Origin of the sequence: Prosthecobacter algae (genome assembly GCF_039542385.1) — a bacterium.
Classification (GTDB): Bacteria; Verrucomicrobiota; Verrucomicrobiia; order Verrucomicrobiales; family Verrucomicrobiaceae; genus Prosthecobacter; species Prosthecobacter algae.
Window position 1 is genome coordinate 515,520 of record NZ_BAABIA010000005.1, and the last position, 51,252, is coordinate 566,771.

55 protein-coding genes (1 of these 55 cut by a window edge) are annotated in these 51,252 nt (G+C 58.9%); 21 read left to right on the forward strand and 34 right to left on the reverse strand.

Annotated features, from left to right (window positions below):
- The 10 genes from ABEB25_RS14420 to ABEB25_RS14465 all read right to left on the reverse strand — a co-directional run.
- Positions 1-821: the 5' portion of a DUF1501 domain-containing protein gene (locus tag ABEB25_RS14420; RefSeq protein ID WP_345737113.1), read on the reverse strand. The gene continues 529 nt to the left of window position 1, outside the view; only the first 821 of its 1,350 coding nucleotides appear in the window; its start codon is at positions 819-821; the stop codon falls past the left edge of the window.
- A gap of 18 nt (positions 822-839) precedes the next feature.
- Positions 840-2,828 carry a DUF1549 and DUF1553 domain-containing protein gene (locus ABEB25_RS14425; RefSeq protein WP_345737114.1) on the reverse strand — a complete coding sequence of 663 codons (1,989 nt, stop codon included), beginning with the start codon at positions 2,826-2,828 and terminating at the stop codon, positions 840-842.
- Positions 2,825-4,348 carry a polysaccharide lyase gene (locus tag ABEB25_RS14430; RefSeq protein WP_345737115.1) on the reverse strand — a complete coding sequence of 508 codons (1,524 nt, stop codon included), beginning with the start codon at positions 4,346-4,348 and terminating at the stop codon, positions 2,825-2,827. The genes ABEB25_RS14425 and ABEB25_RS14430 overlap by 4 nt, the downstream gene beginning before the upstream one ends.
- A 103-nt stretch (positions 4,349-4,451) precedes the next feature.
- Positions 4,452-6,185, reverse strand: coding sequence for a M56 family metallopeptidase (locus tag ABEB25_RS14435; RefSeq protein ID WP_345737116.1), 1,734 nt, complete (start codon positions 6,183-6,185; stop codon positions 4,452-4,454).
- 6 nt (positions 6,186-6,191) lie between these two features.
- A complete protein-coding gene (locus ABEB25_RS14440) occupies positions 6,192-6,596 on the reverse strand; it encodes a BlaI/MecI/CopY family transcriptional regulator (RefSeq protein ID WP_345737117.1) in 405 nt (134 codons plus the stop codon).
- A gap of 112 nt (positions 6,597-6,708) precedes the next feature.
- A complete protein-coding gene (locus ABEB25_RS14445) occupies positions 6,709-7,392 on the reverse strand; it encodes a response regulator transcription factor (RefSeq protein WP_345737118.1) in 684 nt (227 codons plus the stop codon).
- Positions 7,389-9,047 (reverse strand): sensor histidine kinase, encoded by a 1,659-nt coding sequence (locus tag ABEB25_RS14450; protein ID WP_345737119.1) that lies wholly within the window; start codon positions 9,045-9,047, stop codon positions 7,389-7,391. The genes ABEB25_RS14445 and ABEB25_RS14450 overlap by 4 nt, the downstream gene beginning before the upstream one ends.
- A 154-nt stretch (positions 9,048-9,201) precedes the next feature.
- Positions 9,202-11,031: an alpha-amylase family glycosyl hydrolase gene (locus tag ABEB25_RS14455; protein ID WP_345737120.1), complete on the reverse strand. Its 1,830-nt coding sequence runs from the start codon at positions 11,029-11,031 to the stop codon at positions 9,202-9,204.
- A gap of 58 nt (positions 11,032-11,089) precedes the next feature.
- Positions 11,090-11,344 carry a GlsB/YeaQ/YmgE family stress response membrane protein gene (locus ABEB25_RS14460; protein ID WP_345737121.1) on the reverse strand — a complete coding sequence of 85 codons (255 nt, stop codon included), beginning with the start codon at positions 11,342-11,344 and terminating at the stop codon, positions 11,090-11,092.
- Between the two features lie 101 nt (positions 11,345-11,445).
- Positions 11,446-11,622, reverse strand: coding sequence for a hypothetical protein (locus ABEB25_RS14465; RefSeq protein WP_345737122.1), 177 nt, complete (start codon positions 11,620-11,622; stop codon positions 11,446-11,448).
- 263 nt (positions 11,623-11,885) lie between these two features.
- Here ABEB25_RS14465 and ABEB25_RS14470 point away from each other — a divergent pair, with 263 nt between their 5' ends.
- From ABEB25_RS14470 to pncA, 11 genes are all read left to right on the forward strand, one after another.
- The gene (locus ABEB25_RS14470) at positions 11,886-12,575 is read left to right on the forward strand and encodes an NUDIX hydrolase (RefSeq protein WP_345737123.1); all 690 of its coding nucleotides are present in this window, start codon (positions 11,886-11,888) and stop codon (positions 12,573-12,575) included.
- Positions 12,572-13,153 carry a riboflavin biosynthesis intermediates N-glycosidase gene (ybiA, locus tag ABEB25_RS14475; RefSeq protein ID WP_345737124.1) on the forward strand — a complete coding sequence of 194 codons (582 nt, stop codon included), beginning with the start codon at positions 12,572-12,574 and terminating at the stop codon, positions 13,151-13,153. The genes ABEB25_RS14470 and ybiA overlap by 4 nt, the downstream gene beginning before the upstream one ends.
- Positions 13,154-13,170: 17 nt before the next feature.
- Complete coding sequence (locus ABEB25_RS14480; protein ID WP_345737125.1) at positions 13,171-13,722, forward strand: protein-tyrosine phosphatase family protein; 552 nt, start codon at positions 13,171-13,173, stop codon at positions 13,720-13,722.
- On the forward strand, positions 13,719-14,663 hold the full coding sequence (locus ABEB25_RS14485; RefSeq protein WP_345737126.1) for an ADP-ribosylglycohydrolase family protein: 945 nt from the start codon (positions 13,719-13,721) through the stop codon (positions 14,661-14,663). Before ABEB25_RS14480 ends, ABEB25_RS14485 begins: the two co-directional genes overlap by 4 nt.
- A gap of 102 nt (positions 14,664-14,765) precedes the next feature.
- Positions 14,766-15,647: an ADP-ribosylglycohydrolase family protein gene (locus ABEB25_RS14490; RefSeq protein ID WP_345737127.1), complete on the forward strand. Its 882-nt coding sequence runs from the start codon at positions 14,766-14,768 to the stop codon at positions 15,645-15,647.
- A gap of 165 nt (positions 15,648-15,812) precedes the next feature.
- Positions 15,813-16,262, forward strand: a complete 450-nt coding sequence (gene tnpA, locus ABEB25_RS14495; protein WP_345737128.1) for an IS200/IS605 family transposase — start codon at positions 15,813-15,815, stop codon at positions 16,260-16,262.
- Positions 16,263-16,476: 214 nt separating this feature from the next.
- The gene (locus ABEB25_RS14500; protein ID WP_345737129.1) at positions 16,477-16,854 is read left to right on the forward strand and encodes a hypothetical protein; all 378 of its coding nucleotides are present in this window, start codon (positions 16,477-16,479) and stop codon (positions 16,852-16,854) included.
- 14 nt (positions 16,855-16,868) lie between these two features.
- Positions 16,869-18,323, forward strand: a complete 1,455-nt coding sequence (locus ABEB25_RS14505) for a nicotinate phosphoribosyltransferase (protein ID WP_345737130.1) — start codon at positions 16,869-16,871, stop codon at positions 18,321-18,323.
- A gap of 38 nt (positions 18,324-18,361) precedes the next feature.
- Positions 18,362-18,874: an O-acetyl-ADP-ribose deacetylase gene (locus ABEB25_RS14510; protein WP_425572062.1), complete on the forward strand. Its 513-nt coding sequence runs from the start codon at positions 18,362-18,364 to the stop codon at positions 18,872-18,874.
- A complete protein-coding gene (locus tag ABEB25_RS14515; RefSeq protein WP_345737132.1) occupies positions 18,871-19,239 on the forward strand; it encodes a hypothetical protein in 369 nt (122 codons plus the stop codon). The genes ABEB25_RS14510 and ABEB25_RS14515 overlap by 4 nt, the downstream gene beginning before the upstream one ends.
- On the forward strand, positions 19,217-19,813 hold the full coding sequence (gene pncA / locus ABEB25_RS14520) for a bifunctional nicotinamidase/pyrazinamidase (protein WP_345737133.1): 597 nt from the start codon (positions 19,217-19,219) through the stop codon (positions 19,811-19,813). Before ABEB25_RS14515 ends, pncA begins: the two co-directional genes overlap by 23 nt.
- A 130-nt stretch (positions 19,814-19,943) precedes the next feature.
- Here pncA and ABEB25_RS14525 read toward each other — a convergent pair whose 3' ends face one another.
- The 10 genes from ABEB25_RS14525 to ABEB25_RS14570 form a co-directional block, all read right to left on the reverse strand.
- Positions 19,944-20,273, reverse strand: coding sequence for a 3-keto-disaccharide hydrolase (locus ABEB25_RS14525; RefSeq protein WP_345737134.1), 330 nt, complete (start codon positions 20,271-20,273; stop codon positions 19,944-19,946).
- Positions 20,180-20,482 (reverse strand): 3-keto-disaccharide hydrolase, encoded by a 303-nt coding sequence (locus tag ABEB25_RS14530; protein ID WP_345737135.1) that lies wholly within the window; start codon positions 20,480-20,482, stop codon positions 20,180-20,182. The genes ABEB25_RS14525 and ABEB25_RS14530 overlap by 94 nt, the downstream gene beginning before the upstream one ends.
- 187 nt (positions 20,483-20,669) lie before the next feature.
- Complete coding sequence (locus ABEB25_RS14535; protein ID WP_345737136.1) at positions 20,670-21,065, reverse strand: nuclear transport factor 2 family protein; 396 nt, start codon at positions 21,063-21,065, stop codon at positions 20,670-20,672.
- Complete coding sequence (locus ABEB25_RS14540) at positions 21,062-22,288, reverse strand: MFS transporter (RefSeq protein ID WP_345737137.1); 1,227 nt, start codon at positions 22,286-22,288, stop codon at positions 21,062-21,064. Before ABEB25_RS14540 ends, ABEB25_RS14535 begins: the two co-directional genes overlap by 4 nt.
- Entirely contained in the window at positions 22,288-23,370 is a 1,083-nt protein-coding gene (locus ABEB25_RS14545; RefSeq protein ID WP_345737138.1) for an alkene reductase, read from the reverse strand. Before ABEB25_RS14545 ends, ABEB25_RS14540 begins: the two co-directional genes overlap by 1 nt.
- 16 nt (positions 23,371-23,386) lie before the next feature.
- Positions 23,387-24,409 (reverse strand): NADPH-dependent aldehyde reductase Ahr, encoded by a 1,023-nt coding sequence (ahr, locus tag ABEB25_RS14550; RefSeq protein WP_345737139.1) that lies wholly within the window; start codon positions 24,407-24,409, stop codon positions 23,387-23,389.
- A 27-nt stretch (positions 24,410-24,436) separates the two neighbouring features.
- Positions 24,437-24,874, reverse strand: a complete 438-nt coding sequence (locus ABEB25_RS14555; RefSeq protein ID WP_345737140.1) for a DUF5069 domain-containing protein — start codon at positions 24,872-24,874, stop codon at positions 24,437-24,439.
- Positions 24,875-24,903: 29 nt separating this feature from the next.
- The gene (gene trxA / locus ABEB25_RS14560; RefSeq protein ID WP_345737141.1) at positions 24,904-25,221 is read right to left on the reverse strand and encodes a thioredoxin; all 318 of its coding nucleotides are present in this window, start codon (positions 25,219-25,221) and stop codon (positions 24,904-24,906) included.
- A 65-nt stretch (positions 25,222-25,286) separates the two neighbouring features.
- A complete protein-coding gene (locus tag ABEB25_RS14565; protein WP_345737142.1) occupies positions 25,287-25,883 on the reverse strand; it encodes a TetR/AcrR family transcriptional regulator in 597 nt (198 codons plus the stop codon).
- Between the two features lie 45 nt (positions 25,884-25,928).
- Entirely contained in the window at positions 25,929-26,426 is a 498-nt protein-coding gene (locus ABEB25_RS14570) for a hypothetical protein (RefSeq protein WP_345737143.1), read from the reverse strand.
- Between the two features lie 123 nt (positions 26,427-26,549).
- Between ABEB25_RS14570 and ABEB25_RS14575 the strand changes: the two genes are divergently transcribed.
- The 4 genes from ABEB25_RS14575 to ABEB25_RS14590 all read left to right on the forward strand — a co-directional run bounded on the left by ABEB25_RS14575 (position 26,550) and on the right by ABEB25_RS14590 (position 30,400).
- Positions 26,550-28,322, forward strand: a complete 1,773-nt coding sequence (locus ABEB25_RS14575; protein ID WP_345737144.1) for an endo-1,4-beta-xylanase — start codon at positions 26,550-26,552, stop codon at positions 28,320-28,322.
- A gap of 86 nt (positions 28,323-28,408) precedes the next feature.
- Positions 28,409-28,954 carry a flavoprotein gene (locus ABEB25_RS14580; protein WP_345737145.1) on the forward strand — a complete coding sequence of 182 codons (546 nt, stop codon included), beginning with the start codon at positions 28,409-28,411 and terminating at the stop codon, positions 28,952-28,954.
- On the forward strand, positions 28,951-29,601 hold the full coding sequence (locus ABEB25_RS14585) for a phosphopantothenoylcysteine decarboxylase domain-containing protein (RefSeq protein ID WP_345737146.1): 651 nt from the start codon (positions 28,951-28,953) through the stop codon (positions 29,599-29,601). The genes ABEB25_RS14580 and ABEB25_RS14585 overlap by 4 nt, the downstream gene beginning before the upstream one ends.
- Positions 29,602-29,641: 40 nt before the next feature.
- On the forward strand, positions 29,642-30,400 hold the full coding sequence (locus ABEB25_RS14590) for an inositol monophosphatase family protein (RefSeq protein ID WP_345737147.1): 759 nt from the start codon (positions 29,642-29,644) through the stop codon (positions 30,398-30,400).
- A 3-nt stretch (positions 30,401-30,403) separates the two neighbouring features.
- On the opposite strand, the gene ABEB25_RS14595 is transcribed toward ABEB25_RS14590, so the two are convergent.
- From ABEB25_RS14595 to ABEB25_RS14605, 3 genes are all read right to left on the reverse strand, one after another.
- Entirely contained in the window at positions 30,404-31,087 is a 684-nt protein-coding gene (locus tag ABEB25_RS14595; protein ID WP_345737148.1) for a DUF2238 domain-containing protein, read from the reverse strand.
- Between the two features lie 63 nt (positions 31,088-31,150).
- Entirely contained in the window at positions 31,151-32,761 is a 1,611-nt protein-coding gene (locus tag ABEB25_RS14600; protein WP_345737149.1) for a PEP-CTERM sorting domain-containing protein, read from the reverse strand.
- Between the two features lie 100 nt (positions 32,762-32,861).
- Positions 32,862-34,607, reverse strand: a complete 1,746-nt coding sequence (locus ABEB25_RS14605; protein ID WP_345737150.1) for a sialate O-acetylesterase — start codon at positions 34,605-34,607, stop codon at positions 32,862-32,864.
- Between the two features lie 247 nt (positions 34,608-34,854).
- Here ABEB25_RS14605 and ABEB25_RS14610 point away from each other — a divergent pair, with 247 nt between their 5' ends.
- A complete protein-coding gene (locus ABEB25_RS14610; protein WP_345737151.1) occupies positions 34,855-36,192 on the forward strand; it encodes a DUF1501 domain-containing protein in 1,338 nt (445 codons plus the stop codon).
- Positions 36,193-36,215: 23 nt separating this feature from the next.
- On the opposite strand, the gene ABEB25_RS14615 is transcribed toward ABEB25_RS14610, so the two are convergent.
- Positions 36,216-37,199: a c-type cytochrome gene (locus ABEB25_RS14615; protein ID WP_345737152.1), complete on the reverse strand. Its 984-nt coding sequence runs from the start codon at positions 37,197-37,199 to the stop codon at positions 36,216-36,218.
- Positions 37,200-37,355: 156 nt separating this feature from the next.
- On the opposite strand from ABEB25_RS14615, the gene ABEB25_RS14620 reads away from it, so the two are divergent.
- The gene (locus ABEB25_RS14620; protein ID WP_345737153.1) at positions 37,356-37,946 is read left to right on the forward strand and encodes a hypothetical protein; all 591 of its coding nucleotides are present in this window, start codon (positions 37,356-37,358) and stop codon (positions 37,944-37,946) included.
- A gap of 68 nt (positions 37,947-38,014) precedes the next feature.
- Here ABEB25_RS14620 and ABEB25_RS14625 read toward each other — a convergent pair whose 3' ends face one another.
- From ABEB25_RS14625 to ABEB25_RS14650, 6 genes are all read right to left on the reverse strand, one after another.
- Positions 38,015-38,251, reverse strand: coding sequence for a hypothetical protein (locus tag ABEB25_RS14625; protein WP_345737154.1), 237 nt, complete (start codon positions 38,249-38,251; stop codon positions 38,015-38,017).
- Positions 38,252-38,342: 91 nt separating this feature from the next.
- Positions 38,343-39,221: a phosphotransferase gene (locus ABEB25_RS14630; RefSeq protein WP_345737155.1), complete on the reverse strand. Its 879-nt coding sequence runs from the start codon at positions 39,219-39,221 to the stop codon at positions 38,343-38,345.
- Positions 39,218-39,895, reverse strand: coding sequence for a tRNA (N6-threonylcarbamoyladenosine(37)-N6)-methyltransferase TrmO (tsaA, locus tag ABEB25_RS14635; protein WP_345737156.1), 678 nt, complete (start codon positions 39,893-39,895; stop codon positions 39,218-39,220). Before tsaA ends, ABEB25_RS14630 begins: the two co-directional genes overlap by 4 nt.
- Positions 39,896-39,916: 21 nt before the next feature.
- Positions 39,917-40,351 (reverse strand): hypothetical protein, encoded by a 435-nt coding sequence (locus tag ABEB25_RS14640; RefSeq protein ID WP_345737157.1) that lies wholly within the window; start codon positions 40,349-40,351, stop codon positions 39,917-39,919.
- 65 nt (positions 40,352-40,416) lie between these two features.
- Positions 40,417-41,511 (reverse strand): amidohydrolase family protein, encoded by a 1,095-nt coding sequence (locus tag ABEB25_RS14645; RefSeq protein WP_345737158.1) that lies wholly within the window; start codon positions 41,509-41,511, stop codon positions 40,417-40,419.
- A gap of 65 nt (positions 41,512-41,576) precedes the next feature.
- Positions 41,577-42,482 (reverse strand): LysR family transcriptional regulator, encoded by a 906-nt coding sequence (locus ABEB25_RS14650; RefSeq protein WP_425572059.1) that lies wholly within the window; start codon positions 42,480-42,482, stop codon positions 41,577-41,579.
- A 163-nt stretch (positions 42,483-42,645) separates the two neighbouring features.
- On the opposite strand from ABEB25_RS14650, the gene katG reads away from it, so the two are divergent.
- The gene (gene katG / locus ABEB25_RS14655) at positions 42,646-44,934 is read left to right on the forward strand and encodes a catalase/peroxidase HPI (protein ID WP_425572060.1); all 2,289 of its coding nucleotides are present in this window, start codon (positions 42,646-42,648) and stop codon (positions 44,932-44,934) included.
- Positions 44,935-45,222: 288 nt separating this feature from the next.
- Here the strand turns inward: katG and ABEB25_RS14660 are convergent, their stop codons facing one another.
- The 3 genes from ABEB25_RS14660 to ABEB25_RS14670 form a co-directional block, all read right to left on the reverse strand.
- A complete protein-coding gene (locus ABEB25_RS14660; protein WP_345737159.1) occupies positions 45,223-46,872 on the reverse strand; it encodes an FAD-dependent oxidoreductase in 1,650 nt (549 codons plus the stop codon).
- Positions 46,873-46,968: 96 nt separating this feature from the next.
- The gene (locus ABEB25_RS14665; protein WP_345737160.1) at positions 46,969-47,277 is read right to left on the reverse strand and encodes a hypothetical protein; all 309 of its coding nucleotides are present in this window, start codon (positions 47,275-47,277) and stop codon (positions 46,969-46,971) included.
- Positions 47,274-48,092 carry a DUF899 domain-containing protein gene (locus ABEB25_RS14670; protein ID WP_345737161.1) on the reverse strand — a complete coding sequence of 273 codons (819 nt, stop codon included), beginning with the start codon at positions 48,090-48,092 and terminating at the stop codon, positions 47,274-47,276. The genes ABEB25_RS14665 and ABEB25_RS14670 overlap by 4 nt, the downstream gene beginning before the upstream one ends.
- A gap of 122 nt (positions 48,093-48,214) precedes the next feature.
- On the opposite strand from ABEB25_RS14670, the gene ABEB25_RS14675 reads away from it, so the two are divergent.
- The gene (locus ABEB25_RS14675; RefSeq protein ID WP_345737162.1) at positions 48,215-49,435 is read left to right on the forward strand and encodes a helix-turn-helix domain-containing protein; all 1,221 of its coding nucleotides are present in this window, start codon (positions 48,215-48,217) and stop codon (positions 49,433-49,435) included.
- A 10-nt stretch (positions 49,436-49,445) separates the two neighbouring features.
- Positions 49,446-50,090, forward strand: coding sequence for a Vgb family protein (locus tag ABEB25_RS14680; protein ID WP_345737163.1), 645 nt, complete (start codon positions 49,446-49,448; stop codon positions 50,088-50,090).
- A gap of 205 nt (positions 50,091-50,295) precedes the next feature.
- Here the strand turns inward: ABEB25_RS14680 and ABEB25_RS14685 are convergent, their stop codons facing one another.
- Positions 50,296-50,673: a hypothetical protein gene (locus tag ABEB25_RS14685; protein ID WP_345737164.1), complete on the reverse strand. Its 378-nt coding sequence runs from the start codon at positions 50,671-50,673 to the stop codon at positions 50,296-50,298.
- A gap of 138 nt (positions 50,674-50,811) precedes the next feature.
- On the opposite strand from ABEB25_RS14685, the gene ABEB25_RS14690 reads away from it, so the two are divergent.
- The gene (locus ABEB25_RS14690) at positions 50,812-51,204 is read left to right on the forward strand and encodes a hypothetical protein (RefSeq protein WP_345737165.1); all 393 of its coding nucleotides are present in this window, start codon (positions 50,812-50,814) and stop codon (positions 51,202-51,204) included.
- Positions 51,205-51,252: the final 48 nt, after the last annotated feature.

Consider the following 51,252-nt stretch of genomic DNA (forward strand, 5'->3'; position numbering starts at 1 on the left):
TAGAGTTCACGAATGTGCTCAGGCTCTTGGCCGAGGTCCAGAGTCAACGGCACCGAGCTCTGCATCTTGTAGGCCAGTTCATAAGACTGGATGACGCCTTCAATCTCTGGATTGCCAGGGTCCTGCCCCAGCAGGCGGCGGTTGGCCTTCTGGATGAATTCGATCTGCCGTTTTTGTTCCGCATCGGACAGGCGTCCGTTGCTGAGATGGGCCACACCGCCGCCGCCCGTATTCAGCCGTGTGCCTTGAAACGAAGCTGGCAAAAAGGCCGATCCGTAATTCATGGCCCCGCCATTGTCGGCAATGGGATTGATGGTGACAAAACCGGGCAAATCCTCCGCCTCAGTGCCCAGGCCGTAAACGATCCAGGCGCCCATAGAGGGCCTGACGAAAGATTCGCTACCGATGTGCAATGCCACCGTGGCCATCTGATGGGCATTGGTGGCGGTCTTCATGCCATTGAGCATGCAGAGGCTGTCGGCGTGTTTGGCCAACTCAGGAAAGGCTTCGGAAATCATGAGCCCGCTCTGCCCGCGAGGCTTGAATTCAAAAACAGAGCCCATGTACTTTTGCACCTTCTCCGCCTCGGCCTTGGCCAGTTCAGGCTTCCAGTCAAAGGTGTCCAGATGACTGGGCCCGCCCTGCATGTACATGAAGATCACCCGCTTCGCGCGTGGGGCAAAATGGGGCGGCTTGGGGGCCAGCGGGTTGATCGTCTTCGGCGGAGCGGCCGCTTGCGCCCACTGCTGGTTCAGCGCCTGAAAGGCCAGCCAGCCAAAGCCGACACTGCTGGACTGGAGAATATGGCGACGGGTGGTCATGACAGTCGAAATCAGGGTTTAAAAAACATACCGGAACTCAGCCGTGCCCAGCAGGGCCTGCACCAGTGTGGTCCAGCGGGCTGGGTCGCCGCCGGATTCAGTTCCCTCCAGCAAAGTGAGGGCCTCCGCCTGCTCTTCTGCCGATGGCTTCCGGCCTAACAAATAACTATACAATTCATTCACCGATTCTTCTGGATTTTTCTTTTCTTCCAGGATCCTCCCGGCGATTTCACCAGCCACGTCTTCCATGAACGGACTGTTCATGAAAAAGAGAGACTGCGGCGCGGTCGTGGTGACATCGCGCAGACCTTTGATCTGGGTGGGGCCGGGAAAGTCAAAGGTACTAAAAAGCTCCGGCACGCCGTCACGGACCACCGGCAGGTAAATGGTGCGAAATGGATCCTCCACGTTGAGGAAACCCTGGGTGATGCCCAGCCGTCCTTTGCCCCCTGTGCCGCCCACCTGCGTGCCTTCCGGCCGCACCAGGTCCAGCCTGCCCGCCAGATGCAGTAGGGTGTCCCTTATCGGCTCGATCTCCAGCCGACGTGCGTTCATCCGCCAGCGCAACCGGTTGCCTGCATCGGGATGGTTCGGATCCGCAGCGTCTCCAGTGGAGCAGGCGAGGCGGTAGGTGCGGCTGAGCATGAGGTTGCGAATCAGCCCTTTCACCGACCAGCCGCCCTCGACAAACCGGATGGCCAGATGGTCCAGCAGTTCCGGATGAGTGGGATCGGCACCCGTGCTGCCGAAGTCATCCACAGTGCGGACGATGCCTTCACCAAAAAGATGCTGCCACACGCGGTTGACCATCACGCGTGCGGTCAGCGGATGGGTCGGCGAGGCGATCCACTGGGCCAGCTCCAGCCGCCCGGAAGCTGCTGCGGCGATGGGGGGCAGGGCAGGCAGGCCGGGCACGGTGATCTTGCCACGACCAGGGGCGGCTAGGCGCTCATAGGGATCACCCCCGACAGCAAGTTCACAGTCACGGGCCTCCCCCTCCACCACCCCCATGCAGAAGTGCGGATCCGTGTCATATCGCGGGAGTTGTTTTGGGTTTCCCAGTGCACGGATGTCATCCATGGAGTGAACCCCGGCGGGCAGCATCTGCGGCGGCCCCACGCTCTCATTCAGCGCGGTGGGCAGGTCCACCAGCATCTCAGGGTCCACATAACCTGCCCGTGTCATGTCATGGCGGTTGGCCAGACCGGAGAGGGTGCGGCTGCTGTAAAAGATGCCCGCCAACGCATAGTAGTCCTTTTGGCTCACCGGCTCCGTCTTGTGATCGTGACAGCGAGCACAACTCAACGTTAGGCCAAGGAAGGCACGCGAAGTGACGTCCATCTGGTCGTCCACCTGATCCAGGATGAACTGCTCGTAGCTGCCCTCCTGCAGGCTGAGACTGCCCAGAGCCAGCATGCCGGTGCCGGTGATTTGTTCCCGTCTCTGTGCCACGGTCTTGGCAGGCAGAAGATCTCCGGCGATCTGCTCCGCAATGAAACGATTGTAGGGCTTGTCGGTATTGAAGGAATCAATGACCCAGTCACGGTAGCGGAAAGCGTAGAGAAACGGGGCATTCCACACCCGGCCAATGCTGTCGGCGTAATGCACCACATCCAGCCAATGCCGGGCCCAGCGCTCGCCAAAACGCTCGCTCTGGAGAAAGGCATCCACCACTTTTGCAAAGGCGTCATCGTCCGCAGAAGGATCCCGCACAAAGGCCTCCACTTCGTCCTGCGAAGGGGGGAGACCGCGAAGGTCAAACGATGCGCGGCGGATCCATACCTCACGGCTAGCATCTCCCACGGGCTGTAGATTTTCCTTTTCCAGCCGGGCCAGGATGAAGCGATCCAGATCATCGCGCGACCAGGCCGCATTCTTCACCTCAGGTAGGGCGGGCCGCTGCATCGGCTTGTAAGACCAGGGCACCGGATTTTCATACTCGGCTGCCGGGATGGGGGCCATCGCCAGCATCAGAGCGGGAAGAATCCAGGCCGCCTTGGCATTCATGACTTGGCTCCTTTCATCTTCAGCCAGGCGCTGAGAGCCCGGACATTTTGGACAAAGGTGTCGCTGTAAATCACACCGCCTTTAGGCGAGGTCTTTTTGCCGCTGGCATCGCGCATGATGCCGCGCTCATCCTTGCTCTCTGTCCACGATCCGTCGGGCTTGATCTCGCTCAAAATGGTAGAAATATCCTTGTCGGTGGGGGGTGAAGACCAGCGCTCTTTTTCGGTGCGGGGGAAGACGACCGGCTCGTTGCGCACAATCTTCCTTCCGATGGCCTCGATGGCATCTAGCTCGCTGTCCCAAACCCAGCCATAATTGGAGGAAGCTTTTTTGTCGCTGTAAGTCAGCTCGAAACCTTTGCCGCCTTCACCCCGCTCAAAGTAGAGAGGCTTGTTGGTCTGGAGCTCGTAAAAGCGTGCCAGTTTGTTGCCGGGCAGCAAGGACTTGCGCAGGTAGGTGATGGCCTTGGCGACAGGTGGCAGGTACTTTCTGTCACCCGTGGCGGCGCTGAGCTTCAGCAGCGCCCACATGGCAGCCTGCGACTCACGACCGCTGACGGAACTCGGCTCAAAGGCACGGCTCCACACGGGCTGCATGTCGGCATTGTACTGCTGGGCCCAGGCAGGCTGCGGCTCGGGCATTTGAGCGGTGATGAGAAAGTCGCCACCCCGCTTGGCCGCCGCGAGGTAACGTTCGTCGTGGCGCAGTTGCCATGCCAGCAGGAGGGTGGCCATCAGCGTCGCATGAGTGTTGTCATTCAGCACGTAGCAGCCGGTGAAATCCTTGGGCCATTTGCGTGGCCAGTCAGCGGGGTAATTACCGGCCTTCACAGGATACTTGTCCGCAGGTGGGGGCGATGCAGGCCAGGTATCAAAACTGGCGGACCAGCCCCCCGCCGGATACTGCGCGTTCATGATGGCATTGAGCGCATAATCCGCTGCCTCACGGATCTCCTCATCCTTGCCAGCCAGCGCATGATCCACACGGATGAGCAGGCGCGTGGCCGCCTGGGTCACATCATCATCCACCGTGGAGTAGTTGGTGTCCTTGTGCTCACGCTGCCGCCAGATGTGCCAGCCGGCCTCGCCCTGAGGGAACTTTTTGCGGTCAATCAGCTTCCCTTCCGCATCGCGGCGATACAGATGCTTGGCGCGGCTTGCCGCATCAAAATGGCCGGAGTAATCCCACCCGCCGGAAGTGAGTTGCGTGCGACTCACCGCGTGGGCGGCATCCACCGCCGCCTTCAGGCAGCTTTCATCCTGTGTGGCCTCATAAGCATCCAGAAAGGCCATGCCCACGGCAGGCGTGCCCGGCGGTTGGATCCAGATCGTGTCCGGTCCGGGGATGCCCTCGGCTTCACGCAGGGTGAAGTCGGCGCTGTAGCGGTAAACATAGCCGCCATGAGAGGCAGCCTTGCCATGGTAAAAGGCGACAGCTTTGGATAAAGCCGTGGTGACTTCGCCAGGGCTGACGGCGTGAACAATCGCAGGAATCAGAAAGCTAACAAGGAAGCGGAACATTTGAAGGCGAGCTTAAAGTTTGAGTGACGAAGACGTCCAAGCATCTTGACGGATGTTTTACGATATTTTTACATCCTGCGATAAAACCGGGCAAATGCCCATTCTACTCCGCCGAAATGCGGACGTTTTTGTTTCCGTTGTCCCGAACGGCGTCCATCGCCTCGGCGAGCGCTTTATCAGGCACCCCAGAGTCACCACTGACAATGACCTGCGCCCCTGGATGCTGTGGCAGGTAACTCTGGAGGTGGCCACGAAGGCGGTTCATCGCGACTTCTTCCTCACCGAGGATGACGCTATCGCCATTCTTGGTTACACGGATCGTTAGGGTTTCCCCGGAGGCACTGCCGGGGCTCTTGGCCTCAGCGCTTCCACGGTTGCCGTCTCCCTCACGGGAACCAGATTTCTGGCTGTCCCTTTCGCTCGTTTTTGGCCGAGCACCATCGCGTTCTCCTGTGCGTGGGCGGTCGCCATCACGCTCGCCTGTGCGAGGTTTGTCACCGTCACGTTGGCCGGTTTTAGGGCGATCACCATCGCGCTCACCCATGCGAGGTTTGTCCCCATCACGCTCGTCAGTTTTAGGGCGATCACCATCACGCGGCCCGGTCTTGGTTCCTTCACGGTCAGCCGTGCCAGATTTTTTCATGCCGTCACCCTCACGGGCCCCTTTCTTTGGCCGGTCACCCTCACGTTCGCCCGTCATCTTGCCATCGCCTTCGCGGCTGGCGCGCGGGGCCTGTCCTGTTTCGCCCGTAGGTGTGCTGCGCTCTCCGTCTCGGCTGCGGTCTTTGGCGGGGATGGTCTTCTCTTCGGCCGCCTGCCCGGTGGTGAAGGCATAGCAGGTCAGCACGCCAAAGGCGAGGGTGAAGACGGCGTGCAGCCAGGGACGGTTGCGGTTGGGTTGGGCGATCATGGTGATGCGTTGCAGCAGGGTGGGATGGTTGCGCACGCATGGGGCCAACCCTGCCATGGCCGGTGGTGCAAAAAAGGTCTCCTGGATGCGGAGCAGCGTGTGCCCGTAGGCCAATCGTTCGTTAGGCGAAAGTAGGCGCAGCACAGCGGCATCGCAGCGCAGTTCGCGGTCTGCCTGGAAACGTGAACCGATGACCCACACCAGCGGATTGAACCAATGCACGGCCTGCACCGCCACCGCGGCCCAGTTCCACAGCAGATCGCGATGGCGCACGTGCAAAAGCTCATGCAGCAGCACATGGCGCAGGCTGGCTTCATCGAAACGAGACGGCCAGTCCTCCGGCAAAAGCAGCCGGGGCGAACGCAGACCGGTAATGGCTGGCGTCGAACCCGCAGGTAGCAATCTGATCTCAACCGGCCCCTGGATTTCCGCCAACCTTTGCAGGCGGCGCAGGCAGGACAAGAGCTGCGGATCATTCCCCACCAGAGCAGCCGCCAGCTTTTCCTCAAAACGCCACTGCCGCAGCACCGCCGAACCGAAAACCAGCACTGCACCAGCCAACCAAAGCAGCGCGAGGGAAGGCAGAAGGAAAGCCATCTCAGGAGCATCTGTCTGCTCCGCCCCACCCGCAGGCATCTCCGTCGCGGGCAGGGAGAATGCTGGACCTGAAGCAGGAAGTGTCGTCACGGACACAGGCGTTTCCAGGATGGCCTGAGGTGCCCAGCCACCCAGGCCAAAACCAGCCGGAATGCAGGCTGGAAGCAGCAGTTTCAGACCCACCAGCATCCACAGGCCGATGCGCCAGGCTGGCCCCAGCCGCGCCCCCAGAAGCACCCGCAGGCCCAGCACCGCGAGGATGAGCACGCTGGCCTCCAGGGAGGTGCGCAGCAGCCAGTGCAGGGTGGAATCCAGGGCAGGAGCATTCATGGCAGATTACTTTTTGAGATTTTTCTCCGCCTCACGCAGCACCTGCCGCAGGGCTTCCAGATCATCTTTGGAAACTTCTTCTCGCTCCATCAGGCCCGCCACAAAAGGGGCCAGACGGCCATCAAACACCCGCGCCAGGAAGCTGCGGCTTTCCTCCTGCTGGCAGTCATCCTGGGCAACTGCTGGCACATAACGAAACTCGCGGCCCACCGTTTCCACGGCCAGCGCACCTTTCTCGGCCAAACGCCGCACCAGAGTCTGCACGGTGCGCGGCTTCCAGTGCAGGCGTCCTTCCAGTTCCTTGACCACCTCCGCCACCGTGCTGGCACCGCGCTCCCAAAGAACCTTCATGACCGTCCATTCGGCATCGGAGATTTTGGGTGAAGAGGGAGGCTGTGGACGTGGTGGCATTTTTGTGAATTACAAATGTAATCGCAAGATTACACATGTAATCCGAACGGTGACAAGAAAATATTTCTAACCACAAGTCACACCAACTTTTCCAGCGCCTTGGCGGTGGCTCTCACTCAAATCGGTACCCGGCACCGTGCACCGTGCGAATGATCTGCGGATTGGCAGGATCTCTTTCCACACGCTTCCGCAACTGGGAGATGTGCTGGTCCAGCGCCCGGCTTTCCGGGAAATAATCCACGCCCCAGACTTCATCCGCCATGGTGTTGCGGTCCACCACCTTGCCCCGGCGGGCATACAGCAGCGTCAGCACCTTCATGTCACGCGGGCTGAGCTGGATTTCGGCCCCCTCACGATAAGCACGGAGCTCCGCCGGCACGATCTTCAGGTCATCCATCACAAACTCCTGTTCTGGTGCCTTGGTGCCCGCGCGGGCCGCAGTCCGTCGCAGAATGGCACGGATGCGGGCAATGATCTCCTTCACCCCAAACGGCTTGGTCATGTAATCATCAGCGCCCAGTTCCAGCCCCAGCACCGTGTCAATTTCCTCTGCCTTCGCTGTGAGAAACAGGATGGGGACGCTCTCATCCATCTTGCGGATCTGTTTGCAAACTTCGTAACCGTTTTGGCCGGGCATCATCACATCCAGGCAAACAAAGTCCGGCCGCGTGGCCCGAAAGAAATCCACGGCCTGGAGACCGTCGCTGGCCGTCACCAGATCATAACCTTCCATGCTGAGAACTTCGCGGAGAGCTTCCCGCGTGTGGTCGTCGTCTTCGGCGATGAGTATCTTCATAGAGGTTGAACGGGAAGTGTCAGGATAAATCTAGCGCCTTCTTTGTGCAGGCTGCAAACCTCGAGTGAGCCGCCGTGCAAATCTGCCAGCTCACGTGAAATGGTCAGGCCGATGCCGGTGCCGCTGACACCTTCGTTCAAGTCGGAGCGCAGGCGCTCGAACGGTTCGAAAACCATGCGCCGCTTCCCTGGCGGAATGCCTGGGCCGTGATCTTCCACCACGATTCTGACACTGCTGCCCGCTGTTTCCGTGCGGATGGAGACCCATTTGCCATGGGCTGCGTACTTGTCCACATTGGAAAGCAGGTTCCCCAGGATCTGCTCCAGAGCATCCGCATCCGCCCTCATGGTCGGCGGGCCATTCAAAATCGTGTGCACCTGGAAGCCTTTGTTTTCCAGCAGCGTTCTCCAGTTCCCCACCGCACGGGCCACCACTTCATCCAACACGATCGGCTTGATCTGCACGCTCAGCTTGTCCCGCTGCTGGCGCGCGTAGTTCAGCACATTTTGTATCAGGCGGTTCAGCCGTGCCGTCTCCGTCTCCACCACCCGCAGGTGCCGCTGGGCGATGGCATCGCCGCTGTCTTCGATGCGGTGGGCCGCCATCTCCGTGTAGAGCTGGATGTTTGTCAGGGGTGTTTTCAGTTCATGAGAAATCTGGTTCACAAAGCTGACCCGCTGCTGCGCCAGACGAAGTTCCCGGGCGTTTTCACGAAAAAATGTCCAGGCCAGTGCCAGCACCAGCAGGCAGCCCGACCCCACTCCCAGCAGAATGGGAAAGAGATAGGGCTTTGGAAACTCCATGAAGGCTGGTGAATAGCTGAGCACCCACTGGGTCAATGGGGCCGAACATTCCAGCCGCGCCGATGGGGGCCGGTTGGAACCTGGCAACAGCCGGCCCGCAAGATGCAACTGAATCCCGCTCGTCGTGGCCAGCGCCATGCGGCCTGGGTAGCTTTCCAGCCCAGGGGGCGGCAAACGGGCGTACAGAGCCCTGCGCAGAAGCTGACTGTCCAGACGCGCGCAGACGAGATCCCCTTTTCCCAGCTTTCGCCAGTAAATGAAGTCTCCATCGGTCACATGCCAGCCAGACGAAAAAGGCACCAAAATGGCATGCCTCTCAAGACTTTGCAGGTGGTAGCTTTCCGATCGAGAAAAGGTCCTCCACACCGCCTTTCGGCTACGGTCTGGCGGCACTTGGCCTGCCGTATTCTCCAGGGCATAAAACGGCCCTACGGCATCCCGCTCCCGGCCCAGCGCGGACTTCAGCAGTGCCAGCAGAATGGTGGAGCGGGAGGTGGTATCGGCGCCTTCTCCAGGATGTACATCCTTCTTTTGTGAAATCAGCGACACCACTCCGCCCAACTCAGCCGTCCATGTTTCTACAACCCATTCATGCCCGCCCAGGGCGGTGGCCATCTCTGCAGCCGTGGCTGCTGGGGCATTGCCCATCTGGTCCAGCCTATCGGTGAATCGACGCAGGTCATTGACCAACTGTTGATTGGCCGTCGCCAGACGTTCCGTCAACACGGCGGCCATGGCGGCGTCCGTGCTGCGCGCTGCATCTCGAATGAGATACGTGCCCAGCCAAGTCAGTAGAGCCACTGGCGTGATGACCAGCAGGATGAGCAAGAGATTGGTGCGGCGCTGCTGCATGAAGACTCCGCTACGATAAGCCTCCGGCCGAATCGCAACAGCAGGTTTATGCAGAGAATTTTCGCGTGCCTGAGAATCAAACGGACTTTTACATCCGCCCGTTTCTACAGTTCGAGGCACCTCGGCCAGTCAGCGTCCACCGCTATGGACTGGCCTATGCTGCATCCTTGTCCTGGGAAAGAATGGCCGCCGAATAGGGGCCGACGGCCAAGTGAATGCTGAAAGGCTGGCCTTCCCATTCGCCTTCCATGGTCGTCGCATCCACACAGGGGTGCCCATCCAGATCATGCCCATACACATGGGCATCGCTATGAAAGCGCACTTTCCAAAGTCCTGGAGATGGCACGCCAATGCGCACATCGTCCGCTGCCTGGTGGCTGAGATTCAGAACCACCAGCACATCATCTCCCGGCCCGCCTTCAAGCCAGCGACGATAACCGAGGACTTTACGATCATGTTCCAAATGATGAACCTGGACAAACTGGCCCGTTAGGCCGGCCGTTGTACCGGCGAAGTTTCTGCGCAATTGCGCAAGATCCCGATACAGGGCCAGCACACCCTTGAACTCTTCCGGCCGAGACCAATCCAGCGGCACATCATCGCGGAACCATTCATCCGTCAGGAACTCCTGCCCCTGAAAGATCATCGGGATACCCGGGGCGGTGTAAAGCAGCGCTGCAGCGAGGTTCGAGCGCTGCCGTGCAGGCCGAGCTGCTGCATCATCGGGCGAGATTTCTGAAGGCAGCCGCGCCTTGCCATTGGCCACTTCATCATGAGATTCACTGTAGATCACCCGCTTGAAGACATCGCCATCAAAGCAGCACGTCAGCGCAGACTGAATGACCTCCAATCGCCGATGCTCATCCTCCGTCAGGGTCATCACCTCCCGCACTGGATGCACAAAGGCCGCATTCCACTGCGTGCGAAAGCCTGCACCACCCGCGCCGGTGCCCTTCACCAGCCATTCACTGTCGCGCAGATCTTCAGCGATGGTGATGGCATCCGGGTACTGGGCATGGATTTCATCATTCACCCAATGCATAAGGCCCCAGCCCTCCGAAAGATCATCGTCAGGATGTCCCGGATTGCCCTGGCAACTGCGGATAAAGACGGTCATGTCCCAGCGCAGGCCATCCACGCCGTACTCTTCAAACCACATCAGGGCATTGTCCCGGATGTAAGTGCGCACCTCGCCACGCCCATAATCAGGCCGTGTGTCTCCCCACGGTGTGCTTGAGCGATGATCGTTGTAAAAATAAATGCCGCCTTTGTCATTTTCAGACCAGCCATCAAATTGCCACAGGCCGAGATCCGATGGACCAAAGTGATTGTACACCACGTCCATAATCACCGCGATGCCATGCGCATGCGCCGCTTTGACAAAGGCCAGCAGGCCCTGCGGCCCGCCGTAGGCAGACTCCACCGCAAAGGGACTCGCGGGATTGTAGCCCCAGGAGAGATCCCCGGCAAACTCCGCCACCGGCATTACCTCGATCGCATTGATGCCCAGGCTTTTGAGGTAAGGCATCTTTTCCACTGCGCTGGCAAAGGTGCCATGGGCAGCCCCCTCCGGCACATGAAAAGAACCCACATGCATTTCATAAATGACCAGGTCATTCATCTTCGGTGCCGTGAAGGCAGGACCCGCTTCTTCAGGCCGTGGCTTCCAGACCAACGTATTGCCCACAGAATTTTCCATGACCCGCCCGCGCGGGTCCGGACGCGTGAACTCCTTTTCCCCATTTCGAATATGGTAAAGGTAGCCTTGTCCCTCCTCCGCCCCATCCACCAGGGCAAACCAAGTGTCCCCCTCCTCTCTCTGCATGGGATTCGCTGTCGGATCCCAGTCGTTAAAGAGCCCCACCACTGACACGCTTTCGGCATGGGGAGCCCAAACGCGAAAGGCCACTCCTTTGGGCTGCACTAAGCAGCCCATGCCAGGAATGACGTGGATTTTTTCCAAGGCTTTTTTGCGATCACTCATGGGGTAAAGGAGAGGAAAAGGGGGGGAAGTTCGTGGTGAGTTTGCCGAATCGATGCGCTTACTTCCGGCCTGCGATGACTCGATAGATCATCAAGAGAACCAGGGAACCGAGAATGGCGATGCCGAGGCTGCGCAGATCAAACTGCTGCACCGAGCCAAAGCCGAGCTGAGTGCCGATCCAGCCACCCACAGAGGCACCCACCACGCCAAGGATGATGGTGAGGAAACAACCGCCAGGGTCTTTGCCCGGCATCAAAAATTTAGCAATGCCGCCTGCGAGCAGGCCGAGAACAATCCATGAAATAAAGCCCATAATCGTGATTCAGATAAATTGGTTAGGTCAGGATAAAATCAGGCTGGCATGGCTGGGGGGCGGCCATCGCCAGCCTGATATATCCGGGGGGAAGGAAGAGACTATTCAGTCACTTTTTCGACGGCATCGCGGATGCCTTCGGCAGGGCGGGCATCAAGTGCATCGTCAATTTTGTCGCCCACTTTGGCAGCAGGGCCTTTTTCTTCTTTGCAGCTCACGGCGGTCAGAGTGAAGGCGGAGGCAGCAACGGTCAGGGTGAGGAGGCGGATGAGTTTCATAGGAGTCGTAGAGTTGATGTTAACAAAGAGTGCGGAACGCACCTCCAGCCTTCTGTTGCACCGGCTATGCCATGGCAGTATGAGCACCTTCAATTCATTGATTCACAATGCTTTAGACTCCGATCGATTGCAGTACGCCCACCTTAAGCAGGCTTAATGCATGGATTCAAAATGCCCACCTCCTTGCCGTTTGCATGGGCGTTTTGAGATAGCCTTGTCTTTTTCCTTTACATAGTGTTGTTTTTACACTTTCATGCAGTCGCATGAAACACACCTATGAATACCCGCGCGCGGCATTGACGGTGGACTGCGTCGTATTTGGGTTTGACGACACCGAGCTTAAAGTCCTCCTGATCGAACGCGGCATCGCCCCTTTCAAAGGTCAGTGGGCCCTGCCAGGCGGTTTTGTGCGGGTGGATGAAACCCTTGATGAAGCCGCCCGGCGCGAACTCATGGAAGAGACCGGATTGAAAAAACTCTTTCTCGAGCAGCTCTACACTTTCAGCTCGGTGGACCGCGACCCTCGCGAACGCGTGATCAGTGTGGCCTACTACGCCCTCACCAAACCCGCCGACCACCGCACCCAGGCCACCACCGATGCCGCCGATGCCCGGTGGTTTCCCATCCGTCAGATCCCCGCACTCGCCTTCGACCACGCCGACATCTTCGCCACCGCCCTCCAGCGCCTGCGCGGCAAGCTCCGCTACGAGCCCATCGGCTTTGAACTGCTGCCGCCCAAGTTCACCCTCAGCCAGCTCCAGCAACTCTACGAGGCCGTGATGGACACCGAATTGGACAAGCGCAACTTCCGCAAAAAAGTTCTCAGCTACGGCCTCCTCCTCCCCCTGGATGAAACCCACCGCGAAGGCGCCCACCGCCCCGCCCAGCTCTTCCGCTTCGATCCCGTGCGTTATGAGAAACTCAAGAAAAAGGGATTCCACTTTGAATTATGATCTCTCCTCCCATCACCTCCTTTAAAGCCCGCTCATGCAAAGCCCTGGTCACTGAAATCCAAAGCGGTCTCGCTCCCAAGTGGCTGTTCTTTTGGGGGCATACCCCATCCAAAGATGGCCAAGTTTCCAAATCCTGTTTCAGCCAATGGTGGGATGCTCACGCCTTCACTCATCAAGGGGTCGCCTACGCCACGGCAGAGCATTTCATGATGGCTGAAAAAGCACGGCTTTTTGGCGATGCCCACACCCTCTCCCGCATCTTGACTGCCAAGAGCCCCGCCGAGGCCAAGAAACTCGGTCGGCTTGTTCAAGGCTTTGATGAAAAGCGATGGCTAGCGGCACGCTGGAACATCGTGGTTCAAGGGAATCTGGCCAAGTTCAGCCAAAATGCTGATCTTCGCGCCTTTCTCCAGGAAACTGGTGACCGGGTACTCGTCGAGGCTAGTCCCTATGATCGCATCTGGGGCATCGGCATGTCGGCCACGGCCCCGGAGGTGGAAGACCCCACCCAATGGAACGGCCTCAATCTCCTCGGCTTCGCCCTCATGGAAGTCCGTGAACATCTAAAACAAAACTAACACCCCCTCTACCCTTTATGAACACCCGCCGTCTCCGCCAACTCCCCTTCACCCGCAGCTACTGGGTCGTCCCAGGTAAACTCCTGGCCGGTTTTTTCCCCGGCGATCGCGACCCGAACGTCGCCAATTCGAAACTGACCTCGCTGTTCGACTGCGGGGTTTCACACATCACCAATCTCATGCAGGAAGATGAGCGCGACCACACGCGCCAGCGCCCCTTTGCGGATTACAGCTTCGCTTGGTACACCCTCGGCGAAACCCGCAGCCAGCCCGTGACTTGGGACCAGCGTCCCATCCGTGACCTCGGCATCCCCACCGTGGCTCAGATGATTGAAACGCTGGATTCCCTGGATGCCGTGCTTGCCGAAGGGCGCACCGCCTATGTCCACTGCTGGGGTGGCAAAGGCCGCACGGGTACCGTCATGGGCTGCTGGCTGGCCCGCCACGGTGAGCCCGAACCTCTGCAAATACTGCACCGGCTCACCTCTCATGCCCGTGCGCATTTTCCCGTCATTCCGGAAACCGCCCAGCAACAAACCTTCGTCACGAATTGGAAACGCCATCAATGAATGCCCTGACCCAGTCCCAACGCATTTTCGGCGGCCTTTACGGTTCGCTCGTGGGCGATGCCCTGGGAGTGCCCGTGGAGTTTAAACCGCGCGCCGACCGTGTGGCGGATCCCGTGACAGGCATGCGTGACTACGGCACCCACGGCCAGCCTGCGGGCACGTGGTCGGACGATGGTGCCTTGCTCCTCTGTTCCGTGGAAAGCCTGGTCGAAAAAGGTTTCGATACCGAGGACATGGGAGCCCGTTTTGTGCGCTGGTGCAGCCTCGGCCATTGGGCGGCCCATGGGACGGTCTTTGATATCGGCATCGCCACTCGCAAGGCCTTGCGGCTCATCGAACAAGGTTGCCCCGCCGAGTTGGCGGGTGGCCAGGACGCCTATGACAATGGCAACGGTTCCCTCATGCGCATCCTCCCTGTCGCCCTGGCCTTTCACCCCAAGGATGAACCCCTCTTCCGCAGCCATTTGGAAAGGGCCTCGGCCATCACTCATGGACACGCACGGTCCAAAATGGCCTGTGTTTTCCATGGCCTCTTTGTTCGCGGACTCATGAAAGGTCTGACGAAAGCAGAAGCCCTAGCCGAATCGCGAGAAGCCTTTATCCAGCAATTTGAAAACAACCCAGAAATCACGAACTTTTGGAATGTCCTGCATGCGGATCTCATCACTTGGCATGAGTCGCAAGTGCGTTCCGGTGGATACGTCATGGAAACCCTCACCGCCTCTCTCTGGTGCCTTCTAACTACAAGTTCATTCTCCGAATGCGTCCTCAAAGCCGTGAATCTGGGCGATGACACCGACACTACCGGCTGCGTCGCTGGCGGCCTCGCCGGTGTTTATTACGGGCTTGAGGCCATCCCCGAAGACTGGCGCGCAAAACTGCCCCGGCAGCAAAACCTTCAGGATCTTTTCCAACACTTCGTTTCGCTCTGTTCACCATGAACCCTGACCAAACCTTTTTGTAACCTTTCACACAACCAATGCCAAACCATGACAGATACACAAGACGCACCCACTCACGAAGCTCGGCTACAGAGAGCCCTCTTGTCGCTGGATGGTTTGTCTGTGGGGGATGCCTTCGGTCAACTGCTTTCGACACAAGCACGCAGTGCCAGACGCATTGTTGAACAGAATGGCCTTCCCGGCCCTCACTGGTGGCACACGGACGATAGTCAAATGGCGATGGCCATCGTGGAGGAACTGGCTGCAACAAGACAGATTTCACCCGACTCTCTCGCCCATCGGTTTACCGAGCGCTACTTGGCGGATCCTGGCCGGGGTTATGGCAAAGGGGCCAGATTGCAGTTGGAGGAGATGGCCCGCGGCACAGGCTGGAAGCAGACATCGACAGCAGCTTTCAATGGACGTGGATCTAAAGGAAATGGGAGTGCCATGAGGTCGGCCCCTTTAGGAGCTTACTTCGCCGACGACCTCGAACGTGTTGTCAGTGAAAGCACCCAAAGCTCTATGGTCACGCATTCCCATCCTGAGGGTATTGCTGGCAGTGTCGCTGTTTCACTGGCTGCCGCTCAAACTTGGCAAACTCGTGGGCTCGAATTGCAGACGGCACGTCACAGCATCTGGCAAGCAACACTGGAACAAACCCCACACGGCGAAACATGGGAGGGGCTGCAAAAAGCCTTCGCGGTCCCGCTTGAGATGATCCCAGAAAATGCGGCTCGCCTTTTAGGCTCAGGGTTTCTTGTCACTGCACCTGACACAGTGCCCTTTGCCATCTGGTGTGCCATCCGTCACCTGGATAACTATCGTGAAGCCCTCATCGCCACGCTTGAAGGGGATGGTGACTGCGATACCAACTGCGCCATCGTCGGTGGCATTGTTTCACTGTTTGTTGGGCGTTCTGGCATCCCCGAAGATTGGCTGAAATCCCGTGAACGATTGGACCTGAATCTTCCTGCATCATGACATCCCCTCTCTTCTTCCCCAGCCCCGAAGGGGCATGACAACAAAGCCCAGGGCCAACGAGCCTCAGCGAGTGCAGCCCTGGGAAACTCGACACCAGTTTATCTTTCTACGAGCCCTGAAAGGGCGAGACACTGACACGCACTTCAAACCCTCCACCCGCTTGGCATGTCTCAATCGCTCGCCCAGATTTATATCCACTTGGTATTCTCCACCAAAGACCGGGAACCGTGCATCAGCACCGTCATCCAGCCAAAACTACATGCCTATCTCGCTGGCACCCTGAACGCCGTGGATTGCCCCGCTCTTTGTGTCGGCGGCATGCCGGACCATGTGCATCTTCTCTTTCGACTCGCTCGCACTGTGTCCCTCTCGGATGCGGTGAAGACCGCCAAGGTGGAATCTTCGAAGTGGATGAAGACACAGGGCCACATCGGCCACTTTGCTTGGCAGTCCGGTTACGGTGCTTTTTCCGTCAGTGTGTCCCAGTTAGAATCGGTCACTCACTACATCCAGAATCAAGCCGAACACCACGCTGGACGAACTTTCCAAGATGAGTTCAGACGCATGTTGGAACTCTACAAAATCAACTACAACGAAGCCTATGTCTGGGATTGAAACTCTTCACCTTCGAGCCCCCATCTGCCTCGCCCTTTCAGGGCTTGAGATAGGAAAGTATCTCCTTCTGCAAACCCAGGGCAGCGCTCGCTTAGGCTCGCTGGCCCTGGGCTTTGATGCCCTGCCCTTTCAGGGCTAACTCCAGTTTGGGCAGCTCCATTTCAGACTCAATTTTCGTTTTTGTTAGGCCAATAAAATGACCTCGAAACACCCCATGAAACGCCGATGTGGATTCCGTTTCTCTCCCATAGATGCGGCTGTCTTGCTAGTGGCCACAGTCGTTGCCATCTGGATGCACCAGCACGAGTATGAACTGTGGTGGGTCGTGCCGATGGCCGTTGGCCATTTCTTCCTCTTCTGCAATGTCTTCCTGGTTTGGCGACGTTGGGAACTGATCTGGGCAGGCACTTTCGTGGCGAATGTTCTGCTTCACATGGCCCAAGGCAACCTGAGTTGGTGGCCCCTCATGGGCTGGCAGCTACCTGCGACATTACTTGTGATTCTTTTGCAAATACGCTCGCCGTGGTATCACGGAATCTATGCCAGACAATTGAATCCACGGTTGCAGGAATACCTCGATAGTGACCTCTGACTCTATTTTCCCCCATGAAAACAGATACCCCCCTCCTTACCGACCTCTATCAGCTCACCATGGCGGCAGGCTATTGGAAATGTGGCAAGGCGGAGCAAGAGGCGGTCTTCCATCTCTTCTTTCGCAAGCTGCCCTTTGCTGGCGGCTACGCCATTGCCGCGGGTCTGGGCGATGTGGTGAAATGGCTGCAAGGTTTCCACTTCGCTCCGGCGGAGCTGGAGTATCTGGCCACGATCCCAGGACGAGATGGCAAGCCGTTGTTTGAACCTGGTTTCCTCGACTATCTCAGCACCCTGAAATGGCAGTGCGATGTGGCGGCCATTCCTGAGGGCACGGTGGTGTTTCCTCATGAGCCCCTGCTGCGCATTCAGGGTCCGCTCATTCAGGCTCAACTTGTGGAGACCGCCCTGCTGAACATCATCAATTTCCAAACCCTCATCGCCACCAAAGCCGCGCGTGTCTGTCAGGCCGCGCAAGGGGAGCCCGTATTGGAATTCGGGCTCCGCCGTGCCCAGGGGCCGGATGGTGCTGTGATGGCCAGCCGGGCCGCTTTCATTGGCGGCTGCGCTTCGACCTCGAATGTGCTTGCGGGCATGACCCATGGCATTCCCGTGCGCGGCACGCATGCCCACTCGTGGGTCATGTCGTTCGATACTGAGCTAGAAGCCTTCGCCACCTATGCCGAGGCTATGCCTAACAACTGTGTGTTTCTGGTGGATACCTATGATACCGTGGAAGGCGTGCGCCATGCCGTAGAGATAGGCCAAAGGCTACGGGCTCAAGGTCACGAGCTCGCGGGCATCCGCCTGGACTCGGGGGACCTCGCCTGGCTAAGCATCGAGGCCCGCCGCATTCTGGATGAGGGTGGTTTTCCTCAAGCCAACATCGTGGCCAGCAACGACCTCGATGAACATCTCATCGAAAGCCTGAAGCATCAGGGAGCCGCGATCAATGTCTGGGGTGTGGGCACCAAGCTCGTCACCGGTGGCGAACAGGCAGCCCTAGGCGGCGTTTATAAACTGGGTGCCATCCGTCATGAGAATGGCGAATGGGAACCGAAGATCAAACTCAGCGAGCAGGCGGTGAAAGTGAGCAATCCAGGCATCCAGCAGGTGCGTCGTTTTACCCTGAATGGTGAGTTTCGTGGCGATGCCATTTACGATCAAGAAACCGGCTGCCCCACGCCCACCGAGATCATGCATCCCGCCGATCCTCAACGCAGCAAGATCATGCCTGAAACCGCCACTCATGAGGATCTCTTAAAGCCTGTCTTTCAACGCGGCCAGTTCGTGGCTGAACAACCCACTCTTCAAGAAATCCAGGCCCGCACTCATCAACAACTTCAGCACCTTCACGCCACTGTGAAACGCCTGCAGCATCCTCACGAATACCCCGCCGGGGTAGAGCGCAGCCTTGCTGAAAAGAAGCTCGCGATGATGGCCAAAGCAAAAAGTACTTCAGGGCTTTAGCCCGTAAAACCCTGTTCGCTATCCAACCTCCAGTCGCTATTAAGATGACCCTCGAAGCACTCCAAGCCAACATTACCACCCTGGATGTGGATGCCATCGTCAATGCCGCGAATTCTTCGTTGCTGGGCGGTGGGGGTGTGGACGGAGCCATTCATCGGGCCGCTGGGCCGGATCTGGTCCACGAATGCAGGTTGTTAGGCGGCTGCAAAACTGGTCAGGCAAAGATCACCAAAGGTTATCAGCTCAAAGCACGACACATCATCCACACCGTAGGCCCAGTATGGCGCGGCGGCACTTACGGTGAGCCTGAACTGCTGCGCGCCTGCTATGACGAGAGCTTGCGCCTGGCCTGCAAACACGGTCTCCATAGCCTTGCCTTTCCCTGCATCTCCACTGGCATCTATGGCTATCCGGCAGACCTCGCCGCAAGCATTGCCGTCGCCGCTGCACGTGATTTTGCGGTCCGTGACACCTCGCTAAATCACATCATCTTCTGCTGCTTTTCAATTCAGGACAAGCAGCTCTATGAGAACATCCTCAAGGCCCCATGAAAAACGTCTTCCCCATCGTAAACCGTCGCGTGCAGACACGGTCGCTCGAGTCGCACATTGTGGATCACTGCAACCTTCGCTGTGCGGCCTGCTGCTCCCTGTCGCCTCATCTGCCAAAGTGGGAAGTGGAGCCTGTACAACTGGCGGAAGAATTGCGTCTGGCCCGCCGAGTCATCGCGCCAACGTGGCTAAAATTGGTGGGGGGTGAGCCGCTGCTTCATTCGCGATTCCTGGAATGCCTGGAAGTGGCCAAGGCGGCAGACATTGCCACGATTGTTTCAGTCACGACGAATGGCTTTCTGCTGCCTCGGCAGCCCGACGATATGCCTTTCCCCCATCCTTATGAAAGCTCATCTCCTCATTGATATTCAGAACGACTTCATGCCCAGCGGCTCACTCGCAGTCCCGGGAGGTGATGAGGTTATCCCTATCGTCAATGAGCTGATGCCGAAGTATGACCTCGTCGTGGCCACACAGGATTGGCATCCGGAGAATCACGGGAGCTTTGCCGCCAACCATCCCGGCAAAAGTATCTTTGAGCAAATTTTGTTAGCCGGCTTGCCCCAGACCTTGTGGCCCGTGCATTGTGTGCAAAACACCGGAGGTGCTTTGTTTGCTCCCGGTCTCGATACCCGGCTCATTGATCGGGTGTTCACCAAGGGCATGAACCCTCAGATTGACAGTTACAGCGGCCTTTATGACAACGGCCACAGTGCCTCCACAGGCATGGGCGAATGGCTCAAGTCCCAGGCTGTCACGGAGTTACAGGTGGCAGGTGTCGCCACGGATTACTGCGTGAAGTTCACCGTGCTGGATGCCTTGGGCGAAGGCTTTGACGTTAGCCTTATCACCACGGCCTGCCGTGGGGTGAACCTCCAGGCCGGTGATGTGGACCGGGCTCTGGAAGAAATGCAGGCGGCTGGATGCAAGGTGATGTGAAAGTGATGCGGCCACTCCTGGCTGCAGGACCAGGATCGAAGAATTGTCCGTCTGCGCGAATAGCGCAGAGGGCGGAGATCTAACGACCTTCGATTGCAGGCAAGAGTGCCAGCATCACTTCCGATGCTGATTACTTCAGTTCCTGAATGCGGATGTTCCGCCACATGACTTCCTTGCCGATGGCCTCAGTCTTTTTGCCAACGCCATGCACCTGAAGGGCGATCACGCCTTCCTTGGTCATGTCATCCTTGAAGTCGGCCGCTGGCACCCCGTTGATGAAGGTCTTGATGCTGTCGCCTTTGCACTCGATGCGGGCCTTGTTCCACTCGCCCTGTTTGAAGGCCTTGCGGGCAGCTTCGTTGTTCTTCAGATCAAAGAGCCAGCCGCGACGGCCTTCATCATACACACCACCGGTGAAGGCGCGGGCGCTCGGGTCAATTTCAAACTGGTAACCATGCACGCGGTCGGCTGGAAATTTCTTCTTTTCCCGGCGATCTCCACCTCTGTTTCCTGCGTGTAGTAGTTGCTGCGGAACTGGATGCCGGAGTTCATGGAGGGGTCCACCTTGAATTCCAGTTCCAGGATGAAGTCACCATACTTCTTGGCCGTGCAGAGGAAGGAGTTGCCCGTATTGGGCACCGTCTTGCCCACCACGGCGCCGCTTTCCACACGGTATTCGGCAGTGCCGCTGTGCTGTTCCTAGCCTGCCAGGGTCTTGCCATCAAACAGCGGAACAAAGGCATCCTCGGCGCGGGCGGAGGTGAGCAGCGAAAATAGGGCGAGCGGCAGCAGAAGGCGTGGTTTCATGGTAGGTCCCTCTTGAACGCAGCCAGGCGCCATCATCTGGCGAAATATCTCACGCGTCTTCCGTCATGGCCTGCCACATGGGATGCGTATCCGCATACATGCGGAAGCGCGTCACCTTGCCCGCCTTCAGATCATACACATGCGCCACGGCCACGCGCATAGATTTCCCCGTCGCAGGCGAAGTGCCGGAGTAATGGCCCAGCACGATCACTCGGTCACCGCTTTCCATCATCTCTTCCTCGGTGAAGGCAAAGCCTGTCCAGCGGCGGGAGTTGGCGCGGAAAACGTTCTCGATCACCGAAGCAGGGCCATGCCAGGTGGAGCCGCCCGGAAAGCCGGCACTCTGCTGCCAAACGATGTCTTCCGCACAAAGCGCATGCACAGCGGCATCATCTTTTTCGCGCATGGCGCGGTAGAGATCACGGACAGTTTCGAGGGAGGTCATGAGGCGACGGGTGAAGGGAGTGTAACGTCCTGGGTGCGCACTCGAGTGCCCAGCCAGTAACTCAAAGCAGATGCGGCCACGGCCACGTAACCGATGCGATTGAAATGAACCAGTTCCCCGGTGGGGGCAGTCGTGACCATGAAGCCAGCAAGGCTGGCGGCCACCCCAGCACCAAGATCGCGCACACAGGCATTCAGGCTCATGAAAGCTCCCCGCTGAGACTGCGGCACGGCCAAAGAACCAATCGCCTGGGCAGGGACAAAACGGCCACTGGCAAAGATGAAAAACAGACCGCTCAAACTCAGGATGGCGACCGTGGGAAGGCGGGACGCATGGGTAATGGTCAGCACCACGCCGGCCGCAACGATGATCATGATGCCCAGCACTTGAATCCGGCCTAGGCGATCCGCCAGACGTCCCACCCAGGGAGACGTAAAGATGGTTAGGCAGCCACCAATGAGATACACCAGCGAAAGATGCTCTTCGGGCAGCCCCAGGTTATGCACCAGATAGGGTGACAGCAGCGGGATCATGATCATGTGCCCGAGAACCAGCATGAAGATGAACATCAACGCCCAGCCAGCATTAGCATTGCGCAGCAGCGCCCAGAAGGCTTCCCCACGCAGCGTGGTGCTGACTTTTAAGTGATCGCGGATCGGCGGCAAATAATACCACAAGGACAACCAGGTCACGACGCCAATGCCCACGATCACAAAGAAAGGGGTCTCCCAGGTAAACTTCTGCGCCAGATAAAGGCCCAGGGGCACCCCCAGAGCGGCTGCAGCGGAGAAGGCCGTCATCACAATGCCCATGCCAGCAGCACGCCTTTGCGGAGGCACCACATCACTGACGATGGCCATGATGAGGGCACCGGACACACCGCCAAAGGCACCGCAGATGATGCGCGCCTGAGTCAAAGCGGCAGCGGTATGGGCCAAGGCACAGGCCAGCGTGCCGAGGATGAATCCAGCGAAGCAAAACAGCAGCAGTTTGCGGCGATCAAACCGGTCCATAAACGGAGCGGCTAGCAGGCCCACGATGCCCGCCGCAAAGGTGTAGGCGGCGACCATGCCGCTGAACCTCTCTGGCCCAATGTCCAGTTCCCGCATCAGTTGTGGACCCAGCGGCATCATGACCATGAAGTCCATGATGTGGGCGAACTGCACCGTGGCCAAAAGGATGAGCAGGGCCTTTTCAGAAATGGGTGGGCGTGTGGTTGCCATCACGCCGCAGAACGAGTTGGGTAGTCCGTGTACCCCTTCGCTTCTTGAGAGTAAAAAGTGCCCACATCCGGTTCCACCAAAGGCAGCCCCGCCTGAATGCGCTCGACCAAATCAGGATTGCTGATGTAGTGATGGCCAAAGGCCACACCGTTGAGCGTGCCAGCCTCCACCGCTTGTCCGGCCTCTTCAGGCGTGTAGCCCATGTTGCCGATCAACGCCCCTTTGAAACTTGCCCGGGCAATGCTGACCACGTCCCCCTGCTGCACACCGAAGAAATCCCCACGCATCAGATGCAGGTAGGCGATGCCACGCTGGTCCAGTTGCGTGGCCACATAGGCCGTTAGGCCAGCGGGGTCACTGTCTTCCATGGAGTTGAAGCTGTTCAGTGGTGAAATGCGCACGCCCACGTAACCTACGCCCCAGACATCGGTCACGGCATCCACAACTTCCAGGAGAAGGCGCGCACGGTTTTCGATTGGGCCGCCGTATTCACCGCTGCGGCGATTGCTGCTGTCGCGCAAAAACTGATCCAGCAAATAACCGTTGGCTCCGTGGACTTCCACACCGTCAAACCCAGCCACCTTAGCATTCAACGCGGCTTTTTTAAAACCTTCAACGATCTGGGACAGCTCGTCATCCCCCAATTCGCGCGGAGTGGCATAGGGCTTCTTGCCTTCCGGCGTATGAGCTTCGTCATTGGTGATTGGAAGCGCACTGGCCGATACGGGGGTAGCACCCCCATTGAAGTAAGGATGGCACGCACGACCTCCATGCCAGAGCTGCAGGAAAATGCGGCCTCCCTTGGCATGCACCGCATCGGTCACCTTTCTCCAGGCCACGATCTGCGCATCTGAATAGATGCCCGGCTCACGGCCAGCAAAGGCGGAGTTTCCCTCCATGACCATGGTGGCCTCTGCCACGATGAGGCCCGCACTGGCCCGCTGAGAATAGTATTCCACCATGAGATCCGTGGGCACGTGGTTCACATCGGCACGGCAGCGGGTCAGCGGTGCCATGAAGATGCTATTGGGCAGTTCCACGGCCCCGAGAGTGAGAGGACTGAAGAGAGATCGGGAGGACATCGTGTGATAAATTTGGTTAGGCGCTCAGATCATTTTCCAGCACGATGCGGTAACGCGCCTTGCCAGAGCGCAGATGCTCCAGCGCATCATTCGCGCGCGACATGGGGAAAGTCTCCGTGGTGGGGGCGATGCTGTGCCGGGCGCAGAACTCCAGCATGGTGTCCACCGTCGCCGGACTACCCAGAGGCGAACCGGAGACGGATTTCTGACCCGAGATCATCGGGAAAGCGGCGATGCCCATGGGCTCCAAAACGGCACCCACGGTGTGCAGCCGGCCTTTAGGTTTGAGGGCGGCAATGTAGGTATTCCAGTCCAGTGCCACATTGGTGGTGTTCAGGATGAAATCGAAGCTGCCATTCGCCTTGTTGAGGTCTGCTTTATCTCGCGAATTCAGGGTGCGATGGGCACCGAGCTGCAAGGCTTCTTCGCGCTTCGAATCACTGCTGGTAAAGGCCACCACTTCACAGCCCCAAGCGCGGAGGAATTTCAGCGCGAGGTGTCCCAAACCGCCGATGCCAATGACACCCACACGATCCGTCGGCTGCACCCCGCATTGGATGATGGGATTGAACACGGTAATGCCACCGCAGAAAAGCGGGCCTGCCTTGCTGGCATCCAGCGTTTCGGGAAGAGGATTCAGCCAGGTCCAGTGCGCGCGCACACGGCTGGCAAAGCCCCCATGACGGCCCACAATCGTGCCCTCCGCCGTCGGGCAGAGGTTTTGATTGCCGGACAGACACTGAGCACAGGCACCGCAGCTCCCAGAATTCCAGCCCAGGCCTACCCGGTCTCCCACTTTCAGGCGCTTGGTGTGCGGCCCCAGTTCTACCACCTTGCCCACCACTTCATGCCCCGGCACAAACGGGTAGCTGGAGATACCCCAGTCATTGTCCAGCATGGAAAGGTCACTGTGGCAGATGCCGCAGGATTCCACGGCTATTTCCACCTGTTCATCACCGAGCGGCCCCGGTGTGTATTCATAAGATTGCAGCGCTTGTTTGGCACCGAAGGCGGCGAGGGCGTGAATGGGTGTGCTCATAAGTGGGATGGATGCGGTTATACGGAACTAAGCTTTGCCACCAAAGGTGACATGATCGTCGAGATCGAGGAAATCGAACCAGGTGCCGATGTCTTCACGGTCTGCGCCGCCAGCTTCGGCCACCTTTTCATTGATGAAGGACCGGCTCTCATTGTCAGCAGGCACAGCCCCTTCGCGATGGGCGCTCCATTGGGCGATCTCCCACTCGCTATGCTTGTGCCGACGATTTTCGAGAATCCACGCCAGGACGGAACCGTCCCCCAGGCCTTGGGCGACCTGGGTTTTCAAAGCCTCATGATCCACCCCGGCGAAGTCGAAAAAGCGGCGGTCCATGGGGCAATTGTAGTGATACTCACCCAAAGTGCCCGCGATTTCTGCGCGGCATTTGTCGAGTAACCGGGGCAGCAGCACGTAGCCGCCAAGGCGGACACGTGGGCTGCGGGGAGGGCGCTGAGTGAGATTCATGGTGTGGAAAGATTCCCGTAAGTATCGGATCACGCAGCCAGAGCGGCTTCAATGAACGCCTTGCTTTTGACACCCGTGATCGTGTTCACTGGCTGGCCATTCTTGAAAACAATCAGCGTCGGGATGGCGCGAATGCCAAAACGCTCGGCCAGTTCCGGATGCGCATCAATGTCCACCTTGGCGATGGTGGCGGATCCGGCCTGTTCTCCAGCGATTTGGTCCAGGATCGGAGCCAGCATCTTACAAGGGCCGCACCATTCGGCCCAGAAATCCACCAGGACGGGCAGACCAGTGGTGTTGTTGATAGCGGCATCAAAAGTCTCGTTGGTGAGGGATTGCGGTTTCATAGTGTTAGGATTTGAGTTCGATTTACGTTTGAATAGACCAGTCGGTTTATTGGAAGTTAAAAAAGTCAGACCTGGCTTGGAGAAAGAATGGATTTCAAAAATGCGATGGCTTCACGCAGGGAGGCCACGTTGCGGGTGGTGGAGGCGCGGTGCATGGCACCTGTCCAGAGATCAAGAATCACCGGAGCCATGATGGAAGGTTCAATGCAGGCAGCCATCTTGCCTTTTTGGACGCCTTCAAGGAGCAGCTTTTCGAAAATCGCCACCCATTCCCGGGTTCCTTGGGCCAGCACCTCGCGCATCGGCTCGCTGAAATCAGCGACTTCCGAGGCCAATTTGATCACTAAACAAGGGCATTTACCCTCAGATTCCAGCGTTCTACAGACATTCGACTCCAGGTAGGTCACGAGGCGGAGCAGGGGATCAGGCTCGGGAGTGGGAGAAAGCAGCAGCTTGCTTTTATAGGCGGTGGACTCAGCCACGTAGTGCTTCAGCATCTCCACTCCAAATTGCTCCTTCGACTCAAAGTGATGGTAAAAGGAACCCTTTGGCACCCGAACCGCCTTGAGGATTTCATTGAGCCCCACGGAATGAAAACTCTTCTCGAGCATCAGCTCTTCAGCCGCGTCAAGAATGCGTTCTTTGGTGGTTCTGTCGCTCATAACGATGACAGATTAGACCGATCGGTCTAATCTGTCAAATCTTTTTTATTCCAGTGCCCCCACCCAGGTCTTGGGTTTGCCGTTTTCTAGCTTCTCAAGATCCAAGGGCCCCGGCTTCTTCACTTCGGCTTTCTCACCGCGTACCTCCAGCGTCAGGCCCCCTTGCAGGTGCGCTTTTTCCAGCCAGTAGCGCAGGCGGACGTCCTGGGCCGTCTGGGCAGGAATCTGCGGCGGCTTTTCAGTGGCGAGGGTGAAAAGCGGCACCTCTTTTCCCTCCGCCGTCAGCAGGCGCACATCGGGTGGCTGAAAGGAGAAAGGGCGGGGGCTGGTGTTGCGATAGCGCAGCTCAATGTCCAGACGCGCATTGCCATAGTCCCGCTCCAGGGTGCAACGGTGGATTTTCAAGCCCGGCTCGGCCGTCACTTCCGTCGCCAGCGGCTCCGGATTGCCCTCGGCGGCTTCATCCGTGGTGAAAACCCAGAAGGTGAGCCCGAGGCTGAGGAGGATGAGCAGCCAAACTTCGAAACGTTTCAGGAAAGACATGAGAATGGCGTGATGCAGACAGGACTGTTTTGCAATCAGAGATGTGATCCCGACCCCAGACAGTGCTGCAGCCCCCTGCTGGATAAAATCTTGCGGCAGGGCCACCCTGCGTCAGACTGCGGAGTGAAGTTTATCCTGCTCGCCGCCCTGCTCAGTGTGTGTCTCCACTCAGCACATGCCTTGGAAATCCCTCCAGGAGGGACCGAGATCGGCAGCTCTCTGAAAGCCTCCGTCAACGCGGAAGCAGGCAAAGCCGTGACTCTGGAAAAGGGCGCACGCATCACGATAGAAAAGGCTGATGCCTCCAAGGCCTACCTCGCCCAGTTTACCGTCCCTTGCGTGCCTGAGATCAAAACCGGGGAGCCCGTGCTGGCGGTGATCAAGGCACGCGTCCTGGGACCGTCCTCCAATGGGGTGGTCACCGCCAAACTGCAACTGCAACAGGCCCCCTACATAGCCCTCAGCCCGGACACCTCCCTGGAGATTCATCCCGAATGGACCGAATTGCCCGTGACTTTGGTGCCCAACAAAAGTGCAGGCGCAGGCATGGCGGCTTTGGTTTTGCTGTGCGGGCAAAAAGAACAGACCCTGGAGGTCGAAAGCGTCCGACTGCTCAGCTATCCGGCGAAAACAGACATCGCCACCTTCCCGCGCATCCGCCGCAGCTATGCCGGGCGTGAGGCCCAGGCCCCATGGCGAAAGGCGGCTCTCGAGCGGATCGAAAAACATCGCCAAGCCGATCTGACGCTCACCCTGACGGACCCGACAGGCCAACCCTTGAAGAACACCGAGGTCCGCGCTGTTTTACAGCGTCATGAATTTGGTTTTGGCTCGGCTGTGCCGGTGAAATGGCTGGTGGAAGACAGCCAGGATGGGCGCAACTTCAGAAATATTGTGGATCGCCTGTTTAGCATCGTGGTGTTTGAAAACGATCTCAAAGAAGGGGAGTGGTCACCCGAGGCGAGCACCGAAAAACGCCAGCAACGCAACGTCCAGCTCGACCAAGCTTTCGCCTGGCTTGAAGCACGCCACATCCCGGTGCGCGGCCACTACCTCATGCAGGTGGCGACCCCCTACAATCTCCATGGCATCAACGACACCGAGGTCATCCGGCAGCGAATCTTCGAAGGCACCCGTGAGCGGCTCAACTTCGTGAAAAACCGTGTGCGTGAATGGGATGTGATCAATCACCCCATCGCCTGGCATGGCGCCGACATGCTGAATGCCAAACCCGGTTTGGCCGAGATCGACCGGGAAACCTACCGGCTCGCACGCTCCCTGACGGACCTGCCTTTTTGGGTCAATGAAGATCAAATCTTCCGCCCAGGCCCGCAGCAGGAACGCACTTTCACCTACATCCAGGCGCTGAATGAGGCAGGGCTCACCGTGGCAGGCCTGGGCAACCAGGCCCACTTTGACGAAAGCTTCCTGCCCTCACCCGAGGAGCTGCTGGCCGTCACCGATCGCTACGCGAAAATCGTTCCTTCCCAGTCCATCACTGAATTTGATGTGGTGACCCAGGCCGATGAAGAGCTGGCCGCAGATTATACGCGCGACATGCTGATCGCCTGTTTTAGCCACCCCGCCTACAGCAGCATCCTCCTCTGGGGTTTTTGGGAAGGCACCCACTGGAAACCTGAAGCCGCCTCCTGGAACAAAGACTGGTCCATCCGCCTTCGCGGTGAGGTGCTGGAAGAGTGGATTGGCCGACGCTGGCGCACCGATTTGACCTTGAAAACCGACGCCTCAGGCCAGGTGAACTGGCGGGGGTTTCCCGGTGACTACCTGGTGACGACCTATATCGAAAACGAGTCGGCCAGCAGCACGGTGACGCTTCATCATCAAAAGCCGACTGGGCGCGCCAGCCTCCAGAAAACCTCGGCGGCCCAACCATAAGCAGAGCCACCACCCGGCAAAAGTTTTCATTTCCAAACGGCAGGCGTAGTGCCCTTTGTTACTACCTCGAATTCTCCACACGCCTTATGTCACGCATCGTCCTCGGCATCACCGGCTCCATCGCCGCTTACAAGGCGGCAGATCTGGCCAGCCAGCTCACCAAAGCTGGGCATGAGGTGACCTGTGTGCTGACGAAAGGGGCGCTGGAATTTGTCACCCCACTCACGCTGGCCACCCTCTCCCGCCGCCCGGTGGTGACGGATCTGTTTGCCGAAAAAGAAGGCTGGCAGCCCGGTCATATCCAACTGGCCGATGACGCAGACCTCCTGCTCATCGCCCCGGCCACGGCCAATGTGCTGGCCTCCATGGCCCACGGGTTTGCCAACGATGCGCTAACAGCCATCGCCCTGGCCACACGAGCCCCCATCCTGATCGCGCCGGCGATGAACGGCAAAATGTGGCTGCACCCGGCGACGCTGAAAAACGTGGAAACGCTGAAGGGTTGGGGCGCGCAATTCATCGAACCTGCGGAAGGTCTCCTGGCCTGCGGTTACGAAGGCGTGGGCCGTCTGGCCCCCGTGGAGGAAATCCTGGCAGCCGTGCAGGCCCTCTTAAACAAGGGGGGCGCATGAAGATCCTCATCACGGCTGGCCCAACCCGTGAACCCTTGGACCCGGTGCGTTATCTGACCAACCGTTCCTCGGGCAAAATGGGCTATGCCCTGGCCGAAGCCGCCCATGACCGAGGGCATGAGGTGACACTGATCTCCGGCCCGGTCTCCTTGCCTCCGCCTGAGGGCATGATCGTAGTGAAGGTGGAAACCGCTCGCCAGATGTACGAGGCCGTGCGCAGCCACCTGGGCGGACAGGACACCGCCATTTTTTCCGCTGCCGTGGCCGATTACCGACCTGTGGCCAAGGCCGAACAAAAGATCAAAAAGACAGGCGAGACCCTCACCCTCACCTTGGAGAAAACCGAGGACATTCTTGGCTCGGCCCGCAGCGTGTTCGGCTTCACCGGTTACCTGGTCGGTTTCGCGGCGGAGACGGAGCGGTTGCTGGAGCATGCGCACGACAAGCTAGCGCGCAAAGGCTGCGACCTCGTCATCGCCAATGATGTCTCGCAGGCGGGCATCGGGTTTGACAGCGCGGAGAACGAAGTCACTCTGTGCCTGCCTGACGCCTCGCCTTTCCCCCTGCCACGTCAGACCAAAGCCGCGCTGGCTCGCGAGTTGATCGCGTTCATCACCCAGCAGGCCGCCTTGAAAAAAACCCTTTGATCCCCACCGGGACATTCGTCTCCCTCTCACTCTCACCTCCATGCCAGAACTCATCGCCATCGCCATCGAAGCCGCCACTCAGGCCGGCAACCTCATCCGGGACAATTTCGGCTCTGAAAAGACCGTCAATGAGATGCATCGTCGCGATGTGAAACTGGAGCTCGATGTGCGCAGCCAAAAGCTCATCACCGACATCATCCTCGGTTACCATGCCGACCACCGCATCCTCGGCGAAGAGGAAGGCGACGTCGGCGGAGATGGCGATGTGGAATGGATCGTGGACCCGATCGATGGCACGGTGAACTACTTCTACGGCATCCCACATTTTTGCGTGTCCATCGCCGCACGGGTTCGCTCCACCAAGGAGCCCCTGCTGGGCGTGATTCATGACCCAATGCAAAATGAAACTTGGTCTGTCGTCAAAGGTGGTGTGGCCACCCTGAACGGCAAACCCATCTCCGCCAGCACACGTGCCCAGATGAGCGAAGCCGTGGTGACCGTCGGTTTCTCCAAAAGCAAATCCGCCCTGGATGCTGGCTTTGAGCGTTACCGCCGCATCAGCTACGAAGTGTTCAAGACCCGCATGCTTGGCAGTGCCGCGCTGGCCCTGGCCTACATCGCCTGCGGCCGGCTGGATGCCTATGTGGAGGAGCAGATCAGCCTTTGGGACATCGCCGCTGGCGTCATGCTGGTGGAGGCTGCCGGAGGCAAAATCGTCACGCGAGACAGCACCGTGCGTCCGGGCACCATGTTCATCTGCGCCACCAACGGCAAGCTGGACATTGAGCCTTACCTGTAAGCGCTAATCCGCTTTCGCGGTCACCTTCAGGCTCTCATTCCACTCCCGGGCAAAGTCCCGCTGGCAACGCTTGTTGACGGCGGCATTCACCGTCATGGCGATGAGAGCCCCCAGGCCCGCCAAAGCCATGTCTTTGTGCGCATCCCAGGCATCCCCCTGGGTGCCCAGGTAGGCATTGCCCAGTTCGCCTCCAAAGACCGTTGCGGCCGCCCATTCGATGAGCTCAAAGATCGCTGAGGTGGAAAGCATGATGTCCAACGGCAGGAAGTAGGACCAAAAACCGCGCACCCTGGCCACGCGCAGGAAGATCTCGCGAAACGGATAGGCGCACAGCAGGCCGTACAGAAAGTGCAGCAAGCGGTCGAAATGATTCCGCTCCCAGCCCATCAGGTCATTGAAGGTACCCCCCGTCAGCGCCAGCCACCACTGATCATACGGCACCTTTTCATAGGTGTAGTGCGCGCCGATCTCATGCAGACACAGGAAGACAAAGATGAGCGTGTGGGACACCCGTGAAAACAGCCGCCTTTTCCAGCCCCAAAACAGCAAGGCGGAGGCGGGCACCAGCAGCACATTTTCCAGCAGCCAGTCATGGCGATAGTGTGGGCTGATGGCCAGGGCCGACCACCAGACGACAAACAAGCCTAACAATAAGCAGGTGTACTTCTCATAGCTCAGGTATTTCATGAGGGGCAAGGAGGCTTTGCCCACATTGAAAAGCATCCCCCGCCCTTCGCCCAGCCTTTTCCATCAAGCCACCTTCCGGCGACGATTGAAAAGTAGCGTGGACAGACCCACGAAGAGCAGCAGCGCACGCCCTGGCTCGGGCGTCACCACCAGATAGGCCGAGTTCGCCCAGGTGGTGGTGTCAATCGTATAGGTGAAGCCGCTGGGCAGGTTGCCAAAGGTGAGATCGGCCGGGTTGTAAGTAAGCAGGCCCGTCCAGTCGAACAACTTGTACGCGCCATTTCCAAAACCACCCAGGTCGGTGACATTGAGCTGACCCGCCAGGGTGAGGTTTCCGCGCACGCTCACTTCGTCGTCCGTGCTGCTGTCGAAGGTGCCAAGGTCAAATCTCAACACGGAAGTCGGCGCGAGCGTCAGTCCCGTCAAATCTCCCACGGTGAACTTGCCACCGAGGCTGACGCCTGCGGCACTCACATCCCCTGGGGACAAAATAGCACCAGCGGCCAGGGAGACTTCGCGCGTCAGCGTGCCGTTACCGCCCAGGATTGCCCCTGAACTCACCTGCACATTCTTGCCACTGGGGCTGGTGAGCACGCTGCCATTGACCAAGAAGGTTCCTGCCTGCACGAGGGTATTGCCCTGCCAGTTATTGCTACTGCCCGTGATGGCGACGATACCAGCACCGATTTTTACCACATCATCCACCGTACCGGTGGTGCCCGCACCGCGCACGATGTTGGCGATGTTCACTCGACCTCCAGCGGCTGCGGTAACGGTCAACTTGCTCGCGGCCTTGGTGCCATTCCCATTGGTAGTCGTGATGGTGCCGGTATAGTTAGAGATATGAGCGGTATCACCACCTACGGTGTAGTTGTGCGTGATCGCCGGAAAGTTAGTGGAGGAGGAGGCCAGTGTGATGGTACGGCCGATGGTCACTGCATTGCTGGCCAGCAGGATGCCAGTGAGCGCCCCACCATCATAGGTGGTCCCCATACTGATCGTCCCAGTGCTGTTGCCAAAGGCCCCATTGGCCCCGCTGGGGGCATCCACCAGCAGCTTGACGGTCGCGCTCCAGATGCTGGTGCTCTTGGTGTAAGTGTTGAGGGCATTCAAGACGAAGGTGCCGCCGCTGTTAAAGGCCAGTTGGCCAATCCCGGTGCCGGAAATCACGCCATTGAAAGTGGTGACACGCCCCCCGCCACCCAGGAAACGGATGTTCGTCGCCGCCGTCATGTCAATGTTTCCATTGAAGGTCATGTTCCCGCTGACCGCGTTAAAACCAATGCTGGTACCGGTGAAGACAATGTTGTTGTTGATCGTCTGCAGCGCGGAGGATTCATTGCGCAGATGCAGGCCCGCGTCATGGCCGGTGCCGGTTCCCGCGAGGTTGATCACCCCTGTTCCACCGAGCGTGAAGGCTGCCGCTCCTGAGATAAACTTCAGCGTTTGAGCACTGACATTGCTGTCCACATCCACCCCAGGCCGCACCGATCCCGCAAAACGCACGTCGTCCAAAGGTGCCACCGTGGCAGGAATCACATTCGTGTTCCAGTTATCCCCCGAACTCCACTTGTTATCCGCACCGCCTCCGTCCCAGTCCACAATACCAGCGGCGGCAGGGGAAAGGCTGACCAGAAAAGCAAGACACGGAAAAACAAACGCGCGAAAACTCATGGGGGGGATCCCATGATGCCCCGTCTTGCCAGAGGATCAACCTTAACGACGCCTAAAGCCTTAACGGGGTGCTGATGCGAAAAAATGGCCCTGGAAGCCCCTACTTTTTCGGGGCCGTCGCCTTCAGTTCCGCCAGCAGACCCTGGATCTTTTGGCGCAGTTCCTTGAACTCGGCACTGCCTTTGTCCATCGTAGCCAGCTTGGCATTCAGGGCCTTGATCTCCACCGCCTTGGCGCGGCGGATCTCCAGGGCGGACATGGGTTTGGCACCCACCTTCGGCTCCACATCATCCCAGTCATCCGTGCGGAAGACCGAGGCGGGCAGATCGTCGCTGTTCACCAGATTTGCCCCCTCCGGATTGGAAGCCCAGGCATAACGCACGGCCACAGGCTGCTTTACCTCCGCACTGCTGACCACGACGCTGTCCACGCCCTCCACCTTGGCCTCCGCCCAGTGCCAGACCTTGTCCGCCCCAGCGATTTCAAATCGTTTCAGCGCAGCGCCATCGCGGCTTTTCAAACCGCTACCTGCATGATCAAAAGTCACCCGCACGGCTCCGTCTTTCACCTCGCTGCTTTTGAAAAGCGGGCTGCTGTAAAGCAGATCACGCCCATAGTCCTTGGCCAAAGCCCAGCGGGCCAGACGGTAACCGGGCGTCATTTTGTCCTTCGGGTGGATGTCACTGACCTCACCCACGTCGTTGATGACGGCCATGCCTGTCTTGGGGGTGGTCTCCAAAATATGCCGCATCCGGTCCTGCAACAGGGCCCAGGCATCCGGCGTGCCGGGAGCCGTCGAAGGCGTGCGATAATTCGCCAACTGCACGAAATAGAAGGAAAACTCGTCTCCCCAGCGCTGCCGCCAGTCACGGATCATCAGTGGCAGCGACTCGTCATAGGGCACCGCTCCCGCTTTGGCATTGCCTTCTCCCTGATACCAAATGGCCCCGCGCAGCGTGTAGCCGACGAAGGGGTGGATCATGGCATTAAAAAGCACCCCCGGTTTGCCCTCCGTCAGCAGCGGTGGTTTAGGGACCATCGGCTTCTTGGACAGGCGCTTGCGCACTTCCGCCGATTTGCCCTTGGCCGCAGCCATCGTCGCTTTCCATTTTGCCAGCCGGGTTTCGTAGTCGGCCTGGGCGGCCGCAGGTTCATAACTGGCAGCTTCAGTCAGGAGTTTGTCCACCAGAGCCTTACTGGCCGGGTGTGTATTCAGCGCCTCGCGACTGGTGAAGGTTTCCACCGGCTTACCTCCCCAGCACGTCTTCAGCACCCCCACCGGAATGCCCAGTTCCTGGTGCAGCTTCAGCGCAAAGAAAAACGCCACGGCGGAATAGCCCGGCACCGTCTCCGGACTGCACAGCGACCACTCGCCCTCAATGTCCCCCTGCGGCTCCGCCGCCGTCACCAGCGGCGCATTGAACATGCGCAGCCCCGGATAGTTCGCTTTCGCCATCAACTCCGCATAAGCAGGCACCCGGTTCATGGTGAAGTACATGTTCGACTGGCCTGAGGCGATCCACACCTCTCCCACCAGCACATCTTTGAGGACCACGCTCTCAGCCCCTGCGGTGATCCTCAGCTCGGTTCCCTGGGCATCGGCAGGGCCGGTTTCGATCGCCACACGCCATTGTCCCTGAGCGTCTGCTTTGGCCGCAGCCGTCTTGCCTTTGAAAGCCACTGTCACCTCCGCCTTCGGGTCCGCCTTCCCCCAAATGGCCGCCGCGCGCTCCCGCTGCAGGATCATGTGATCGCTAAAAAAATGCGGCAACGAAAGCTCTGCCAGAACACTGCCAGGCAGGCTGAGGAAAAGGACGGCCAGGGAACTGCGTGAGAAATATTTCATGATGAATCTGCCCCATGAACGCTCACGGTTTCAGGACCTTGCGAAACAGTGCCCGCAAAATAACAGAAATCGGTCTAACCAAAAGGTGTGACCTCCGGAATTCATCACGTCCTTGATTTCACGGCTATGGGAGGCAGCGCTGAGCCTCCGTTGCGAACTCTCCACCCTCTCTTGGCACAATGGCACGTGTCCGCAATACCGGCAGCCACGGCCCGTAGTCCGCTCTGAATCTCCACAGAATCCGACCATGAAAATGCATCGCTTGTGCTCCGGCCATCACGCCAATCTCTTCACCACCGCCCAGGGCCGCCGTGACTTTCTCCAGGTGGGTGCCATGGCTGGGCTGGGACTCACGCTGCCGCATTTGCTGAAGCTGCAGGCCGCCCAGATGAACCTCCCACCCGTGGAGACCTACAAGCCCGTCGCCACCTCCATCATTCACATCTACCTGCCCGGCGGCATCGCCCAGCATGAATCCTGGGATCCGAAACCTTTTGCCGCACCCGATTACCGCGGCCCTTTCAGCCCCGTCAAAGGCGTCACCGGCGAATACGTGGGCGGGCAGTTTGCGAACATCGCTAAGATCCTGGACAAGATCAGCATCATCCGGTCCGTGACCCATGGCGAGGCCGCGCATGAGCGGGGCACGCACAACATGTTCACCGGCTATCGTCCCAGCCCGGCGATCAAGTTCCCCAGCTTCGGCACCATCATCTCCCACGAGCAAGGGCCGCGAAACAATCTGCCGCCCTACATTGCCATCCCAAATATCATCGCCCCGGACCAAGGCAGCGGCTACCTCAGCAGCGCCTTTGGCCCCTTTGCCCTCGGCAGTGATCCGGCGGACAAAAACTTCACCGTGCGTGATCTCGCCGCCCCCAAGGACATTGATGACCGCCGCTTCGAGCGACGCCGCTCCCTGCTCGCCGCCGTGGATGAACATTTCCGCAGCCATGAGAAATCCGACGGCCTCACCGCCATGGACAGCTTTTATGATGCGGCCTACAACCTCATCAGTTCCACCCAGGCCCGCGAAGCCTTTAACCTCAATGCCGAGCCTGACAAACTGCGCGACGAATACGGGCGCAATGCCGCCGGCCAGCGCTTTTTGTTAGCCCGTCGCCTCGTCGAAGCAGGCACCCGCATGGTCTCGGTCAACTATGGCAGTTGGGACCATCACTCCAACATCAAGGGTTCCTTTGAAAGCCAGGCCCCGCAGTTCGATGTCGCCTTTGCCAGGCTAATCAAGGACCTGGACGAACGCGGCATGCTCGACACGACGCTGGTGCTCGTCAGCTCTGAATTCGGCCGCACCCCCAAGATCAACTCCACCAATGGCCGCGACCACTACCCGCGTGTCTTCTCCGTAGCGATGGCGGGCGGCGGCGTGAAAAAGGGTTTCGTCTATGGCAAGTCCGATGCCCTCGGTGCCGAGCCTGAGGAAAACCCAGTCGGCCCCGAAGATCTCGCCCGCACAATGTACCGCCTGCTCGGCATCAATGCCTCCAAGCGTCTGGTCCTGGAAGGCGTGCGCCCCATTGACATCGTCAACGGCGGCAGGCTGCTTACCGAACTCATCGCCTAGTCACAGGCGAGCACCTCGTAGCCTTACTTCTTCGCGACAGACCAGCGCTCGACATGGTTCTCCACCGCAGGCAGCTTCTTCAGGTAATCGTAGATCGCCCCCAGATCCTCCTCGGTCATGTTCGCATACATGGTCCAGGGCATGACGGTCTGCATTTCGCCTTTGGCCGCATCCACCGGCACGGGTTTGAAAGTCCCCGGCGCATAGGCTTTGAAACGGTCCACAAACATCTGCTTGGTCCACGCACCGATGCCCGTGACGGCGTGGGGCGTGATGTTGGGCGAGCGCACCGTGCCGCTGGGCATCGCAAACTCAAAGCCGCCTGCGTAAGGCTCGCCCACGCGTTTGCCCTTCTCCATCTTCGTGTGGCACTCCGTGCAGCCTGCCGCATTCGCCAGGTAGCCGCCATAAGCGATGACGTCCGTCTTGGCAGGCAGCGGCACGGGCTGGGCGGGCTGCGACATGAGGTGCATGATCACATTCACTGGCGGGTCTGCCTTGGAGGGCCCAGGGCTGCTTTCCACCGCTGGCAGGCTACGCAGATAGGCGATGATGCTGAACACATCCTCCGTCGCCATTTTGCCATAAGAAGGATAAGGCATGATGGGGAAGAGCGGATGCCCGTCCTTGCTCACCCCACTTGTGATGGCGCGATACAGTTCGCCATCGGTCCAGCCCTTGAGGCCATAAGGGGTGATGTTCGGGGCGATAAAAGAACCTGGGAAATTCATCGTCTGGTCAAACTTCTCACCGCCCATGCCCAGACTGCCCGGTTTCAGGGGTCCCGAAAACACCGCCCAGTCACGCGTGCTGTGGCAGTCCATGCAAACCGCCACACTGTTGGCCAGATAGGCCCCACGTGCCAGCCGCTCCGGCGTGGCCTCCACCTTTAGTTCCGCCTGCACAGGGATGTTGGGCAGGTAGTTCACCACGTAATACACCCCGCCTGCGACGAGGAGAAGAGCGAGAACCAACAGGGCACCGAGGACTTTAAGCAGCTTTTTCATTAGTGGCTTCCACTAGCGAGGAGATTTTCCAAAGCAAGGCCGATCCCAAACAATGGCTAAGGGATTCGAGCGTCTGGACACACATGCAGTTAGTCCAACAACAGCCGCTCCCCGCGCTTGCCAACAAGCCTCAACCATCGCACCCCTTTCATCCTCATGAAGACACTTCTCTTTCTTATTCTCACCGCCCTCGCCCAGCCTCTCTGCCAGGCGGAGCAGTTCGTTCTCTTTGACGTGACTTTCCCCTTTACCAAAGCCGATGCGGATAACAGCACGCCCAGCAAGTCCCACTACTACGTCAAAAGCGACCGCCTGAATCCCCAGCGACCCAAGGACTGGACCAGCCCTGTGGACTACCGCAACGGCACCGTGCATGTGCGGCTGGAGGTGCTGGATAAACCCGAGGGCGGCGCACCCACCACCTGGAGTGTCTGTTACATCCCCTACAAAGGCCAAAACCATGGCTATGGTTGCATCGGCACCGGGGCCTATCAAGAAAAAGGGGTGTATGAAAAGGACATCGCCATGACCAGCTTCTGGCAGAACAACGACATCCTCTGGGACCAGGGCATCAAGGAAATGCACCTCGTCCTGAAGGATCACACCAACACCCACGCGCACAAGCGTCCCGATGCCGAGAAGTTCTTCCCTACCCGGGTGCGCATGACGCTCATCCAGGTCTCCAAAGGAGACACGTACGATCCAAAGTTGCTGCCAGAGCAGACAGAAACGGCGGTGAAGAAATGAAGTCTCTCGGCAGAGAGCGCCTCACTTCTTCACGCAAGAATCGTTAAATCTGGTTAGGCCCGGGCTGCTCAATGCCAGTGGCCGCGATGGTAGCCCGACGAACGGTAAGAAGAACGACGGTAATGCCCGTTATAACGACGGTCATAATGACGATTATTGTTATTGTTGGCCAGGCTGTAAGCCAGCAAACCGGCGGCAGCAGCGCCAAGTACCGCCCCCTCAGGGGTCACCACTTGCTGCGGCCTGCCATAGGCATCGTAAGCGGTGGTGCAACTGGTGAGGGTGGCACCCAGAAGCAGGACCACGATAAAAGAATGGAATCGAGTTTTCACAACAACTCTGACGAGATGCCGCAAACGCGTATTCAATCTCTTCGCATCATTTGCGCTGAAGCCTCTACTTGGCCACCGCCGCCAGCCAATCCAGCCGGCGCTGCAGTTTGGCCTGCCGCTCAGCATTTGGATTCGGATAAAGAATGGGGTACCAGGCACTCATCACCGCCGCGCGTGCAATCAGGCTATGGTGCAACGCCTCTTCATGAATCTGCCCGCCCGCATCACGATACGCCCCCAGGATCTGGTTCACCGTGTCGTGATCTTCCTCCAGGATCTTCGCATTCCAGATGATGGAGGCGAGGTCCCATTCCACCGGGCCGGAGAAGGTGTCTTCCCAGTCCGCCCACAGCAGGCCCTGAGTGGTGTTCATCAGGTTGCCCAGATGCGCATCCCCGTGCAGGGGATGATGCGGAAAGGCATCCAGTTTTTCCAAAGATTTCGTTAGGCAACAACCCAGCAAAGACAGCGTATCTTCGGAAAACAGCCCGCGCTCACGGAGAGTGGTCAAAAGACCCAGGCTTTCCGTCAGGATGGCCAGCTTCGGCAAGGGCTCTGGGAAACTGCGCAGAACCTCATGGCAATCCTGTAACGTTCTCCCGATCTCCGCCGCCTCCGGCTCGGCCTCCACGGTTGAAACGTATAACCAAAAGTTCAGCGTGTAGCCCAGGTGCTCATGCGGTTTCTGCGGCAGGTCGGGATGCATCGGCACCACAGGCGCTCCATGCTGCGTCAGGTGCCGTGCCAACGCCGTCTCACGGGCAAACCATTCCGTGCCTTGGCGCGGCCCGTCCACATCCTGCACCACCCGCGCCACCAGCGTTTCGCTCAGCCGAAGCACCAGCGTGTTTCCATCCTGAAGCACCTCGCAACGGTCCAGTTTTAGACCATGGGCGAGGGCCGTTTCAGTGGCCGCACGAATAGGCAGGTCGAGGTGGCTCATGGAGCAGGGAAGGGGCTGCAGGCGACAACCTTCGCACAATCAGGCAGCGCTGCCCAGCGCACGCGCCAGCCCGCAATCTCCGTCACATACTCACGGATATTGTCCGCGTGATAGGCAGGCTGAGGTTGCAGGGCCAGGGACTGGTCCATGATCACACGCACCTCTTCAGGCGGCGGCTCGCACTCCCATAGCACGGGCACTCGCACGGGTGGAGTATCCGCAAAGCTGCTGTTGGCCTCAGGCACGGAGTCTGCGTAACGGATGTACGGCTTGATGTCGAAAACGGGCGTGCCATCCACCAGATCCACCCCCGAAACAAAAAGGCGCGGCGCTTTGTCTCCCTCCAGCTCCACCCGGTCCAGTTTCACCACACTCAATGTTAGGCGATTCGGTCGAAAGGGTGATCGTGTGGCAAACACCCCCTTGCGCTCATTGCCACCCAGCCTCGGTGGGCGAACGGTGAGTGAAGAAGGCTCCTCCTTCACCAGATGAAACTGCGTGATCAGCCACAGATGGCTGAATTCTTCCATGCCTCGCACCGCCTCCACCCGCCGAAAGGCAGGCTCAAACTCGACAATTCCCCACGCCGCAGGCACCAGCCCCGGCTGCCTCGGCACACCAAACTTGTCCGTGTAGCAAGTCCGCAGCGTGGCGATGGGCGTGATTTCAGGCATGCAGCAAAGACCGTGCAGAGACTACTTGGAGGTCCATTCCTTCACCAGCTTGGCCCCCGCACCCGCACCCATGGCGGCGGTGCCTTTTTGCACCAGCGATCCATCCGTATTGAAGAGGAAGTACACGGGACGATCCATGCCTTCACTGCCGATCACATCGCGGATGTTCCGGTCTTTAAAATCCGTGATCACCAAGATGAAATGTTCGCGCACCAGCTTCTTCGTCTCTTCCAGTTCCAGCATGCCTTTGATGTGGAAGGCTTGCCCATTCTTCTTCTCGTCGTAGGCAAAGACCAGCACCCGTTTGTTATCCTTCTCCCCGCGTTTGATCGCAGCCCCGACGCTATTGCCCGAAGTCATGCCCATGAAAGCCTGCGAATCGAACTCATCCGCCTGCGCCTGGACGAGGAAGAGAACCAGAAGGAGGAGAGGATGCAGTAGAAAGCGTGGAGTCATGATCTAGCCTGTCCGATGAATGACGCTTGGCAACGACGTTTCTTGGCGCAGAAGCAGCACCCGCCTCATCCCAGAATCCGCCACGTCAGTTCGATGCCCAAGCCCAGCGGCAAAGGGGTGATGGGGCCGGCAGGAGTTTCCAGCAACGGCGTTTGCGAGGGGGCTTTTTCCATCTGGAAACGCAGTGCAGAAGCCGGGAACCCGTAGAAACCAGGGCCGTTGAGGCTGAGAAATCGCTCGAACAGGGCTTGGCCATCAGCGCTGCCCAGATCCACACCCGCTTCTTCAAACGCCATGGCATAAAGCTGCGGCGCACACCCGCCCGTAAAGCAACCCGCCGCACAACCGCAGGCGGTCGCTTTCGTCGTATGAGGGGCGCTGTCGGTGCCTGCAAAAAACTTGCTCTGCCCGGCCTGGGTCACCTGCTGCCGCAGTGCCGCACGATCATCCTGGAACTTCACGATGGGCAGGCAATACAGGTGGTACTTCAGGCCCTGGATCAGGTGCCCCATCGTGTAAAGCAGGTGCTGCGGGGTGATCGTGGCCCCCACATGGTCCGGGGCCTTCGCCACAAACTCAGCCGCCGTCCGGGTGGTGATGTGCTCGCACACGATGCGCAGTTTCGGATGGGCTTCCAAAAGGCGCGGCATCCGCTCGCCGTAAAACCGCGTCTCCGCATTCTGCTGCGCGTCGATGTAGTCCGGCCCGCTCAGCCCATGCTGCTCGCCGTGGATGCACAGGATGATGCCCTCCTCCTCCATCGCCTTCAGCACTTCCCCGCCGATGAGGTCATCCATCGGCAGGCCATGCTCGGCATTCGTGGTGCCATGCGGCGGGTAGTATTTGCAGGCGCGCAGCAGGCCGGAGGCCGCCCCTTCCTGGATCATCGCCGCCGTGGTCTGGCGAGTGAGGTAAAGCGGCACAATCAGTTGCTCAAAGTCATCTGCCCCCGCAGCACGCAGATCCGCTGAATAACTCTCCAGCGACCAGGCATCCGCCTGCGCTGCGCCAGACACCCGCGACACTGGTGGCTGCGTGTTTGGCATCGCCAGCGCCCCAGCACAGCCCATGTCCACATGCGCCTTCACATAAGCCGCCATGGCAGGCCCTTGGCGGAAGTGCGTGTGAAGGTCAAACCAGCGGGGAAGATCAAGTGTCATCCCTTTCTTTTAGCGGGTGGAGACGAGGGATCAATCTCAAGCTCATCACCAGAACACGGTACGCCTTAGCTAGCGGAGTGCGATGGCGGGGATTGATGCCGCACATGCTCCATCAGCGCTTTCAGCGCCTTGCCCTGGTAACGATACGTATTCCACATCAGCGCCACAGTCCGCAGGGGCTTTTCGCCGCTGAAGGAGCGGTAAACACGCCGATTGCTCAGGTCCAGCCGACGGGCCATTTCAGGAACGATGGACACCCCATGATCCAGCGCCACGAGTTCTTGCACCGTGGTGAGCTGGCTTGTCCGCTCGATGGTCACCGGTTGCACGGACTGCCGACGGCAAAACGAAGAGATGTTTTCCGACAGGCAATGGGCCTCGTTCAGCATCACAAAAGGATAACCATCCACAGAGGCGACCGCGATGCTTTCCTCCGCCGCCAGCGGATGTCCGGCAGGAAGGACGAGCAGCAACTCCTCGGTGAACAGGGGCTCCACCTCCAGGTATTTGGCGATGATCGGCAGGGCCACGATGGCCAGGTCAATGTCTCCATGGCTGCAGCTTTTGATCAGGCTCTCGGTCGTGTCTTCCTGCACAATCACCGAAATATCCGGGTGCTTTTCGGCAAAGCTGCCCAGCAGGCTCGGCAAAAAGTAGGGCGCGATGGTCGGGATGGCCCCCAGTCGTACCCGGCCCCGGCGGCCAGCCTCGGAAAGCTCAGCGAAGGTGTCCTCGACCAGTTTCAGGATCTTCTTCGCCCGCTCAAGTAGGAGCTCGCCAAGCTCCGTCAGGACGACCTCGCGCGGCTTGCGCTCAAACAGCGGCTGCCCGAGCTGATCCTCCAGTTTTTGGATGGCCCGGCTCAGGGCAGATTGGGAAAGATTCAAATCCTCACCCGCCCGCGTGAAGTTTTTCGTCCTCGCCAAAACGACGAATTGCTCAAGGGACTGGATGTCTAGGTCATTCCTCACCTCAAAAGGTTAGCCATGCGTCACGCGCATCGCAAGCATTCATATTATGCATTGGATGCATCATCTATTCTCCCGGACTTCATTCCCTGTTCGGACTTCCCCCCATCCGCAACTCGACAACCACCCAACCCTACCTGCTATGAAACTACCCAAATTCAGGGCCATGTTCTCCACTCTGATGCTGGCTCCGGTCATGCTGGCACCAGCACAGGACGCTTCGGCCCCCTCTGATAAAAAGCCTGCAGACGATATCAGCAAATGCCCGGTCATGGGCAAGCCCGCGGGTCCCATGAGACACACCGCCGCAGGGGCCATGACCAATAGCGACTGGTGGCCGGAACAGCTCAATCTCAAGATCCTCCACCAAAACTCCCCCAAGGGAAATCCGATGGGAGGTGAGTTCAATTACGCTAAGGAATTTCAAAAGCTCGACCTCGATGCACTCCGCAAAGACCTGCGCGAGCTGATGACCACTTCGCAAAAATGGTGGCCGGCCGACTATGGCAACTACGGCCCATTTTTCATCCGCATGGCCTGGCACAGCGCTGGCACCTATCGCCTCAGCGATGGCCGTGGCGGTGCCGGTTATGGCACCCAGCGGTTTGCCCCCCTCAATAGCTGGCCGGACAATGCCAACCTGGACAAGGCCCGCCGCCTCCTCTGGCCCATCAAACAAAAATACGGCAACAAGATCTCCTGGGCAGACCTGATGGTGCTCACCGGAAACGTGGCCCTCGAGACCATGGGCTTCAAGACCTTCGGTTTCGGAGGTGGTCGTGAGGATGTCTGGGAACCGCAGGAAGACATCTATTGGGGTCCTGAAACCAAGTGGTTGGGCGACAAACGCTACAGCGGCGACCGCGAGCTGGAGAAGCCTCTCGCCGCCGTCCAGATGGGCCTCATCTACGTGAATCCAGAAGGCCCCAATGGCAATCCGGATCCCCTGGCTGCTGCCAAGGACATCCGCACCACCTTTGGCAACATGGCCATGAATGACGAAGAAACCGTGGCCCTCATCGCTGGCGGGCACACCTTCGGCAAGGCCCACGGTGCTGCCAAGCCGGATGGCAACGTCGGCCCTGAACCCGAAGGCGCACCCCTGGAGGAGCAAGGCCTCGGTTGGAAAAACAAGCATGGCAAAGGCAATGCCGAAGACACCATCACCAGCGGCCTGGAAGGTGCCTGGACCTCCACCCCAGCCGCCTGGTCCCATGGTTACTTCACCAATCTCTTTGCCTTCGAGTGGGAGAAAACCAAAAGCCCCGCCGGAGCCACCCAGTGGATCCCCAAAGGCGGCGCTGGCAAAGACACAGTGCCTGATGCCCACATCCCCAACAAGCGTCACGTGCCCATCATGTTCACCACGGACATTGCTTTGAGAGAAGATCCAGCCTACGCCAAGATCTCCAAACGCTTCCTCGAAAATCCGGACCAGTTTGCTGAAGCCTTTGCCAAAGCCTGGTTCAAGCTCACCCACCGCGACATGGGACCTGCCGAGCGTTACCTTGGCCCCCTGGTTCCCAAAGAAAAACTCCTCTGGCAGGACCCCGTTCCCGCTGTGGACCATGAGCTTGTTGGCGAGCAGGACATCGCTGCGCTGAAGGGCAAGATCCGTGATTCAGGCCTCACCATCCCTCAGCTCGTCTCCACCGCCTGGGCCTCCGCCTCCACCTTCCGTGGCAGCGACAAACGCGGCGGTGCCAATGGTGCCCGCATCCGTCTGGCTCCTCAGAAAGACTGGGAGGTCAATCAGCCGAAGCAGCTCGCCAAGGTCCTCGAAACGCTCGAAAAAATCCAAAAGGAATTCAACAGCGCCCAGTCAGGCAAGAAGAAGGTCTCCCTGGCAGATCTCATCGTGCTCGGCGGCAGCGTCGGCGTGGAAGAAGCGGCCAAGAAGGCTGGTCACACCATCACCGTCCCCTTCCATCCGGGCCGCACCGATGCCACCCAGGAAATGACTGATGTCGAAGCCTTCGCGGTGCTGGAACCGAAGTCCGATGGCTTCCGCAACTTCCTCGGCCATGAACTGGACCGCCCGGCTCCTGAAAACCTCGTGGACCGCGCCCAGTTGCTGAAGCTTTCCGCTCCAGAGATGGCCGTCCTCGTCGGTGGCATGCGTGTCCTTGGCACCAATGTGGGGGAACCCAATCTTGGCGTCCTCACCAAGCGCCGTGAAACCCTGACCAACGACTTCTTTGTCAACTTGCTGGCCATGGGCACCGACTGGAAAAAGTCCGAAATGTGCGAGTACTTCTACGAAGGCCGTGACCAGGAAACTGGCGAACTGAAATGGACCGCCACGGCCATTGATCTGGTCTTCGGTTCCAACTCCCAGCTCCGTGCCATCTCCGAAGTCTATGCCAGCGCCGATGCCGAACCGAAGTTCGTCACCGACTTCGTCGCTGCCTGGACCAAGGTCATGAACGCAGACCGCTTCGATCTGGCGAAATAACCTCCCGCCAATCCCCCCGGACTTGTCATTCAAGACAAGCAGGAAACCCATCTCAGCCCTCGGCTGGGGTGGGTTTTTTGTTTGGTGCCTGTTATCCTTAGAACGAGGATGCCCAATCTCTTTTCCTCGCGGCGCAGCCGGCCCGAGGGGAGCGCGGACGCTCTTGTCCGCAACCGAAACAAGATGCGGCGCAGCCGCCACTCGATTCAATGAATGTGACGAACTCACACGTCTGCTTCTATTCAAGACGCTTGGATCGTCAGGCCACTTCGTCGCATGGTTTTAGGATTATTCGATCGGCGGCGGAAGGATCTTCTGCCCCCGGCTGAGAAGCTTCTCCCTGAGCTCCACGTAAGGCACATCCTGCACCGGGCAATCCTTTTCCAGAGCTAGCGCTGCGGCCGCCCCCGCCGATTGACCCAGGACCATGAAGGTCCACTCCAGGCGGACAGCCCCATAACCAGCATAGGAAGCGGACAAGGCGGAAGGAACGAGGAGATTGCTGCACTCACTGCGCTTCGGCACGATGGCACGGTAGGGGATGCCGAAGGGCGCGTAGTTCGTGTAGTTGATGAAAGCGCCTTCATTGTACACGTGGCCATCCTTGATGACGCAGCGTGCCGCGTGGAGATCCACAAACCACCAGCCGATGCCGATGGGGTCGTCCACAGGCGGGGCTGGCTGCAGGCTGCCGCCCGTGGCCTTTTCTTTCGGGCGGGCGAGCACGTCCGCCTCGGTGATGACATATTCGGAGATCATGCGCCGACTGCTGCGGAGGTAGAGCATGCGGGGCCAACCGCCATTGTCGGTGAACTCATCCGCGCACAGCCCCCACTGCGACCATTCCTGGCGGATCTTTTCAGGCACGGAGGCATCGGTGGAGAGGAAATAAATGAGTCCCTGCGTGTACCGCCGATGTTCGTCATAGATGGCCTTGCGCTCACTGTAGCTGCCATTCGGGTAGCCATGGTTACGGCCATAAAAATTGGCGGAGAGCTCGTGCCAGCTCCCCAGGTCAACGAGGCGTCTTTTGGGATCGGGGCTCGGACTTCCAGGGCCATCCAGCCAATCGTTCACGCCACCCGCTGCCAGGAAGCGGCGGTAGATCTCATAATCGGAGGACTGGTAGCCTTCCGGGGCCGTGATGGCGATTTTATTTGAATCATCTTTGGTTAGGGGCAGCCGGAAGCAGAAACCCATGGCGCTTTTGTCGGGCGTGCCATGCTCGCCCACCGCCTCGTTCTGCACGCCGACGATCGTGCCGGAAGATGGGTCACCAGGGGTTTTGTACGGGTCCACCTTAACCTGAAACTGCTGCTCCAGCGTGGGATGGATAACCCCGCCCACTGTCTCGCCGTATTTGGCATTGCCTTCACGCCCCCAGGTGTAACTGACTCCGGAGAAGGCCATGAGATCCCCCTCCACCGTTCCGTCAATGAAGACCCGGCCACTGATGCGCGTGCCGTCCTCACAAAGAAAGCTGGTGATGCGGCCATCCTTTTTCACCACGGCACCCGGCTCTTCAGACAGGCGCTTGCGGCGCAACACAGGAACCTTTTTCTCCGCCAGCCATTCATCGATGGCTTTCTCAGCTATGGAGGAACGAAACCTGTATTTGGGTTCCGTGGCCTTGGGGTCATAGGCCCGCCCGACGCGAATGAAAAATTCCTTGGCCAGACCGCCGACCGGCTGCCCATTCCCTGCCCGTTTGTCCACATCCTGGCTGCCAAGTCCTTCGGCGATGATGCCTCCCAGATGCTGCACCGGAGAAACCAGCAGCACTTTACGACCACTGTCCGCCACCTCAATTGCAGCCGTGATGGCCGAGGGCGAGTCGCCATAGACGACGATGTCAGCCACATGCTCTTTGGGATCGCCTTGGGCGGAAAGAGCGGTGGCAAGGGTGATGAGAACAAGCAACAGGTGGCGCTGGATCATGAGGCGTTTGGGCTAAAGGTCATTCCCATACAATGGAAATGACCCATGTATAGCCCCAGCCTCCCGCAACCGTGGCAGGCTGACAAAGGCGGCAAATCAGCCGCCCTCCACCTGCGGCAGTTTGGCACCCGCCCTACCGCGACAGCACTTAGTCAGCCCTTTCAGCGCCAGGCAGGCCAGCACGCTGAGGCAGACGATGAGGAGGCCCAGCCGCAGGTGCGAGGCCACGGCGGTGGACACGCTGATCCCAGTAATAAGCGCCACATACGCGGCCATGCAGACTGGACACTTCGGCATCAGGATGAGCGTGACACTGGAGAAGAGAAAACCCGTGACCTGCGTGACCCGTCGTTTCGATGTCCCAGGGCTACGAGGGCGATCCATGCAGCATGAGAGGGATTTCATGAGCGTTTGGGGTGCTGGCAGCAAGACCCTGCTTGGCTGCTTGCCGTTTCGTATTGATCATGGTGACGCCACCAGACTCCGCCTTCCTCATTGCGCCCCAGCGGAGCTCGATCCAACCAGGGATACATGCCCCACAGACTGTCCACACCACGCGAATAGGTGGAGTAGGTGTGGTAAATTGTGCCACCTTCCTGAATGAAGGCACTCATCCCCGGCCTCTGCCGAAGGTAGGTGGGTGTATTGACGCCGCACATCGTGGCGAATTCGAACTCCGCCCCTTCGCCTCCACCCGGTTTGCCATCGCGCCATTCCTGCTGCGGTTCACGGGTGAAGTTGTACTCCAGACCGTCGCGCTGCTGTTCCTCAGTGTATGAGGCGCAGAAGTCGAAATTGAAATCGCCGCCCAACGATGAAGCCCAGGGAAAGCTCCAGCCCATCCGCTTTTTGAAGGCCACCAGTTTCTCCAGCGGGGCCAGGGAAACCGCCGTCAGCAGGACATCGTGATTCGCCAGATGGACTGCGATGCCATTGAACCCATCCGCGATGGAGGAGCACGAAGGGCAGCCTGCCGTGTAGTCCGGACCAAACATAAAATGGTAAACCAAAAGTTGCGAACGGCCCTGGAACAGGTCCGCCAATTTAGCTTCGCCCGCCTCGGTCATGAAGCGGTAGTCTTTGGCCACAGGCACCCAGGGCAGTTGCTGGCGTTGCCGGGCCAACTCGTCACTTTGGCGTGTCAGTTCCTTTTCGGCTTTCAGCAGTTCCAGACGTTCTTTGAGCCATTCTTCTTGAGTTCCGATTCGGTGTGCAGTCATGGGGATTCCTCCTTGGATGATGATGTGAGTTTCGTTTGAGTAGCGACCCATGGCTGGGTCGTCGGAATCAAGTTATCGCTTGGCAGCCACGTGTGTGAGTGACAACGATGGCGCGATTATTCATGGACTCGCTCATCACTGCGGCTGCCTCCGCCCTCGCTGCGGGAGATCCCCTGCGTGCGCTGAATTGCGTGGCGCTACGCGAGGACGCACCTGCCCTGGCACTGAGAGGCATTGCCATGGCACAACTGGGCGATCTGCCCCAGGCCCAACATCTTTTGAAGCGGGCCGCGCGAGTCTTTGGTCCCAAGCAACCCCTCGCCCACGCCCGCTGTGTGGTCGCCCAAGCGGAGATCGCCTTTGTGTCCCGCGAGCTGGGTTGGCCTGTGAAAGAGCTCGCCTCAGCCCAGGTCACGCTGAAACAAAACGGCGATGCCCTCAATGCCGTGCATGCTTGCCATCTCCAGGCTAGGCGTTCGCTTTTGCTCGGTCAGCTCGATGACGCGGAACGTCTGCTAGGCACTGTTGATCCTGCGCCTTTGCCACCGATACGACGGGCCGCACATGAGATGATTCTCGCCGGCATTGCCATGCAGCGTTTGCGCACGGTTCCTGCACGGGAAGCTTTGGCCCGCGCCCGAGAAGCCGCGCATTTGTCCCGCGTCCCTGCTTTGAAAGCCGAAGTGGCCGCCGCTGCTCAGCGTCTGGAAACACCCGTAGCTCGGCACATCATAGGCGACCATGAACGCCTCATCCTGCTTTCCGATGTGGAGGTCTTGCTGGCCTCAGGCACCTTGGTGGTAGATGCCTGCCGCCGGGTGGTGCGGCGAGGCAAAGTAGTGATACCCTTAGCCTCGCGCGCGGTGCTGTTTGCACTCGCCCGTGCGCTGGCCGGAGCCTGGCCTAACGATGTTTGCCGAACGGATCTTCTGCGCGCTGCGTTTCAGGCCAAGCGGGTGGATGAATCCCATCGCGCCCGGCTGCGGGTGGAAATCGGTCGCCTCCGCCAGTTGCTGAGGCCACTGGCGGATGTGCAAGCGACCCCGCAGGGCTTTGCGCTCCGGCCTCGCAACGATGTGGCCGTGAACGTTCTGGCCTGGCCTGTGGAGGAGGAGCACGGTGCGGTGCTGGCCTTTCTGGCTGATGGTGAGGCCTGGTCTAGCTCGGCTCTCGCGCTGGCTCTTGGCATCAGCCAACGCACCGTGCAGCGTTCTCTCGATGTCCTCGCAGAGGAGGGAAAAGTGCAGTGGTTTGGCCGCGCCCGGGCGCGACGATGGACCGCCTCCTCCGTGCCTGGATTCACGACGATAATGTTACTCCCCACCTTGCTACCCGGCGGTTAGACTGATTCCCATGAACCCCACCACCTCCCCTGCCGACATCATTGGCGAATTTGGCCCTTACCCAGGCAACGCCCAAGTGAACGGAGTCACCTATGACGGCCAGGTCGTCTGGTGGGCTTCCAACAAGAGACTCAATGCCATGGATCCTGCCAGCGGCGAGATCGTCCGTTTCCTGGAAGTCCCCGCTCATGCAGGCACGGCCTATGATGGCAAGCACCTCTACCAAGTCACCGAAGGCCACATTCATAAGATCAACCCCGAAACTGGCGACATCCTCAGCACCATCCCAGCGCCCAGCGCCGATGACAGCAGCGGTCTGGCCTGGGCCGAAGGCAGCCTGTGGATCGGGCAGTATGAAGGCCGCAAGATTCATCAGCTAGATCCCCAAACCGGCGCCATCCTCCGCACCATCACCTCCAACCGCATGGTCACTGGCGTGACCTGGGCGGATGGCGATCTTTGGCACGGCACCTGGGACGACGACAGCGAACTCCGCCGTATCGACCCCCACTCCGGCGAAGTCCTCGAAAGCCTCACCATGCCCGAAGGCATCGGCATCTCCGGCCTCGAATCCGACGGCCAAGACCGCTTCTTCTGCGGCGGAGGTGGCAGCGGAAAGGTGCGTGTGGTGCGCAGGCCTAACAAAAAGAGATAAAACATCGCGAGCAAGCCGTAGGACGGGTGTGTCCGGCTATGGAGGTCCTTTTCGAAACAGCCCCTGTTGCCGGATGACCCGCTCCACCCTCCCCAAACCAGGCGGGTAATCCGGCGCTTGGCTCGCACGAGTCAGCGAACATCGTTCCCGCCGGACACACACCGCCCTACGTTCCTGCACCGCACCCTCTAAAAACGAATGGGAGCTACTCGAAGCTCTTGCGAATCTCTGCGTGAGCAGCCGCCACGGCGGCCTCACGTTCCTGGATCGCCGCATAGCGCATCGCAAAACTTCCCACTTCTGTTGAACCCGTGAGCAGATGCCGAGCCTCGGCCACCAGCGCATCCTTCCGCTCCGTCGTGATCGGCGGCTTTTCCTCCATCGCCTCATCTATCATCACGACCAGTTGCGAAAGCTGCCTCAACCAGGAAAAGCGCTCATCTTCGGTGAGCATCTGCAGAAGCTTCAGCGGCGACAAGGTCACCTTCTCCTCTTTCTCATACGCCACGCGCTCCGTATTCATGAGCAGCTTGTGCAGGCTGAGTAGTTGGTTGCGAAGGGCAGGCAGAGGATGGTCGTTCATAGCGGTCATCGTGAAGCCATCCATGATGGGAAGGCGTGCTATTCTGGTCAAGCCAGTTGAGAAGATCAATGATCCTGCCAGTTGTCATCAACCTTGGCAAAGGACGGGGCTTGATCCATGCTTTGAACCTGATCCTGCATGGCCACTTTTCATCAATTGTACAATCCCGAAGACAGTCTTTGGAACATCTACCTTCAGTTCGTCTTTGCAGACCTTGAGAGTGACTCTCCGCCGTCGCTATCCCGAGTCATTGAATGGTTTCAGCAGCATCCCTCCTTCGAAGGCTTTCCCGGCGATCCTCATCAAGAAACGATTCCTCTGAGAAACGTGACCGAGCGTTCGATTCGGGAGATCCCTGTGGAGCACGGCCTCGAGATTTTGGAAATCACCATCAAGCACGCGGTCCATTACAGCAGCAATGAACGTCTGATGCCAGACCAAGCCAAACTTCTGTATCCGTCAAGCCAAGCGCCGTGGGATCATAGTCGATCAGTAAGAGGCATAGACATAGGCTATGGCTCTTATGGATGAGTCATCAGCAGCGATATTGAAACGTGATGTGGTGGGGCGTGTGGTGAT

Bases quoted from the DNA above. Each gene is read 5' to 3' on its own strand.
- ABEB25_RS14595 (WP_345737148.1), bottom strand. From the start codon at position 31,087: ATGAAATACCTGAGCTATGAGAAGTACACCTGCTTATTGTTAGGCTTG.
- katG (WP_425572060.1), top strand. From the start codon at position 42,646: ATGTTCTCCACTCTGATGCTGGCTCCGGTCATGCTGGCACCAGCACAG.
- ABEB25_RS14665 (WP_345737160.1), bottom strand. From the start codon at position 47,277: ATGAAATCCCTCTCATGCTGCATGGATCGCCCTCGTAGCCCTGGGACA.
- ABEB25_RS14485 (WP_345737126.1), top strand. From the start codon at position 13,719: ATGAATGCCCTGACCCAGTCCCAACGCATTTTCGGCGGCCTTTACGGT.
- ABEB25_RS14580 (WP_345737145.1), top strand. From the start codon at position 28,409: ATGTCACGCATCGTCCTCGGCATCACCGGCTCCATCGCCGCTTACAAG.
- ABEB25_RS14435 (WP_345737116.1), bottom strand. From the start codon at position 6,185: ATGAATGCTCCTGCCCTGGATTCCACCCTGCACTGGCTGCTGCGCACC.
- trxA (WP_345737141.1), bottom strand. From the start codon at position 25,221: ATGAAACCGCAATCCCTCACCAACGAGACTTTTGATGCCGCTATCAAC.
- ABEB25_RS14645 (WP_345737158.1), bottom strand. From the start codon at position 41,511: ATGACACTTGATCTTCCCCGCTGGTTTGACCTTCACACGCACTTCCGC.
- ABEB25_RS14515 (WP_345737132.1), top strand. From the start codon at position 18,871: ATGAAAAACGTCTTCCCCATCGTAAACCGTCGCGTGCAGACACGGTCG.
- ahr (WP_345737139.1), bottom strand. From the start codon at position 24,409: ATGAGCACACCCATTCACGCCCTCGCCGCCTTCGGTGCCAAACAAGCG.
- ABEB25_RS14670 (WP_345737161.1), bottom strand. From the start codon at position 48,092: ATGACTGCACACCGAATCGGAACTCAAGAAGAATGGCTCAAAGAACGT.
- ABEB25_RS14630 (WP_345737155.1), bottom strand. From the start codon at position 39,221: ATGAGCCACCTCGACCTGCCTATTCGTGCGGCCACTGAAACGGCCCTC.
- ABEB25_RS14460 (WP_345737121.1), bottom strand. From the start codon at position 11,344: ATGGGCTTTATTTCATGGATTGTTCTCGGCCTGCTCGCAGGCGGCATT.
- tnpA (WP_345737128.1), top strand. From the start codon at position 15,813: ATGTCTCAATCGCTCGCCCAGATTTATATCCACTTGGTATTCTCCACC.
- ABEB25_RS14570 (WP_345737143.1), bottom strand. From the start codon at position 26,426: ATGTCTTTCCTGAAACGTTTCGAAGTTTGGCTGCTCATCCTCCTCAGC.
- ABEB25_RS14685 (WP_345737164.1), bottom strand. From the start codon at position 50,673: ATGAACGACCATCCTCTGCCTGCCCTTCGCAACCAACTACTCAGCCTG.
- ABEB25_RS14600 (WP_345737149.1), bottom strand. From the start codon at position 32,761: ATGAGTTTTCGCGCGTTTGTTTTTCCGTGTCTTGCTTTTCTGGTCAGC.
- ABEB25_RS14690 (WP_345737165.1), top strand. From the start codon at position 50,812: ATGGCCACTTTTCATCAATTGTACAATCCCGAAGACAGTCTTTGGAAC.
- ABEB25_RS14535 (WP_345737136.1), bottom strand. From the start codon at position 21,065: ATGACCTCCCTCGAAACTGTCCGTGATCTCTACCGCGCCATGCGCGAA.
- ABEB25_RS14445 (WP_345737118.1), bottom strand. From the start codon at position 7,392: ATGAAGATACTCATCGCCGAAGACGACGACCACACGCGGGAAGCTCTC.
- ybiA (WP_345737124.1), top strand. From the start codon at position 12,572: ATGATCTCTCCTCCCATCACCTCCTTTAAAGCCCGCTCATGCAAAGCC.
- ABEB25_RS14615 (WP_345737152.1), bottom strand. From the start codon at position 37,199: ATGAAAAAGCTGCTTAAAGTCCTCGGTGCCCTGTTGGTTCTCGCTCTT.
- ABEB25_RS14660 (WP_345737159.1), bottom strand. From the start codon at position 46,872: ATGATCCAGCGCCACCTGTTGCTTGTTCTCATCACCCTTGCCACCGCT.
- ABEB25_RS14455 (WP_345737120.1), bottom strand. From the start codon at position 11,031: ATGAGTGATCGCAAAAAAGCCTTGGAAAAAATCCACGTCATTCCTGGC.
- ABEB25_RS14680 (WP_345737163.1), top strand. From the start codon at position 49,446: ATGAACCCCACCACCTCCCCTGCCGACATCATTGGCGAATTTGGCCCT.
- ABEB25_RS14640 (WP_345737157.1), bottom strand. From the start codon at position 40,351: ATGACTCCACGCTTTCTACTGCATCCTCTCCTCCTTCTGGTTCTCTTC.
- ABEB25_RS14450 (WP_345737119.1), bottom strand. From the start codon at position 9,047: ATGCAGCAGCGCCGCACCAATCTCTTGCTCATCCTGCTGGTCATCACG.
- ABEB25_RS14565 (WP_345737142.1), bottom strand. From the start codon at position 25,883: ATGAGCGACAGAACCACCAAAGAACGCATTCTTGACGCGGCTGAAGAG.
- ABEB25_RS14500 (WP_345737129.1), top strand. From the start codon at position 16,477: ATGAAACGCCGATGTGGATTCCGTTTCTCTCCCATAGATGCGGCTGTC.
- ABEB25_RS14675 (WP_345737162.1), top strand. From the start codon at position 48,215: ATGGACTCGCTCATCACTGCGGCTGCCTCCGCCCTCGCTGCGGGAGAT.
- ABEB25_RS14555 (WP_345737140.1), bottom strand. From the start codon at position 24,874: ATGAATCTCACTCAGCGCCCTCCCCGCAGCCCACGTGTCCGCCTTGGC.
- ABEB25_RS14440 (WP_345737117.1), bottom strand. From the start codon at position 6,596: ATGCCACCACGTCCACAGCCTCCCTCTTCACCCAAAATCTCCGATGCC.
- ABEB25_RS14430 (WP_345737115.1), bottom strand. From the start codon at position 4,348: ATGTTCCGCTTCCTTGTTAGCTTTCTGATTCCTGCGATTGTTCACGCC.
- ABEB25_RS14540 (WP_345737137.1), bottom strand. From the start codon at position 22,288: ATGGCAACCACACGCCCACCCATTTCTGAAAAGGCCCTGCTCATCCTT.
- ABEB25_RS14425 (WP_345737114.1), bottom strand. From the start codon at position 2,828: ATGAATGCCAAGGCGGCCTGGATTCTTCCCGCTCTGATGCTGGCGATG.
- tsaA (WP_345737156.1), bottom strand. From the start codon at position 39,895: ATGCCTGAAATCACGCCCATCGCCACGCTGCGGACTTGCTACACGGAC.
- pncA (WP_345737133.1), top strand. From the start codon at position 19,217: ATGAAAGCTCATCTCCTCATTGATATTCAGAACGACTTCATGCCCAGC.
- ABEB25_RS14605 (WP_345737150.1), bottom strand. From the start codon at position 34,607: ATGAAATATTTCTCACGCAGTTCCCTGGCCGTCCTTTTCCTCAGCCTG.
- ABEB25_RS14480 (WP_345737125.1), top strand. From the start codon at position 13,171: ATGAACACCCGCCGTCTCCGCCAACTCCCCTTCACCCGCAGCTACTGG.
- ABEB25_RS14505 (WP_345737130.1), top strand. From the start codon at position 16,869: ATGAAAACAGATACCCCCCTCCTTACCGACCTCTATCAGCTCACCATG.
- ABEB25_RS14590 (WP_345737147.1), top strand. From the start codon at position 29,642: ATGCCAGAACTCATCGCCATCGCCATCGAAGCCGCCACTCAGGCCGGC.
- ABEB25_RS14465 (WP_345737122.1), bottom strand. From the start codon at position 11,622: ATGAAACTCATCCGCCTCCTCACCCTGACCGTTGCTGCCTCCGCCTTC.
- ABEB25_RS14620 (WP_345737153.1), top strand. From the start codon at position 37,356: ATGAAGACACTTCTCTTTCTTATTCTCACCGCCCTCGCCCAGCCTCTC.
- ABEB25_RS14585 (WP_345737146.1), top strand. From the start codon at position 28,951: ATGAAGATCCTCATCACGGCTGGCCCAACCCGTGAACCCTTGGACCCG.
- ABEB25_RS14545 (WP_345737138.1), bottom strand. From the start codon at position 23,370: ATGTCCTCCCGATCTCTCTTCAGTCCTCTCACTCTCGGGGCCGTGGAA.
- ABEB25_RS14470 (WP_345737123.1), top strand. From the start codon at position 11,886: ATGAAACACACCTATGAATACCCGCGCGCGGCATTGACGGTGGACTGC.
- ABEB25_RS14610 (WP_345737151.1), top strand. From the start codon at position 34,855: ATGAAAATGCATCGCTTGTGCTCCGGCCATCACGCCAATCTCTTCACC.